At 64.5% G+C, this 57,671-nt stretch carries 35 protein-coding genes; 5 read left to right on the top strand and 30 right to left on the bottom strand.

The window, feature by feature from the left end; translation table 11 throughout:
• Window positions 1-101: 101 nt before the first annotated feature.
• The 19 genes from H4O10_RS14590 to glnA form a co-directional block, all read right to left on the bottom strand.
• On the bottom strand, window positions 102-1,331 hold the full coding sequence (locus tag H4O10_RS14590; protein WP_180845679.1) for a hypothetical protein: 1,230 nt from the start codon (window positions 1,329-1,331) through the stop codon (window positions 102-104).
• Between the two features lie 112 nt (window positions 1,332-1,443).
• A complete protein-coding gene (locus H4O10_RS14585; protein ID WP_180845678.1) occupies window positions 1,444-2,463 on the bottom strand; it encodes an ATP-binding protein in 1,020 nt (339 codons plus the stop codon).
• A 239-nt stretch (window positions 2,464-2,702) separates the two neighbouring features.
• Window positions 2,703-3,704: an AAA family ATPase gene (locus H4O10_RS14580; RefSeq protein ID WP_180845677.1), complete on the bottom strand. Its 1,002-nt coding sequence runs from the start codon at window positions 3,702-3,704 to the stop codon at window positions 2,703-2,705.
• Complete coding sequence (locus H4O10_RS14575) at window positions 3,704-6,124, bottom strand: DDE-type integrase/transposase/recombinase (protein WP_180845676.1); 2,421 nt, start codon at window positions 6,122-6,124, stop codon at window positions 3,704-3,706. Before H4O10_RS14575 ends, H4O10_RS14580 begins: the two co-directional genes overlap by 1 nt.
• Before the next feature lie 1,561 nt (window positions 6,125-7,685).
• Window positions 7,686-8,264, bottom strand: a complete 579-nt coding sequence (locus H4O10_RS14570; RefSeq protein ID WP_072167369.1) for a histidine phosphatase family protein — start codon at window positions 8,262-8,264, stop codon at window positions 7,686-7,688.
• A 348-nt stretch (window positions 8,265-8,612) separates the two neighbouring features.
• Window positions 8,613-10,658: a TonB-dependent receptor gene (locus tag H4O10_RS14565; RefSeq protein WP_049402858.1), complete on the bottom strand. Its 2,046-nt coding sequence runs from the start codon at window positions 10,656-10,658 to the stop codon at window positions 8,613-8,615.
• A 107-nt stretch (window positions 10,659-10,765) separates the two neighbouring features.
• Window positions 10,766-11,080, bottom strand: coding sequence for a hypothetical protein (locus H4O10_RS14560; protein ID WP_049402859.1), 315 nt, complete (start codon window positions 11,078-11,080; stop codon window positions 10,766-10,768).
• A gap of 108 nt (window positions 11,081-11,188) precedes the next feature.
• On the bottom strand, window positions 11,189-12,355 hold the full coding sequence (locus tag H4O10_RS14555; protein ID WP_049402885.1) for an MltA domain-containing protein: 1,167 nt from the start codon (window positions 12,353-12,355) through the stop codon (window positions 11,189-11,191).
• A gap of 67 nt (window positions 12,356-12,422) precedes the next feature.
• Window positions 12,423-13,169, bottom strand: a complete 747-nt coding sequence (locus H4O10_RS14550; RefSeq protein ID WP_049452640.1) for an N-acetylmuramoyl-L-alanine amidase — start codon at window positions 13,167-13,169, stop codon at window positions 12,423-12,425.
• Window positions 13,170-13,427: 258 nt separating this feature from the next.
• A complete protein-coding gene (locus H4O10_RS14545) occupies window positions 13,428-13,835 on the bottom strand; it encodes a hypothetical protein (protein WP_141097868.1) in 408 nt (135 codons plus the stop codon).
• A 196-nt stretch (window positions 13,836-14,031) separates the two neighbouring features.
• Window positions 14,032-14,850 (bottom strand): VENN motif pre-toxin domain-containing protein, encoded by an 819-nt coding sequence (locus H4O10_RS22415; RefSeq protein WP_053451608.1) that lies wholly within the window; start codon window positions 14,848-14,850, stop codon window positions 14,032-14,034.
• Window positions 14,851-14,924: 74 nt separating this feature from the next.
• Complete coding sequence (locus tag H4O10_RS14535) at window positions 14,925-15,377, bottom strand: hypothetical protein (RefSeq protein WP_033834609.1); 453 nt, start codon at window positions 15,375-15,377, stop codon at window positions 14,925-14,927.
• Between the two features lie 395 nt (window positions 15,378-15,772).
• Entirely contained in the window at window positions 15,773-16,447 is a 675-nt protein-coding gene (locus H4O10_RS14530; RefSeq protein ID WP_049452638.1) for a hypothetical protein, read from the bottom strand.
• A gap of 722 nt (window positions 16,448-17,169) precedes the next feature.
• Entirely contained in the window at window positions 17,170-17,721 is a 552-nt protein-coding gene (locus H4O10_RS14525; protein ID WP_197572800.1) for a DUF1629 domain-containing protein, read from the bottom strand.
• A 28-nt stretch (window positions 17,722-17,749) separates the two neighbouring features.
• Window positions 17,750-33,274 (bottom strand): hemagglutinin repeat-containing protein, encoded by a 15,525-nt coding sequence (locus H4O10_RS14520; RefSeq protein ID WP_180845675.1) that lies wholly within the window; start codon window positions 33,272-33,274, stop codon window positions 17,750-17,752.
• 106 nt (window positions 33,275-33,380) lie between these two features.
• Window positions 33,381-35,048, bottom strand: a complete 1,668-nt coding sequence (locus H4O10_RS14515; protein ID WP_239667800.1) for a ShlB/FhaC/HecB family hemolysin secretion/activation protein — start codon at window positions 35,046-35,048, stop codon at window positions 33,381-33,383.
• Window positions 35,049-35,409: 361 nt separating this feature from the next.
• Window positions 35,410-36,840, bottom strand: coding sequence for an ammonium transporter (gene amt, locus H4O10_RS14510; protein WP_049452636.1), 1,431 nt, complete (start codon window positions 36,838-36,840; stop codon window positions 35,410-35,412).
• Window positions 36,841-36,860: 20 nt separating this feature from the next.
• Window positions 36,861-37,199 carry a P-II family nitrogen regulator gene (locus tag H4O10_RS14505; protein ID WP_004134334.1) on the bottom strand — a complete coding sequence of 113 codons (339 nt, stop codon included), beginning with the start codon at window positions 37,197-37,199 and terminating at the stop codon, window positions 36,861-36,863.
• Window positions 37,200-37,522: 323 nt separating this feature from the next.
• Window positions 37,523-38,932 (bottom strand): type I glutamate--ammonia ligase, encoded by a 1,410-nt coding sequence (glnA, locus tag H4O10_RS14500; protein ID WP_005407550.1) that lies wholly within the window; start codon window positions 38,930-38,932, stop codon window positions 37,523-37,525.
• A 223-nt stretch (window positions 38,933-39,155) separates the two neighbouring features.
• Between glnA and H4O10_RS14495 the strand changes: the two genes are divergently transcribed.
• From H4O10_RS14495 to H4O10_RS14485, 3 genes are all read left to right on the top strand, one after another.
• Entirely contained in the window at window positions 39,156-39,950 is a 795-nt protein-coding gene (locus tag H4O10_RS14495) for an undecaprenyl-diphosphate phosphatase (protein ID WP_024956253.1), read from the top strand.
• Window positions 39,951-40,023: 73 nt separating this feature from the next.
• Entirely contained in the window at window positions 40,024-40,851 is an 828-nt protein-coding gene (locus H4O10_RS14490; RefSeq protein WP_033834604.1) for an META and DUF4377 domain-containing protein, read from the top strand.
• Window positions 40,852-40,992: 141 nt separating this feature from the next.
• Complete coding sequence (locus H4O10_RS14485) at window positions 40,993-41,460, top strand: META domain-containing protein (RefSeq protein ID WP_049452648.1); 468 nt, start codon at window positions 40,993-40,995, stop codon at window positions 41,458-41,460.
• Between the two features lie 36 nt (window positions 41,461-41,496).
• Here the strand turns inward: H4O10_RS14485 and H4O10_RS14480 are convergent, their stop codons facing one another.
• From H4O10_RS14480 to H4O10_RS14440, 9 genes are all read right to left on the bottom strand, one after another.
• Window positions 41,497-42,108 carry a YbhB/YbcL family Raf kinase inhibitor-like protein gene (locus H4O10_RS14480; RefSeq protein WP_033834603.1) on the bottom strand — a complete coding sequence of 204 codons (612 nt, stop codon included), beginning with the start codon at window positions 42,106-42,108 and terminating at the stop codon, window positions 41,497-41,499.
• A 10-nt stretch (window positions 42,109-42,118) separates the two neighbouring features.
• Complete coding sequence (locus tag H4O10_RS14475; RefSeq protein ID WP_049452634.1) at window positions 42,119-44,188, bottom strand: tetratricopeptide repeat protein; 2,070 nt, start codon at window positions 44,186-44,188, stop codon at window positions 42,119-42,121.
• A 56-nt stretch (window positions 44,189-44,244) separates the two neighbouring features.
• The gene (locus H4O10_RS14470; RefSeq protein WP_032965474.1) at window positions 44,245-45,234 is read right to left on the bottom strand and encodes an alpha/beta fold hydrolase; all 990 of its coding nucleotides are present in this window, start codon (window positions 45,232-45,234) and stop codon (window positions 44,245-44,247) included.
• A gap of 52 nt (window positions 45,235-45,286) precedes the next feature.
• Window positions 45,287-46,078, bottom strand: a complete 792-nt coding sequence (locus H4O10_RS14465) for a lysophospholipid acyltransferase family protein (RefSeq protein WP_024956258.1) — start codon at window positions 46,076-46,078, stop codon at window positions 45,287-45,289.
• A 120-nt stretch (window positions 46,079-46,198) separates the two neighbouring features.
• The gene (locus H4O10_RS14460; protein ID WP_005407542.1) at window positions 46,199-46,633 is read right to left on the bottom strand and encodes a hotdog fold thioesterase; all 435 of its coding nucleotides are present in this window, start codon (window positions 46,631-46,633) and stop codon (window positions 46,199-46,201) included.
• Between the two features lie 10 nt (window positions 46,634-46,643).
• Window positions 46,644-48,692 (bottom strand): phospholipase D family protein, encoded by a 2,049-nt coding sequence (locus H4O10_RS14455; RefSeq protein ID WP_049452633.1) that lies wholly within the window; start codon window positions 48,690-48,692, stop codon window positions 46,644-46,646.
• Complete coding sequence (locus H4O10_RS14450; RefSeq protein WP_005407540.1) at window positions 48,689-49,306, bottom strand: YceI family protein; 618 nt, start codon at window positions 49,304-49,306, stop codon at window positions 48,689-48,691. Before H4O10_RS14450 ends, H4O10_RS14455 begins: the two co-directional genes overlap by 4 nt.
• A 4-nt stretch (window positions 49,307-49,310) precedes the next feature.
• Complete coding sequence (locus H4O10_RS14445) at window positions 49,311-49,787, bottom strand: histidine phosphatase family protein (RefSeq protein ID WP_005407539.1); 477 nt, start codon at window positions 49,785-49,787, stop codon at window positions 49,311-49,313.
• Between the two features lie 49 nt (window positions 49,788-49,836).
• Entirely contained in the window at window positions 49,837-50,466 is a 630-nt protein-coding gene (locus H4O10_RS14440; RefSeq protein WP_005407538.1) for a ParA family protein, read from the bottom strand.
• Between the two features lie 123 nt (window positions 50,467-50,589).
• Between H4O10_RS14440 and H4O10_RS14435 the strand changes: the two genes are divergently transcribed.
• Window positions 50,590-52,074, top strand: coding sequence for an AAA family ATPase (locus H4O10_RS14435; protein WP_033834601.1), 1,485 nt, complete (start codon window positions 50,590-50,592; stop codon window positions 52,072-52,074).
• A 122-nt stretch (window positions 52,075-52,196) separates the two neighbouring features.
• Here H4O10_RS14435 and H4O10_RS14430 read toward each other — a convergent pair whose 3' ends face one another.
• Window positions 52,197-52,832 (bottom strand): hypothetical protein, encoded by a 636-nt coding sequence (locus H4O10_RS14430; RefSeq protein WP_005407536.1) that lies wholly within the window; start codon window positions 52,830-52,832, stop codon window positions 52,197-52,199.
• A 171-nt stretch (window positions 52,833-53,003) separates the two neighbouring features.
• Between H4O10_RS14430 and H4O10_RS14425 the strand changes: the two genes are divergently transcribed.
• A complete protein-coding gene (locus H4O10_RS14425) occupies window positions 53,004-56,690 on the top strand; it encodes an indolepyruvate ferredoxin oxidoreductase family protein (RefSeq protein ID WP_049402864.1) in 3,687 nt (1,228 codons plus the stop codon).
• A 73-nt stretch (window positions 56,691-56,763) separates the two neighbouring features.
• Here H4O10_RS14425 and H4O10_RS14420 read toward each other — a convergent pair whose 3' ends face one another.
• Window positions 56,764-57,378, bottom strand: coding sequence for a DUF938 domain-containing protein (locus H4O10_RS14420; RefSeq protein ID WP_049452630.1), 615 nt, complete (start codon window positions 57,376-57,378; stop codon window positions 56,764-56,766).
• Window positions 57,379-57,671: the final 293 nt, after the last annotated feature.

The raw sequence follows: 57,671 nt of genomic DNA, 5'->3' as shown, positions 1-57,671 counted from the left end.
AGGGTCGACCGTCCCCTGGAGCAACAGCACGAATATATATATACAGATGTGCGGGTCTGAGAAGTGGCGAACAAAGCCAGCGACGACATCTGGTGCCCGGGCTAAGCGACGGTATGAGGTCGGCGGCTACCAGACGGCTTTTTTCGCAAGCGGTTGTCACGTAACGCCTTCAGCACGTTTCGTGCTCCGAGCATCACCGAGAATCCCACATCCAGCGGCACATTGCATCGCTGGCCGATTTGCTTAGCTGCCTGCTGAAGTTTGCGGTGGGATCCCACCTGCTCTGCATCTCCTTCAGCCATCTGTAGCGCAAGATCCAATGCCCTGTTCAAGTGAACTCTCTGACTGTAAGGACCTTGCTCCTCGTATCTCGCTTTGTACTCCTCGTAGACGTCAAGATGCATCTCTCTTAGCAATTGCCTATTGAGCCTGAAGCGCCGAAGTACAACTTTCATCTGCGGTACATAGTGGTCGTCTTTGGACGCCTTTAGAACATCTGAAAAGCATTTGGCACATCGCTCGAGCCGCTCCGCATGCCTGCCAACAGGCAGCTTTAACGTTGCATAGCTAAACCAAAGATCCAACAGCGGCTCGGAAGCCGCCGCATCCGGGCTTAGCAAGATGTCGCGTGCTGAGATGGACTGGAGAGCGCAGAGATTGACAATGGCACGAATGGTCGTCCGACCCCTGGTCAAGTTCTTGGTAGCGCGGTAGAACTCCGCCTTGAGAGCGTTAGGGTATGCGCGCCTCATAGGATGTCCGTCAACGAGCAGTTTCACGAATCGAACATAGTTTTCGAAGGGAATCTGGGGTTGTGAGGGCGTCGCGCAAAGTTCGATTATGGATGCAAGCTGTTGCTGACCCCATGCCTCGTCGCCAGTAATCGCTGCGGCGGAGCCATCACCGGAAAGCGATTGCTTGCATTTGTGGCATCTTCTACGGCGCTGGTAGTCTGTTGAGCTCGGCTGGTCCGCGCCACACCTTGAACAGGTGGTTTCGAGCTTGCATTTATGCAGGTCACACTCAGCTTGGATGTCGACGATCCACGATAGCGGCTCATATGAGAGATCATCGTCCCAATCGCGGTAGCACACTGGGCACCAGCGGCGGCGCGTTGTGTCTCGGCCTCCTCCGTAGGTTGCCAGTACGTCCTCCAAAACCCAGAATGTGCCGCACTGCAGGTCGTTCTGGGCGGTCAGCATCTTGAGCGTGCTGATACGGTGACTGAAGTCACGGCTGGGACCGCAATACTTGCCCGAGCCCATGACTTGTCCTCTACGTCCACCATCAATAGCTGGACCTACTATCGACATCATATTGGCCATGGTCACGCCGACTGTCCACGCTTGCCGTAGAACGTAGTGCTCCAAGGATTCAACTCGCGACGTTCCCACACCCTTCAATTGAAGTGGAGGCAAGGACGACCAGGTAAATCGCTCAATACTAGACTTCATGGCACACCTCCCCATAGGAGGAGGCCCAACCAGACTTGAGCTGCTTCGCCCTGGCTGTAGCGCTTCCAGCCATCATTGCATCCTCGAAATCATCGATATCTCGCCAAAGGTTGGCAAGATCTTTGTCTGAATAGTAGGAAGCCTCTATGTGACGTTTAAGGATCCGCTCGCTTCCTTCCTGCTTGGCCGCATCCGCAGCTCGCGACAGAAGCTGAGCCACCTCTCCGTAGACACCTGCCGTCGCGACCAGTAGATCCTCCGCCATTCGGATCAATAGGTCCTGTTCAGAGAAATTGTGCCTTTCGCTTAGCGACGTAAGTAGGCGCAAGAATGGAGCCCGGTCCTCCCTTCTTTTAACGCTATATGGCGGAACCCATATAGACGTCACGCTTCGGCGAAGCTCGGATTCGATCGACCAGAGTTGAACTGCCCTGTGGATTCCGGTCATTATGAGCATCGACCCGGCGGACTCTGCTAACGCCATCAAGTGCAATGCATGGTCCGCAGGTGACTTGTCTTTGTGATTCACCAGAAGCGCTGATATTTGATCGATAGCGACATACTTGCAGTCACGCGCAATCATGGACTGCCTTACAGACGACCAACACTCCGCTTCGGTGAGCCTGAGTTGATACCGTCCAAGCTGAAGGTCTTTGCCGCGAACTTCGGCTTGAATGTCCGAAGGAGGACTTGACCGAGGTGATCCGCCCTCCAGCGCCCAAGTCAGAGTCGGCGCATTAAGCTCTTGCAATAACTCGCGGGCGAGATATCGCGAACTAAAGTATGCTCCAACTGGCAAGCACGCGAACGTCTCGATGGCAGGAACTTTTCCCTTTTCCCACAGGTTTGGGTTCCCAAACATCTCACGCATTACGCTCCGACGCATCGTGGTCTTCCCTACACCGGACGGACCGATGACGAAGACCATATGTCCTGGTCTGTGATTGTCTAGGGCTGCCCTCAGTCGATCTCGCGGCCCTCTGTATGCTGAGTGCTGGAGAAGTCTCATCAGATATCCTCCGCTTTGTCGAGCGCTTCTACACCATCCTGCGGAGGACCTATATTTCGGCCCTCGTGACTGGTGGATTCCACCACCTCCACTAGGGGGGATAGGTGTGCAATCGCAATGATTGTTGCAGCCGCGGACTGCCTCCTGGCGTGCAGCTTTCTCGCGAAATCTTCGCGCCACCGCCTTGCATCGGCGCCCCACCGGAACTGATTTGAGTCTGTAGTCACCATTTCCCTCCCTCAGGTTGGAGATCCCCAGCGCGCCTTCACATGTTCTGATCGCTCAGTGACACTGCCGGCAACCATGCTCATCTCGAAGGCGTCGATGTCCCGCCATAGGTTCCTAAGATCCTCACTTCCGTAGAAGGAGATCTCGATGTGTCGCTTAAGAATTCTGCTGCATCCCTCCTGCTTCGCAGCAATATCGGCCCGCTCCAGCAGTTCGACCACCTCAGCGAATACGCCGCCGGTAGCGGCGAGGATATCGTTGGCCATCCGGATTAGCAGATCATCCTGTGACAGCCCGTAGCGATTGGCCAATGACTTGAGCAAACGAAGGAACGGCAGTTTGTCATCCCGACGCCTATCACTATATGGAGGCACCCAAATGGTTGTGACTCGACGTCGCAACTCGGAGTTGACCGACCACAACTGCGTGGCTTTGTGCACCCCAGTCATGACGAACATCACGCCTGTGGCTTCAGCTATCGCCATTAGATGGAGGGTGTGGTCAGCGGGGGACTTGTCTCTGTGGTTGACTAGTAGCGCCGTGACCTGATCGATTGATACGTACTTGCAACTACGCGCTCTCAGGCTTCGCTGCACCATCCCCCAGTACTCGCCTTCTGTCTGTCTTGTTCGCGCTAAGGACGCCCACTCCGATGTTGCTGCGGCGAGCTCGCGTCGTATTCGCAGTTTTGCATCCTCCCCGAGATAGCTTCCGTCCAGTAGCCACGCCAACGTGGGCGCGTGTAACTCCTGAAGAATAGAGACTGCGAGTTGGCGGGAACTGAAGTACGCGCCGTGAGGAAGTGTGGCGAATGTCTCGACCAGGGGTATCCGCCCACAATCCCAGCATGCTGGGTTGCCAAACATCTCCTGCATTACCGAGCGCCTCATCGTGGTCTTGCCCACGCCTGATGGCCCAATAATGAACACCATATGTCCTGGCCTATGACGGTCGAGCGCCATTCGCAATCGCTTGCGTGGGCCCTCGTAGGCTGGGTGCTGAACCATCTTCATCAGTAGTCCTCCCGTTCATCGAACGGAACGATGTCCTGCGCGATCGCAGGTGGCACTGGTTCGATATTTAGCCTCTCATCGCTGCCGGGCATTGGCACCGGGGCAAGGTGCTCTGTTGCGGGCCTTGCCGCTTGGGCCTGCACTCGGCGCGAATGACGAGCACGGGCAACTTCCTCTTTTCTTTTTGCCGATTGTGAGCGCAACGAGGGTGCCCAGAGCAAATGAAACAGTCGCTCCTGATCCGATAAGAGCGCATCGCTTTGCACTTTGTTGTGGAAGGCCTTGAACCAGCTCCCGCGAACCTTCACGTAGATCACACTTGGGTCACAACAGTCGCTGCGAACCTCACTGGCATCCTCAGTTCGCAGCTCTTGTAAAAGCTCGTCACTGGTGAACCAACCATCGGCAGTGCGTACGCCACGCTGGCGGTCGATTCGCTTCTTGGTCTCCACCTTGATCGCAGTTCTGATCAGGAACCCATCGTCCCATTCGCACGGTGTTCCGACAGCGCCGTAGGCCGCGAGCGCCTCAACCCTCTTTTCGGCTGGCGTTGTATCATCTGGCCCCGGTGTCATAGGAAGGTCGTGATAGACGAACTTCAGGAACTCCTCGTGCACACGGACGAAGTCCGTCCTCGCATTGTTTCGGCTCTTGAACCTGCCGTCGACCTTACGTCCCATCTGGTCGGGCCGCGTGCTTCCCGGGAATCGCTGTGCTACTTGTTCGTTGACCTGCTTGATGGCGTTCTCAGCAATGCCATTCCAGGCGCTGCCCGCCGTTGGGGAGAACCTTAGACTGATCTCGCCATGGCAGAAATCTTGTAGCCAACGGGAAGTGTTCTCCGGCCCTCGATCCAGATGGATCAACTTGGGTAGAAAGCCCTGTCTTTTGACGTACTCACGCATGAGCAATGCCAAGGCGTCGGTTCTTGCTGAGCCAAATACCAATGCATGAGCCATCGGATAGCCCGTCGCTCCGTCTATGCCGATATAGAACTTTGCTTTGCTTGCTGGGAAGCAGTGAATCAGGTTCGGCGCGCAGCGAACATCTAGATCCGACGAATCCACGTGCAGTGTGTGGCCATATCCGATCGGAGGCAGCGAGCGATGGCGAGGATCGGTGCGTGTACGCGTCGCGTGGTAGGCGCGAAAGCCGCCCGTGGAAAGGGCATGGCGTGTTGGGCTCTCGCTTCTTCGTCTGGCATCCAGTCGGCCCCTACCGCAAGGCTCAACTCCTAACCGAAGGCACTCCTCTTCGAACACATAGAGCAAGTCCTTCGGTCTATGTACCCTCCCGGTGTTCCAGTGCAGCGCGATGACGGTCTCTATGGCTTGCTCGTGTTCCGGAAGCAGGCGCGATGCTCGGTTTCCGCTAAAGGCATATTTGGTAAGACAAGCCGAAAGCGCGGATCTTCCTTCGGCAACGGCCTTTCGAACCTGTCGCTGCAGAGCGCCCATCCGTCGTGTTGCGGGCAGACTTCCGGCCTCAATCAGCGCAAGCCTACTGAGTCGCTGGCGTGCCCGCTGGAGGTCTGTAGCGGTTGCCACCAGCAATGGATCGTCCACAGCTGGTTGCGACTGAGCTTTGACAATGGCTCCAAGCAGTAGTTCGTCCGCCTCCTTGGCCTGCTCCTTCGTGCCATACAGATGGAAGCGGTCAGTCCTAGCCACGGGAGTGCTCTGCCATGGACCGAAAGCCGCCGATCTTCCCAGCATCCAAAGCGCTAGGCGCGGTGTGAAGCCGGGCACCTCGGCGAGGAGACTGTCCAGCAGAAGGGGGCGCTTGGCGATTAGCCCAACTGCCTTGGTTACTGCGGTAGTTTCATGTTGCTGAAGGGCATCACCGGCTACCGCGTAGCAGGCTTCAAGGTTCTGGAGGTACACACCGGTTGGAGTGGGCGGCACCCAGACTCTGAACGCCAGGCCATGCTGCTGCGCCCATTGGGCGTAGGGGGAATAGGTCCATACCGCGTCCTGCTTGACCCAAAGGGAGTCCGGAAGCGCCAGTTGGCTCTCCAGCCACGATAGCGGCTTGCACTCCACTAGCTCTACGTGGTCCCTGCGAAATACAAGAAAATCCACATGTGCAGTGCTGATGTGATTGCGCCCGGACGCCGTGGTGCGCTGCACGCGGCGGCATGGTACTTGTACGTAGTAGCCCAGCACCTCGGGATCAAGCTCAAGCTCATAGGCAAAGACCAACTCGCACGTGTGGCTTTCAACTGTTCGCGCACTACCGTTCTTGATTGAGTTGTGCCTAACACGAACGTTTCTTAGCGCCGCCTTGCCTACAGTCTTTGTTCCGCTGCCGGTAACCATGCTCTCGATCTGCCGGATACTGAGCTCACTTGCCTTTATGCGGGTGTAAAACCGGTGGCGGTCTTCAAACGATAGGCCACCAGATTGAGCGTCTGTGGACATGCCGATTCCTCATGCGCCCCCCACGGGAGCACCGTCCAAAATGCCTGGGCGAGCCTTACCAGGCGAGTCGGACATAGGTGCCCGTGACAGGCCTGCGCAGGCTTGACAGGGGAGTCAGGGAAGGGGAAAGTATCGGCAAGACCTGCAAAGTCGCCGACCTGAGAACCCGTGAGTCCTACCTCACGGGTTTTTTCTTTCCAACTTCCGGCGAAGGAAGTTTAGATTGGGCTAGGTCATGGGCTGCCTGCCTCCCTCGGAAATTGAGGTGCCTGAGATCGAAGGTATGCGCTGACATCGGCGGCGTGAGCGAACCACCCGCGACGACCTTGTGGACGAAACAGCGTCACTGGCAAACGACCTGTGGCGCTTGCCCGCCTAAGTGCTGCCGGGCTATTGAACCCGAGCAGTCGCGACAGGTCTTTGGCCGGCACCAGCCCGCCATAGGTTTGCGCCACCCAAGCCACAGACAATGCATCCGGCTCTTTACTTGGTAGGCTCACGTACGCTCCAGTGATGCTAGGTTCCAGGTAACCCTAACGCTCTACCGTAGCCTTTTCATCCAGCAAAACTACCCTTCCAACGTCTACTTTTTTTGGAGGTTTCCGATGGGGGAGTTGCACGAAGCTTGCCAAGCACTCCAAGCGATGCAGTGCTCCAATATAGGTCGTCCTGCCTCTGATGCATCGGACAGGCTGCACTCCAGGATTCTCTGGAATACATGGTCTCTGGTGGAAGGCGGGGAGGAGGAGTTGAGGGCACGCTATGTTCTTCGGCGCCAGAGCCTAGATGGTCCGTTAATGATGCGCAGCGATGAGTTCAGTGCATATCGGCAGGGATTGCGGTCGCTATCACCCAAGCGGCGCAAGCACCTTGCCATGCAGCTTCCCCAGCTTGAAGAGGTGGTTAAGTGGCCCTTTGCAGCCCTCAGCCACCGAGAGTGGGATATGAGGACAGTTGTTGGCTGGAATCGCCTATTTACGTCCAGCGCCGGACTACTCGGAGACCACTATTCATTCCCGGGCGATAGGACCAGTACTGATGAGAACCGCGTGCCTGTGATGGCATATGACTTGGATGGCCTTTACCAACGAGGTGACATCTATGGCTTTCTCATGCTGACGTGCACGTATCGGCTGTTCCACTTGCAGCGGTTGGCTGATCGCCAGTGGTATGCGGCAAGCCACATGATACGAGCACTATCGGGAGCATGCAGAGATCCCAGAGTGCGTCCATACGCTCATGAGTTGATCACACAGACGAAGCAACTTCTTCGCCTGCTGCCGGACACGAGCTTTCCAATTCACGTTAATGACGACGTGATCTGGGATCAGATCCGGAACGACGTCCACGAGCCCTCCTACTTGATGAGACGGGCTGCTGAAAGGCGTGGCGTTCACATCCCAGAGCCTGTGAGCCCAATCATCTCCTACCGATACCAAAAGTGCGCCCCTCAGCAACAGCCTTTGCTGTTCGCGCGTAACGGGTAGTCTTCTGATCCGACAAGGCCAAAGAACTGCGGCCGGGGTGGGGTCGGGAGGTTGGCAGTATCCGCGATCGCCTTCTATTCGAAAGATACCCTCTGGCAATGGGCTATAGGCTGATCCAAATCCAGCTTTCGAAATGCGCCCATCGCTGCAGCGTTCACCACGGAGGGAGCCTTGCTCCCGCAAATCCAGCGCATCGCCTGCATCAATTGGCCGTGGCTAAACACGACCACCTGCTCATGCGCGGAATAGGATTTAAGAATGCGCAGCGCTCGCGCAGCGCGGGCAACTAGCTGGGCAAATGACTCGGCACCAGGTCCATCCACATAGTTTGGATCGCAACGGGACCAGTAGTCCTCTACCCACTGCTTGCGGTCTGCTGCCGAGGTGCCCACGCACCGCTCAGGCGACAGATAAGTGAACTCGTGGACCCCCAGGGGCGCAACGACCATCTTGAAGCGTTCGGCGAGTGGTTGTGATGTCTGCCTAGCCCGGAGGAATCGTGAGGTAAAGATGCGGTCAGGCGCAGCCGACCAGGTCATTGCCAATGCGCGAGCCTGCTCCTCCCCTGCGGCAGTGAGGGCAATGGATTCGGGATCGGCGGTTGCAAATCCCGCATTAGCCATGCTTTGCGCATGCCTAACTACCACTAGCATCTTCCCTCTCCCCCTGTTCTGTTTGTCTTCTGGGCAGGTGCCTGCCGCCCGTCTCGGATGCACCCTGACTCCGACGCATAGGCCCTCTTAAGCCAGTACCTAGTGCTGTTAGGCCGCCTCGCATTGTCGCAATGGTTCTGGACCATTGTCTGCTGCGGCGGGCTACGCTCGTTTGCCTCGCACCACACAATCTTTGCCACTCAAGGGGGGGCAAAGCATGGTCCAAACCCTAACAGGCTGCACAGACTTTGGGGTTCCGGTGGGCACCTACTTTGGTGATGGGATCAAAAGGGCTCTGACCCCTGCCGCAGGTCGAGCAAGCTCGACCACTACCAGATGCGTGGCCGGTTACAGCTTCATGTTCAGGCCGACGAACACGCTGCGGCCCGGGGCCGGCGAGAACATCGGGCGGGCGCTGTCCCAGAAGAAGCTGTCGTACCAGGCGTAGGCGTACTGGCGGCCGGTGACGTTCTTCAGCTGCAGGTCCACGCTGAAACGCGGGGTGAGCTGATAGGCCGCACTGAGGTCGAGCACGGCGAAGCCACCGAACTTGCCGGCCACGTTGCGTTCTTCCAGGTAGTAATCGCCCTGTGCACGCGCCTGCAGGCCCAGCCGCAGCGCATCAGCGGCGCGGTAATCCACACCCAGATTGCTGATATGGCGCGGGGTGGCAGCCACTTCGCGGCCCTGCAGGGAAATGCCGGCATCGCGGTCGTCGCGGGTGATCTTCGCTTCCTGGTAGGCGTGCGAGGCCCATACCGTCCAGTCGTCGCCCAGTTGCAGGCTCAGCTGCGCATCCACGCCGCGTCGGCGGGTCTTGCCCAGGGTGACCGTGGTGCCGGTGGCCGGCATGTTGGATACCTCGTTTTCCGCGTCCTGCTGCCACACCGCCAGGCGTGCCTGGCTGCCGGCAAACGGCTGGAATTTCAGGCCCAGCTCCATGCCGGTGTTGGTGGACGGCTGCATCGGTGCCTGCCCGGGGGTGAGGTAGGCCGGCGCGGTGGACCCGGTCAGTACCTGGAAGGTGCGGCCCCAGTTCGCGTAGACGTGGGTGGTCTGGCCCAGGCTGTGGATGACGCTCAGCTTGGGCTGACCGATGGTGCCGTAGTCCTGCAGGCGTCCGCGGACGCCATTCATCAGGTGCGTGCTGCCACTGAAGCGATCGATACGATAGGCCGGCACGATCTTCCAAGCCTCGACCGGCTGGTAGACGGCCTGCACGTAGGCACCCCAGTTGTCGAAGCTGTGGCGATCGTTGTTCTGCACCCGCGCCGGCGGCTGGCTGAAATCGGTGGGTTCGGCGTAGGCGTAGCGCTCGCGGATATAGCCGTTGTCCTGCTGCTCGTAGTTCAAGCCGCCTTCGAGGGTAAGCGCTGGGCTGGCCTGCCAGGTCAGCGTGCTGAACAGGCCAGTCTGGCGCTCATCCCACACGCGGCGCTGACGCGGCAGGTTGCCGGTGGGCAGGTCGCTGAAGGTCACGCGGCGGTCGTCTTCATAGCGGTTGTAGTAGAGCCGCGTGCCGAAGGTGAGTGCGTCGGACAGCTTCAGGTCGACGTGCGCGGCGATCTGCCGCATGTCGCGGTCATCGCCATCATTGCCGTTGCGCAGCTCGCTGCCACGGCGGTGCGTGCGCAGTTCCTCGGCGGTCATGAAGCCGGGTTCGTCGGCCTCATGGTGATAGGCGCGCGCCGTCAGGCCCACGCGCAGCCCTTCGTCCAGCGTGCCGAAGAACCACTTGCCGCCCAGCGAGTACTTCTTCGAGGTGTCGTGGTCGCGATAGCCATCGCTGGCCTGGGTGCCAACAAAATAGTTCTGCGCGAAGCCATTGGCTTCGCGGCCAACCGCCAGCTGTGCATCACGGGTGTTGTAGCTGCCGTAGGCCAGGCGCGCATCGGTGTAGCTGCCGCCCTGACGCGTACCGAAGTTCACGTTGCCACCGATGTTGTGCAGCCCATAGCGCGGGTCGTTGGTCCCGCGCACCACTTCGATGTAGCTGATGTCCAGCGGGAACAGCATGTCGATGAAGCGCTGGTTGCCACTGTTGACGTTGCTGGGGATGCCGTCGATGAGGGTCTTGATGGCGTTGAGGTAGCCCTCGCCGTTGAAGGCGCGGAAGCTGACCTTGCCCGATTCGGCCCCCTGCCGCGTTTCGGTGAGCTGGATGCCGGGCATCTGCCCCAGCAGTTCCCAGCTGTGCGAGACGTTGCGGTCTTCGATCTGGTCCGCGCCGAGCACGTCCACCGAAGTCAGCACCTGGCGCGCGCTGAGCTGGCCTTCGCCATGCTGGTGCACCTGCACCTTGCCGAGGGTGAGCGCGGCATCGGCGGACTGTGCGAAAGCTTCAGGGGCGAACGGAGCGGCCGCGAGGGCGGCCACAAGGGTGGGAGTCTTCATGGGAAGGGGCGGCTGCGGTGAAATGTAATCATATAACATTTCACATGCCCGCTTTTGCAGCGTCGAGCAAGGCTCGGCGCTACAAGGGCGGGTGCCGGGGGCTGGGATTACACCGGGTAGCCGGTGGCTTCCCGTGCCTTCTTCCAGGCGGCTTCGAATTCACGCGCGGAGATTTCGTCGTCCTCGTCGAAATCCAGGAACGACACTGGCTGGTCGGCCAGCAGGAAGCGGTCGTCGCTGTGGGCCTGCTCGTCGGCCCAGACCATCTTGGTGCCGTAGATTTCCACCTGGCGCACGATCTTCTCGCCACGGGCTTCCATCAGCACGTTGCCCTTGCCCAGGCCCGATTCGGCCCAGTGCTTGTAGTACTTCTTTGCGGCGGACTTCGCGCCGGGTTTTGCGTTGTGCTTTGCGTAGGTCATTGCAGGGGTCCTGGCCGCAGGCGCGGCCGGAAAGTTCGGAATGGCGCCATTATCAGGCATCCGGGGTCAGAGCCCTTCCCTTTGGAAAGGGATCCGACCCCTGCTGGTTCAGTTCGGCAGGGGCACGCCCTTCGGCCACAGCATCCAGATATTGCCCTTCTGCTTCATGTCGCCGGCCAGCTTGCCGGCGGCATCGCCGCTGCCCCAGTACAGGTCGGCGCGCACCTCACCGGCGATGGCGCCGCCGGTGTCCTGCGCGGCCACCGGGCGCACCACCGGGGTGCCGTCCGGGCGCGTGGTGGAGAGCCACAGCAGGCTGCCCAGCGGCACCACGCTGCGGTCCACCGCCACGCTGTAGCCGGCGGTGAGCGGCACGTTCAGCGAACCACGCGGGCCTTCCGGGCTGTCCGGGTTGCGCACGAAGAACACGTAGCTGGGGTTGCTGCGCAGCAGTTCCGGCACGCGCGCGGGATTGGCCCGGGCCCAGGCGCGGATCGCGTCCATGGTGACGTCTTCCTTCTTCAGCTGGCCCTGGTCGACCAGCCAGCGCCCGACGGCGCGGTAGGGGTGGCCATTCTGTTCCGCATAGGCCAGCCGCACCTGCTTGCCATCGGCCAGGCGCACGCGGCCGGACCCCTGGATCTGCAGCAGCTGCAGGTCCATCGGGTCGGTCAGCCAGGCCAGCACCGGGGCGTTGGCGCCCTTGGCCGCGATGGTGCCGGCGTCGTCATAGGGCTTGAGCACCTTGCCTTCGACGCGACCGCGCAGGCGCTTGCCCTTCAGTTCCGGGTAGAGGCTCTCCAGCTGCACCACCACCAGATCATCGGGAGTGCCGTAGACCGGCACCGTCGCCTTGTCGGTGCGGGTCAGGCTGCCGGCATAGATCGGCTCGTAGTAGCCGGTAATCAGTCCGTCGGCCTGGTGGCCACCGGCACGCAGCGCATAGGCATCAAGGTCGCGCTGCAGGAACTGGCGGATCGCGGCCGGGTCCTTGTCTGACACCGCTGCGGCGGTGGCGCAGGGTCTGGCCCAGACGGCATCGTTCTTCAGGCGGGTGCAGCTGCTGCGCCAGGCAACGAAACCGGCCTGCAGATCGCTGTTGGAGACCGCTGGCAGGGCTTTCCAGTCGACCCTGGCGTAGGTGGCCGCCGGCGGTGAGGTCGGCGTGGGCGCTTCGGAACCCGTGCGGGGAGCGGTGGTGGCGCAACCGGCGAGCACCGCCGCTGCCAACAGGGTCCAGTGCCTGCGCTTGAAGAAGGTAGCGGAATCGATCATGCCGCCATGGTGGCGGGCCGGCCGCTGGGCGGCAACCCAGCGCGGGGCCAAGCGTTCATGCGCGGGGTCACGGCGTCTGCAGCAGCAGCGAGTACAGGATGCGCGCGTCTTCGGCGTCCAGCGTCATCGGCAGGTCGTCGCGGCCTCGGAAGCGGCGGTGGAAGGCGGCGACGGTGGCTTCGCGGTTGTCCAGTGGATAGCCGAAGCGGGCCAGCGCATTCCACGCGTCGAAGCCTTCCGGTGCTGCCCCGTCGGCCGCGCGCGGCCAGACGCCGAAGCCGGCCTCGGCCAGCTCCTGCCACGGGAAGAAACGGCTCGGATCCTGCTTGCGCGTCGGCGCCAGGTCGGCATGGGCGATGACCTGGCGCGGCGGGATGTTCAAGCGGGTGGTGAGGTCGCGCAGCAGCACGATCAGCGATTCGATCTGCGCCGCACTGAACCGGCTGCGGCCATCGTTGTCGAGCTCGATGCCGATCGAAGCCGAGTTGAGATCGGTGATGGTGCCCCAGCGCCCGGCACCGGCGTGCCAGGCACGGCGCTCATCGGCGACCAGTTGATAGCGATGGCCATCGGCGCCGATCAGGTAGTGCGCACTGACCGGCCCACCACTGTTGGCGGTACGCAGCGTATGCAGGCTCTGCTGCACCGACTTCTGCTCGGTGTGGTGGATGACGATGATGAGTGGCGTGCGCGCGTTCTGGTTGGGTGACGGCACCCAGGTGGCGAGCGGGTTGTGCTGCACGGGCGCGGTGGCGGTGCAGGCCGTCAGGGCGAGCGCCAGCAGTGCGGAAACCAGAAGGCGGGGGCTGATCATGGACGGATTGTAACCATGGACTGCAGCAGTCGTTCGGCGCGAAGTGCCGATCTCCCAGACACCCCTTGGCCCTGAAACCGGATATTCGACAACCACAATTCGCCTAATGACCCGCACGAGCCCATAGAAACAATTGCACGCAAACACCTCGCCCGACACTAGACACAACCCCACTCTCCAATGACAACCAAAATAATCAAAAACCCACAACCTCAATCAGACCACAAAGTACCAATCAGTATCCGCAAACAACCAAAATCAAACTATCACTTCAAACACCAATTCATCCCTGAAAAGTGTAAGTCTTGAAACTTCCGCAATGGACGCAAGGTCTCTCCGGGTCGTCGCTTCGCGAACTACTCCCGATATGAGGATCTCATCAAAGTATGAGGAAACACCACCAACCCATCCCCCCACTGCCTCATCAAGCAACCTTTCGAGACCAGGTGAACACACATCCATCCTAAGATCAGAAAATTGATGATCACGACTATCCACCAGAAAGCATTCCCTACCACGAACAACAAGAAAAGCCCTCAACGAAACCACACTTCCATACAGAGCCGTAAAATCAATGCAAGAGAATTTTTCGAAACTATCCGACATTAAAAGCCACCCACTTTCCATTAATAATTTCTTCGCCAGAGAATTTTCTTCCAAACTCATCATCGCAGTGCTTCAGAACTGCCCGCCTTCGCACCCTTCCCGAGGCCTCCGCTCCCTTCGATTATGGTAACAGCGCCATATTTTCGAAGCAGTACCTTCGAAAGTCCAAGCCCCAGCTCAGCTGATGATTCCTTCGAGAAGAGGCCGTACTGATCAATCGTCCTGTCAAGATTCCCGGCCTACTCCGCCAGTGCAGCTACAGTGTGTTCTTGAGGCAGGATATAGACCGGCTGGAGCCCCCACTCTCAAAAATCAGCTCACGATAGGCACGTCCGTTCAGGGAGTGGCCGAACGAGGAAAGCGCCTCGCTACTGTGACCAAGTTCATCGAACAGCCCAAGCACTCCGGGCCACGAGCCGTACTTGTAGGAGACGGCCGCATTGACAAACACCTGACACGCAGGGCTCGACGAGTTCGCGCTACACACCGATAGCAGCCCGTAGTCCATTCGCTCCGACAGTTGCTTAACAACATCACGCACCGTCTTCTGGCATGAAGTGTCGCCGCCGCACTCGTCGAGCTGCTGCTTCATTGCACGAGCCTGTTCTTCCGCAAGGAAGTTGTTCTCAACCGAATTCTTGGCAATCCCCGCATTCAACGTGATCCCAGCCAGATCCTGCGCTAACAAGCCACCCGCCAGTACTCCGACCGCGTGCGACAGCGCCAGCGCCACCTCCTTCTGTTCCGGGCTCAGCTTGGCGGGGTTTCCGCCGGTCAACGAATTGGTCAGCACTCTCGCGGCCAACTCGCCGCCGGTCGCGGACACCGCTTCGGTTCCCGCGCTGCCTCCATTGGCTTCCGCCAGCGGCGCACCCAACACCGTATGCGACAGAAAGTGCAGAGTCGCATTGGGATCGCTGCCGTGGCTCGGGTCCAGCTTGCTGCCGATGAAGTAAGCGGCATATGGCGCCAGTGCATTGGGCGCGACCTGACCAGCGCCCTGTCCCGCCACACCACTCACCAGCGCCGTCGTCACTGCGTTCAGTGCACGGTTGTAGTCATCGAGGCGCCCCACTTCCCCGCGCCGCTGTATGCCTGGCTGTCAGCCGCCGCCACCTTGCTGCGCACAGGCACCCGATTCCATCGCCCTCAATCACAGGCCGTGTTGACCTTCATCATTCGTCCAATCCGCGGCCAGATCAACATGTAGAAGGCACCCGCGGCCAACCCAATGAAAAGCATGATGCCAGCGCGCCTGGGAGCCCACTCAAGCCAAAAGGAAGGACTGGTCCAGACCTTTATCCAAGCGCCAGGAGAGAAGGCACCCTCGAACGCGAGCCACGCCAACAAGGCACAGACTGGTGCAGCTACAACATGGCGAGCTTTGAGCCGCGGAAGAAATTTATCCACAAGCATAACCCCAGGCACACCGAAGATGAGGCCCAACACAGCAGCTATGGCGCAAACCAGCGATGCGAAAATTGCAGCCTGCGAAAGACTGCCTATCCGATAACTCAGCGGAATGCCTATGAATAAAGCCCCTCCAAGCGCGGAACTGGCAATCACGGACACAATCTTTGCCCCCAACTCACGCTCACTCACTGGCAGACCTCCACCATCTTTCCATCAGGGCCCCGGTAGCTCATGCGTTTCTGCCTCGAGGGAAAAGTAGTCCAAAGCCACTGCAACTTGCCAATTTCGCTACCAATATCGCGCGTACTGGAACTCCACACTTGTCTATCGGCCCACGAATTCTAGTTGAACATTGGACTCGAACCCGTACCCCAGCCTCTGGTTGAGACTGAGAATCCACCGGATCCATTCGTATGCACCTGTCGGATCACAAAGCCCGGATCCAATGCATGTGCTCCAGGCACCGTGATGTTGATCAGACTACTGGTGCTCGGATCGATGAGGTGCGTTACGTAACCCGTCGGGTCATCCCGTCACGCTCCGGACTACTGCAAACCCAGAAGCGCTTTTGCGCGGCGATTGAACTACAGATACTCCTCATAGGAAAGATCAACCTTGTCACTCAGGAGAATGTAGACACCACTCGCTGTCAGTTCCACCTTATCAACCTTACCTTCAAGGCGGGAGGAAACCTCCTCGGGTCCAAATCCAAGTGCGTCGCTGCAAAGCCGGGCATCCCAGAACTGGGCAGGGTACATCGTCAGGATGTTCTTCCTGCCGTCGAAATCCTTGACTCCAGCAGCTTTCAGATCCTCAAGGGTTGGCCCCTCTCGGCCCACACCGTCCTGATAGTCCATCGAATGCATGCCGTACGTGACCTTCACCCTGTACGCACCGAACGCCTCGGCAACAGAAGCGACGCAGTTCGTCAGAACGCTCGGATAGTCCCGTGCCTTGTTGCTGCTTCTGAACCCATACAGAATGATCTCGTCCAACGCAGCCACATCCGCGTAGTCGTACCCGGTCCCCCTGAAAGCGTATGTACCGATGATCGACAGACCTTTCAGTCCAGTCTTGATCTCATAGCTTGCCAGCAATTCTCCTCCACAGTCGGGTACAGGCGGCAGCTCGAGAGCATGGAATCCCAATGGGCACTCGATTGCCGACATCCTATCCATGACATGGAGATGCCTCTCGGCAATCGAGATGGCTCTGTCAGGCCGTGCCTGAAGATGGATTGCAATGCCCTCAGTACTCACTGATTCCTCGTCCTCACAGAAATCACATCATCCATTCCATCCGGCGTGTGCGCGTTCTGGTTCGGCGACCACACCCAGGTGACGAACGGGGTGTGCTGCACCGGCGCGCTAGCCGCGCAGGCCGCAAGGGCCAGTGCCAGCGGTGCGGAAACAGGGAGGCGGGAACTGATCATGGACAAATCGTAGCCAGTACACTGGCGATTGACAGAAGCGCGATCGACCACTTCGTCATCTTGCCCACATTGCTCATATCGCTACTGCCGAGCTGATTGAACCTGTTTCATTCATATGGAGTCTGCACTTGCCGGACGCCGATCACCCGAAGCACCGCTGCCCCCCCCCTTGGCCCTGAGCGGATATCCAGCAGGAAGTGAAGTACGTCGCGGAAAGTCCGAAAACAACCAACGAACAAATAAGCAAAATAGTTCAGGACGCCCGCAGCTGCGGTGCCGCATGAAGCGCACGATCGCCACGATACTCAGGACAGGTAGGGTGACCAACCCAAGCATGAGGATACAGCGAACCAAACCCCACAGTAGATCACATGGAATGAGTGCCACCACGCGCACCTGACCGCAGCGGAGGGAGCTGATTCGGAACTCAGAATCGAGGAAGACAATCGCCCCTGCGACCAAGCACGCCGACCAGATGGATAGATACATACCCATAACAGGTCGGTAGCGCCACGCATTTTGTCAACTTTCCATGTACTGATTGATTACTCATTCAGTAACAGGATCGTAGACCGCACCAACCACCCCAGCCTCATCCAGGCGACGCCTCACCTCTTCACTCACGATCAACGCGCCCATGAATTTCTCGATTCGGAAAATATGCCTCGCGCCGATCCTCTCTCGATCGACAATGAGTTTCGTGAACGCCCTGTACTGACCCGCGAGATCCGGTCTGACCGGATCATCCTCTTCAAACTTCATGAAATCGGAACGACCTTCGTCTACGCAGTCAACGCGCGTCTCCACGATCAATACAGAGTACTCGCCACGAACATCCTGACCCTCGATGATCAATGGTTCGACAACGACATTCATATAGGGCTCATCGAACTCAGGCAAGCCAACAAGCGCATCTCGAAATCTCGCACTTACCACTGGAACACTTGCATACCCGGCAAGAGAGTAATCGACCTCAACCCCACAATTCACGAGATCAAGGCTGTAGGTCCCAGGTTCCATGAAGTTGACGGGAGGATCTATGAAGAGCCAGTTATCCACATGATTGATATTCCCTAGAGTCCATCGCTCTGCAATGCTCATGTCGGGCCTGATGCGAAAGTATTTCAACTCAACTCCTCGTCAACCACTTGTTGACCTGACTTCCCACGATAACCGCTTCTGCCTTCATCCTCTCCAGCGTTCTTGTGACTGCAGAGTTGTACGCTGCCGTGCCAGGCTTCAAGCCACTGGTCGCTCTGTCAAGATTATCATATACGTACTGATGGTATGCCTCAGGGTGCGGCCCACGATGGCCCTTGACTGCAACCAGATTCTCTACAGACTTGTTTATATCAAGCCCTGCGCCTTCGAAGAACCGCATGTACTCTTTGGTCCACGCGACCTTTCCATTGGCCCCCACAAGACATTTATTGGTGCAAATATGATGCTTGGGAGCAGACTCGAAATCGACGGGAGCGGGGACCGATGAACGCGCACCATCCAAGGTGACGTAACCCCCACTATTGTCTTTGAAGATCGGCTTGCCTTCATCCGTATATCTCCCGGTCGAGGTGTAGGTTCCTCCTCGCGGACCAGTAACGCTGGCCGTGCCATCGGCGTTCTTGACCAGCGTGTAACCGTTGGGAACATTGAACTCTGGCGAAGGCAGTGCCAACGGCTTGTTCACAGGCGCCGGGACGTCTGCCGGCTGTCGCGGGGGGACCAGATCGGGTGCCACCGGCTTTGCAGCGGCGCCTGACTCCAACGCCGCCAGTTTCCTGGCCTTCGCGGCCGCCCGCATCGCGGTGACATCACCCAGGCTGATCACAGCCAATGCGACGTCCAGCCCCATGTCACCCTTGGTGAATCCGTTTGCGGCCACATCGGCCAGGTTCCATTTCTGGTTCAGGCCCAGCTCGTAGGTCGCCGCATCCCAGCCGTTCCCGAAGTAGCCTGAAATGGACGACCAGGCGCCGGCGCCCTTTTCCTTCATGACACCCCAGCCGCCAATTTCACCGATGCGCTGGAAGTCGTTCAAGGCCTGCTTGGTGCTCTCAATGGACATGTAGATGGCATTCATCTTCGCCATGTCCATGACCATTCCACCCGCGTTGGTCACCACGCCTGCTCCCGAGCCCGCCTTGTCGAACAGCAGATTCAGTGCCGCGTTGGCCGCCGCCTCCTGTGTCTTCCCATTCAACGCGAGCATGCCGGCGGTGAATGGATCGCAGCGCCCTGCCGCTGCACAGGTGATCTTGTAACGGGCATCCAGGGAAGACGTATGCGTCAGCAGATCGGAGGCGAGCTGGCCACCATTGCCCTTCGTCAGTGCCGCCTGGGCCAGATCAAGGCCATTGTCGTTGATCCATCGCAGATAGGTGGAATCATTCTGGGTAAGTGACCAATAGGCGTCACCCAGTTTCGACTGCTCTGCGCGGCAGGCAGGCGAATCGGCAGCCGCGGTACATGCTGCAATCAGTGCCGTATTGCGCGCATCCGACAGCGCTGCCAGCTCCTTCTGTTCGCCGCAACGCTCCCCGCTCTTCATGCAGCTAAGCATGGCGTCCAGGAACTGCATGCGCTCTGCATGATTCAGGTAGTTGTTCTCGACGGAGTTCTTGGCGATGGTGGCTCCCAACGCCGCACCCATGGCTCCGTCTCCACCAATCCCACCAGCCATCGCGCCGACCGCCTGGCCCAATGCCTTGATCTGCTGTTCCTGCTCCGGAGTCAGCTGCCCGCCATTCTGCCGCGCGTAGTAGTCACCCAGGAATTTGGCTGCCAGTTCACCACCTCCTGCAGCAGCGGCTCCGGTACCCGCCGAACCCCCATTCGCCTCCGCAAGCAGCGCGCCAAGAAGCGCGTGCGAGAGCATCTGCATCGCCTCACTTGGGACGGCGCTCTGCTTGTTTGGATCGAATGTCTTTCCAATCAGCTCAGCGGCGTAGGGCGCGAGTGTGTTCGGGATGACCTGACCACCTGCCTGCCCTGCCACGCCGCCGACCAGCGCGGTGGAGACCGCGTTGAGCGCACGGCCGTAGGTACCGTCGGGTGCCCACTTCTGCTGCGTGACCAGTGCATCAGGGTAGGAGCTGTCAAATCCGGCAAGGGCGGCGTACTGGTCCTTGGAACTGAGGTTGGCAAACGCCTCCTTCTCTGCGGCGCTCTTCCCTTCCAGGTAGGCATCAGTGATCTTGTTGATCCCGTAGCTTCCAATGTCCGATGCGATCTGCTTGCTGGTGGCCAGTACCGTGCCTGCTGCATTCGCCATCGCCTGCTGATCGGCCAGCATCTTGTTGGCATCCGGCATTGCCTCCAGCGCGCGGTGTGCCGCAGCTGCATCGGTATTGACACCAAGTTCGGCCGCTGTGGTCTTCCTGCCGCCGATGGTGATATTGCCCTCGGTCAGTGTTGCACGCGTGCTTGAACTGTCGCTGCCACTTTCATGCATCGGCAGTCCACCGCCGAACCCGACACCATCCACGCCGCCGAACGTTCCGGATTTGATGCTGCTGCCGATACCCTGCAGCTGCTCAACCGCTCCCACACTCTTGTCCGTCGGGCCCTTGCCACTGCTGCCGAAGCCACCGCTGATGCTGCCCGACGTGGCCTTGTAGTCCATATGGTTCTGCAGGTCGGTAAACGTCAGCGAATCCGCAGTCAGCTCGCTGTTTCCTGCATTGGTGCTGGCGATCGCGCCGCCCACCAGATTCACGTGGCCAGCATCCACGTGATAACCACCATTGCCGGCAAACAGGCCGCTCTGCTGGCCAACGCCCTGATAGCTACCGTTGGCCTTGCCTCCGCTGGCGTAGCCGTCGGCGTTCCACGCGGTGCCGAACGAGACCTGCACGCGGCCGCCCACCTGGCTGTTCTTGGACATGCTCTCGGCGACGTCCTGCAGCGATTCGATGGTCAGCGTGCCCCCCGTCTTGACGTCGATGCGGTCGGCGGTGGCGGTCGCGCCGCGAAGGGTGGTATCGCCCTCGGCCTTCATCGAGATGTTCTTGCCGGTCAGCGTGGTGTTCTGCCAGGTGCTGCTCTCGGCATTGGACTTGCTGCTGCCCACACTCGCTTCGGCGTAGACATACACACCGGTCTGCGCACCCACCGCAACGCCCACGCCGACTTCGGCGCCGGCATTGCTGCTCTTGCTACGGTCGGCCACATGCGCCTTGCCGGCTTCCAGCAGGATGTCACCGGCCGAATCCAGACTGAGCGTGTTGCCCGCGCTCAGGTTGCCCTGCACCACGTGGATGTCGCCCTGGGTGCTGGTCAGGTTGACGTTGCCGCCGCCCTGGATGGTAGAGCCACGCGAGACCTGGCTGCTGCCGTCGGCACTGCTGCTGGAGGTCTTGAAGCCAACGCCGGCCTCGGCACTGATCAGTGCCCCGCCTCCGCCCTTGCCGGCCATGCTGGAGATGGCACTGGCGGCCTGATAGGCATTGGCACCAGCAGCAAGCCCCTGCATCTTCTGCAGGCGGTCGTCGGACTTGCGGGCGGCGTCGACGTTGTTGAGCAGATCGATCAACGGCGATTTCACCCGCGCGAAGGCGCCGATCTTCAGGTCCTTGTCGCTCTGCGAGTAGTGACCGCTTTCGTCAGCGGTCAGCAGCTCGATCTCAGCGGCAGTGATGTTCACGTCCTTGGCCGCCACCACATTGCTGGCGCTCTGCGTGTACTTGCCACCGGCGGTGAGGTTGACGTTGCCGCCGAGACTGCCAATGGTGCTGGCTACCTGCGAGACCTGCGCGCTGTCATCGCGATGCTGCTCGCGATGCCAGCCGGAGAACTTCTCGGTATCGGAGATCTGCACAGTGCCGATCGCCTTGCTGTCCGAGCGGTTGGCATTGCTGACCGTGTCCTGCCCACTACGGATCGTCAGGTCGCCCGCAGCGCGGATGCTGACGTCCTTTTCCGCCGCAATGTTGGCGGCGGTCAGGCTGATATCGCCCTCTGTGGTGGCCATGCGTACACCGCCACCCACCGACAGCTGTGTGCCGGTGATGGTATCGCTCTGGCCGGCGCCCTCGCTGCGCGAATTGTTGGTGCCAAACGGCAGACCGGCGGAGTTGGTGGCGATACCCCAACCCTTGCCCCGGCTGTCGCTGTCACTGCGCTCGGTGTTGTGCGCGACATCGAACACGATGTCCTTGGTGGCCAGCAGGACAGCATTGCCCTCGGCCGTCATCTGCGCACCCTGGCTGGTGATCGAGCCGCCATTGGCGATCAGCGAGAGATTGCCGCCAGCATTGAGGTTGCTGACCCGGGCGTCACTGGTGGAGTGGCTCTGGTTGCTGTTCGAGCGCTGGCTGCCGGCCGTGATCGCCGGCAGCACGGCCGCCGACACGCCGGCCGCTACGCCTTCAGCGGTACGCGTGATCCGGCCCATCATCGTGCCACTGTCGGCCATGCCTTCGGTGGCGTTGTCGCGTGCAGTGCGGTACGCCTTGGCCGGGTCGTAGGTGACGCCCACCGAGAACCCGCTGGACTTGCTCGACTGGCTGGCCTGGGTATCCACCGTATCCTGGCGGGCAATCAGGTTGATGTCCTTGCCGACCAAGGTCAGGTCCTTGCCTGCGGCCACGTCGGACGCGGCGATCGTCAGCTGGTTGCCGGCGTTGATCAGCACGCTGCCTTCGCGCGAGGCGATGGCGGAGCCGACCTGGGTGGTCGACTGCTCGGCAGAACTGCTGCTGTTCTTCGAGCTGCCGTAGCCGATCGAAGCGGTTCCATTGGAGAAGCCACCGGTGAAGCCGGACTTCTTCCTGGTCTCGCTGGACTCACTGCTGTGATGGTCTTCCGCAGAAGTGATCAGCACATTGTTGCCCGCACCGAGGACCACTGTGCCGGTGGCATCAACCACCGCGCCTACGGCGGTCAGATCGCGGCCGGCGGTGACGCTCACGCTCTCGCCCATCAGGCCGGTGCCAATGGCGTAGCTGTCGCTGCTCTCGGCGTGGCGGGTGGTGGTGGTGCTCGACAGGGTTTTCTTTTTCTTGTCGTAGCTGTCCAGGCTGAAGTCATGCGTTTCGTTGGCCGAAAGCAGGTTGACGTCGCGATCGGCCGCCACACTCAGCGTGCCATCCGAGCTGGCAACCTGGGTGGCAGTCAGGTTGATATCGCGGTTCGCTCTCAGCACTACATTGTCGCCAGCCTGCAACTGGCTGCCACGCACGGTCTCATCACTCTGGCTGATCTGCAGCGAGCTGCGCTTGCCACCTGCATTGAAGTCGCTGCTGCGGCTGTCCACCAGCGCCTGGCTGTTGATATCGCCACCGGCCTGCAGGGCCATGCCGCCATCGGCCTTGATGCGGGTTGCAGCCAGGTTGATGTCCTTGCCCGCCGCCAGCACCACATCGCCAGCGCCCTCAATCGACGTCACCGCATGCGTGGTCTGGCTGTTGCTGGTGTGGTTGCGGCTGTCGTGGTTCAGCGCACTGCTCTGGCCCAACGTCTGCGCACCCAGGTCCAGGTTGCCACCGGCAACCAGCTGGGTGATGCCGTGGCTGCCGGCATTGCGGATCTCTGCAGCCTTGAGGCCGATGTCACCGCCGGCCACCACCGACAGCACGCCATCGCCACCGGAGTTGGTGACATACAGGCCCGCCACGCGATCCAGCGTTGTCTTCTGCTGCGACAGGCGGTCGCCCTGATCCTTCCATTCCGTGGTGGTCGAGGCCACGGTGATGTTGCCGCCGGCCTTCAACGCCAGCGCATCGGTAGCCTTGACGGTACTGCCGATGATGTCGATGTCCTGCCGCGCCGACAGGCCCACCTGGGCACCGCTGATCTGGCCGCCGGACAGGTTGCGGATGTTGCCGGCATCGATGCTGACCAGCTGCCGGCCGGCAATCGTGCCGCTGTTGACCAGGTCACCGCGCAGTTTGACGTCCACCTCCGCGCCGGCCAGCAATGCGCCATCGTTGCCAAGGTCGCCCGGCAGCACCCGCAGGTAGACCTGCGGGACCAACGCGCGAACCACCGAGCCATCGGCCAGGGTGACGTCCTTTTCCACCAGCCAGACGATGTCGCTGGTCAGGCGTGCCATCTGCTCGGCGGTGAGCGCTACGCCTGGGCGCAGGCCCCATTCGCTCGCCACCGTGGCACCGGCCTCGAGCAGCGCGCGGTACTGGTCCTCGTCGCTGGCATGGCCGGTAAGGAAGCGGCGGCCGGTGAGTTCGCCGATCTGCTCGCGCACCAGCTTCTGCTCGTAGAAGCCGTCGCCCAGGCGCTTCTGCGTCTGCGAGGGATCGAAGCCTGCGCGCTGCAGCAGGTAATCCGAGCTGAGCCAATCGCGATAGCTGGCAAAGCGCGGGTCGGTTTCCACGATGTGGTTGCCACGGTTGGCGTCCACATTGAACAGGCTGGCGGTGGGTGCACTGGCATTCGGGCTGGTGGTGATCACCACGCGCGGATCAGCACCGGTTGTCGTCGTGGCCTGCTTGCCATCCACTGCGGCATTGCCACCACTGCCGGCATGCTCTCCGGCGCGCACCGCCGCCGGGCCGTTGGCATTGGCCTGCCCGGCCTGGGCGGCATTGATGTCCTGCGCCGTGCCAGCACCCGCCCCGGCGTTGCCGGCCTGGCTCGGGCCCTGGGCACCCGTCGCGTCCGCGCGCACGCCGTCGGTCTGGGCGACCGCCTGCTGATGACCACCGTTGGCGCCCTGCGCCGCGCCAGCGGTGCCCGGCCCCTGTGCGTCCACGCTGCCGGCACCCTGGCCTGTGCTCTGGCCGGGCCCCTGCACGCTGCCCGCGCCGGGGCCGACCGCACCTGCACCGCGGCCGTTGGTATCCAGCTGCGCGGTGCCCTTGCCACCACCGGCGTTGGGGTTGCTGCCCCCGTTGTTGTCGTTGCGCAGGTTGCCGACATCGATGGTGAGCTTGCCACCGGCGGTTATCGACGAACCCAGCGCGCCGGTCTTCTCGGTGATCGGTGCCGCCTTCCAGCGGCTGGAGGAGCCACCGTAGGTGATGGACTGGTTGTCGAAGGTGCTGGTACGGGTCAGCTGCTCGGCAGCATTGATCACCTCGGACTGATCGCGGTTCAGGCCGACGATGGCCAGGTCGCGACCCGCGGCGATGTTGGCGAAACGGTTCTCCAGCCGATCGGTGCTGATCCGCATGCTGCCGCCCGCGTTGATCACGGCGTTGTTTCCTGCCGAAACCACCACGTCTTCCACGGTGGTGCGGGTGGCAATGCGGGTCTTCTCGTTGCCGCTGGTCTCCTGCGGGTGACGCTGCATGTTGATCAGCGTCGCGTCCGGATTGTCATAGTCCGGATAGGTGATGATCTGCACGCAGGTCGTGGTGCAGGTGCCGTAGGCGTTGTTGTACCGAAGGGTATCGGTCACGTACTCGATCGGCGGCGACCCCGGACCACGGGTGGACAGATCGCGGAAGGGATCTTCCGCGCCTGCGCCAAGCTGATCGGGATTGTTGCGGTTGTCGGCGCGGCTGACGTAATAGATCGTGACCGTGCCGTCCTGCACGCTCAGGCGCTCACGTGACGCGCGTGCGCCATGCACGCCACCGCGGGCGAACGCATAGGCGCTGGTGTTGCTGGACAGCCGGATCACCGCCTTGCGGATCTGCTGGCCATCCGGAGTGACATAGGGGGTGTCTTCGAGGATGTCCGCCGGGTTGAGGTAGTAGATCTCATACGGCTGGTAATTCGAGGTAGCGCGGAAATCCCGGTTGTTGTTGTTGGCGTTCTTGAACCAGCCGGGTTGTTCCAGCCGCACCGGTGCATGCACGGTGGTGACCTTCTCCACGACCACGTTCTCGCGGATGTTGTTCACCGCCAGCGCGGACAGGTCCAGGTTGCCGCTGACCTCGATGGTGGAGCCGATGTTGTCCACCTTCTGGGCGCTGCCTACCGCGCCCAGGCCGTTCAGGGCACCGCCGATGGCAGCGTCGCCATCGCTGAAGATCAGGCTCTTGCCGCTGTTGGTCAGCGTGCCGACGCCGAGGTCCAGGCGCTGGCGCGCGGCGATGGTACCTGCACGGTCCACGCCGCCGATGTTGGCTGCCAGGTTGTTGAGCGAACTTGCCTGGATGGCGACGCGGTCACCGTAGATGCGGCCGCTGCCGATGTTGTCGACGGTCGCGGCGGTAATATGGGTGACGTTGCCGTCCAGCAGGCCGTAGTTGACCAGTGCGCCGCCCGCTGCAAGGCGGGTCAGGCCGATGCTGCTGATCTCGCCGGTGGAGGCGTTGGTGATGTTGCCCGCATTGATGTTGACGTTGGCGCCGGCCAGCTTGCCGGTGTTGTCCAGGTTGCCCTGGATGGACAGGCTCAGCGTGCCGTTGGCCACCATCTCGCCACGGTTGGTGTGGCTCTGGCCCAGCTCCAGAGTCATGTCACCCTGCGACATCAGCCGGCCATCACCAATGATCTCGCGGGTGCGGAGGGTCTGCTGCCTGCCGGCCACCAGGGTGCCGCCGCTGTTGACCAGGGTATCGGCGCGGACATCGGAGCCCAGCGCCGCCGACACCAGGCCACCGCTGTTGTCCAGGCGCTGGTTCACCTGCAGCACGAGGTTGTCGGCAATCACCTGGCCGTTCTGGTTGTCCAGGTTGCTGGTGGTCACCTGCAGGGTCTTGCCCTGCAACCCCAGTGCAGGACCATTGCCCGGGCTGAGCGTATTGCGGTTGTCGACATGGCCGGCCTGCAGGTCGAGGCGGCCGGTCGCGGCCACCAGGCCGCCACTGTTGAGCAGCGCGCCCTGCAAGCTGATGTCGGCATTGCCACCGGCGGTCACGCTGCCACCGGTGTTGGCCAGCTGCTGCGCGCGCAGCAGCAGGTCGGCCGCACTCACCAGCGAGCCGCCGCCACTGTTGTCGATGTTGATGGCCTGCACGTCGGCACCGGCCTTGGCGGACACCGCGCCACCACGGTTGTCCAGATCGCCGCTGCGGATCTGCAGCGTGCCACTGCTGACAATGCCGTTGCCGTTGGAACCGGCATTGATCAGCCGCTGTCCGGCGGTGTTGATGCTGAGGGCTGCCGCCGACTGCAGCAGGCCGCCTGTGTTGTCCAGGGCACCGCTGCGCAGCTCTGCGTTTCCGGAAAGGCTGGCAATGATGCCGCTGCGGTTGTCCAGTGCCTGGCCGCGGGTATCCAGCTGCAGATCGTTGGCGATGATCCGGCCACTGTTGTTGTTCAGGCCGCTGGCCGAGACCTGCAGGTGCTTGCCGGCCTGGACCAGGCCGCCCTGGTTGCGCAGCGCATCGGCGCTGGTCAGCTGCATGTCCTGACCAGCAGCCACGGTACCACCATCGTTGTTGATGGACTGTGCCTCGGCCAGCAGTGCGCCACCGGCAGACAGGGTGCCCTTGTCGCTGTTGTCGAGCATGCCGTCGACGCGCACAGTCAATGCGCTGCTGCCATCGCTGTGCACGATGCCGCCGCGATTGTCGAACGCGCCTGCGGTGAGGGTGGCGTCTCCTGTGGTCACGATGCGGCCACCGCGATTCTCCAGCGCGTGGGTGATCGCCAGGGTGGTGATACCGCCGCCGGCAGCCTGGATCGTGCCCCGGTTGTTGAGCAGCTGCGCGCTGCGCAGATCCAGCGTGCCATTGCCGGCAAGCGTGCCACCGCTGTTGTCCAGCCTGTCGCGCGCGGACACCTTCAATGCATCGCTGCCAGAGGCGATGATCGAACCGCCCGCGTTGAGCAGCGTGCCTGTATCCACGGCGATGCGGGTAGCCGACAGCGTGCCGTCACGCAGGTCGGTGGTTTCGCCGGTCAACTGCAGGGCGCCATTGCTGAGCAGCTTGCCGCCCTGGCCATTCAAGGTGTGTGTGTTGATGGCCAGCATGCCGGTGCCAGCTTGCTGCACGGTGCCGCCGGCATTGCCGAACACTGCACTGGTCAGTGTCAGGTCGCCATTGCTGGCGATCAGGCCGTTGCCACCGTTGTCCAGTGACGTGGTGGCCTGCACGGTACTGGCCTGCGCGCCCGTCGCCAGCAGCTTGCCGTTCTGGTTGTCGAAGCGGTCGACGTTGAGGGCGAAGTGATCGGCAGTGAGGGTGGCGCCGCGATGGTCCACGGTCACTGCATCCAGCTGCAATCCGCCTGCCGTGGCGATGCTGCCGCCGGCGCCGTCCAGCTGGGTGGCCTGTACGGTCAATACGCCCTTCCCTGCATGGACGATGCTGCCCGCGGCATTGACCAGTTGCCCGGCATCGACACGCAGGTTGCCGGCATTGCTGGCGAGGGTGCCGCCGCCGTTGTTGAAACGGCCGGTGACGGTGATCCGGCTGTCGGACGTACCTGCCGAACTTAAGGTACCGCCCGCATTCGACAGCGAACCGGCGCTGATCTGCTGCGCACCGTTGGCAGCGATGGTGCCGCCGTCATTGCCCAGCGCGCCGCGTACCTGCAGCGACATCGCCTGGTTGCCGGTAGCGGTCAGCGTGCCCGCCGTGTTGTCCAGCTGGCCGGCCTCGACGCTGACCTGCTGCGCGGCCGTGGTGCCCGCACTGAGATCGATGGTCTCGCCCTTCAGTTGCAGCTCGCCATTGCTGACGATGCGGCCGGCATGACCCTGCAGCGTGTCGGCATCGATCTGCAACAGGCTGTCGCCCGCCTGCTCGATGCTGCCGGTGCGGTTGTCCAGCGAAGCCGCTGACACGCGCATGCCCGCACCGCTGGCGATGACACCCTTGTTGCTGTTGTCGAGCAGGCCATCGGCCTTTGCCACCAGGCGTGCAGCGCTGTGCAGCGTGCCGCCCTGGTTGTCGATGCTGCCGGCGGTGATGCCGAGCTCGCCGTTGGCCAGGATGCGACCGCCACGGTTGTTGAGGTTCTGGCCGATGTTCAGCTGGCTGGCCGCTGTACCGGCGGACTGCAGCGTACCGCCAGCATTGACCAGCTCGGCGCTGCGCAGGTCCAGCCCACCGTTGCTGGATACGGTGCCGCCGCTGTTGTCGATGCGTTCGCGCGCGCTCAGCCGCAGCATGTCGCCGCCGGTCGCGGTGAGCGTGCCGCCGGCGGTGATCAGGGTGCCGGTATCCATCTCGATCCGCTTGGCCGAGGTGACACCCGCCCGCAGGTCGGTGGTGGTGCCCTTGAGCAGCAGGCTGCCATTGCTGACCAGCGTGCCGCCCGTACCGTTGAGCGTTCCAGTATTGATCGAAAGCACGCCTTCGCCAGCGTGCTGCACGGTACCGCCGGCATTGCCGAACACCGCCGCCTGGATGCCCAGGTCGCCATTGCTGGCCAGCAGGCCTCCCTCACCGTTGTCCAGGCTGCCGACCACGTCGATCCGGCTGCCCTCCGCGCCAGTCGCCATGACCTTGCCGGCGCGGTTGTCGAATGACTGTGCGTCCAGCGCGATGCGCTCGGCCTGCAGGGTAGCGCCGCGATGGTCCACGCTGCCCGCCTGCAGGGTGATGGCGCCCGCGCTGGCGATGGTGCCGCCCTGGCCATCCAGTTGCCTGGTGCGCAGCAGCAGGCCCTGGCTGCCGGCATGGCTGAGCGTGCCCTTGACGCTGGCCATGCTGCCGGCGTCGATCTTCAGCGCCGCGCCATTGCTGGCCAGCATGCCGTTGCTGTTGTCGAACAGGCCGTCGATGCGGAGCTCAGTGGACGCGCTGCCGGCCGAACTGAGCGTGCCGCCACGGTTGGAGAGCTCACTGGCTTCGATGTGCTGGGCACCGTTGCTGGCAATGGTGCCGGCGTCGTTGGCCAAGCGACCGCTGATCTGCATCGTCAGCGTTCCACTGCCCGTAGCGCGCAGCGCACCCGCACTGTTGTCCAGGCTGCCGGCCACGATGTCGAGCTGCTCGGCCGCCACGGTACCGCCGCGGAGGTCCAGCGACCCGCCCTGCAGATCCAGCGCGCGGGCAGTACCGATACTGCCGCCCTGGCCCGACAGTGTTTCCGCCTCGATGTGCAGGTTGCCGTTGGCAGAGATCGATCCGCTGCGGTTCTCCAGCTGTGCAGCCCGGATCGCAGAGGCCGCTTCACCGGCTGCAATCAGCTTGCCATGGTCGTTGACGAAGCGCCCTGCGCGTACGTCGATGGCGCCATTGCTGCCCAGCGTTCCGCCGGTATTGTCGAGCAGGCTGCGGGCCTGCAGCTGAAGGGGCTGGGCGCCCAGCGCGCTCAACTGACCACCTGCCGTGATCACGCTGTCACCATCGATGCTGATGCGTTGCGCCGTCGTGGTGCCGTCGCGCAGATCGAGGCTGTCGCCCTGCAGGTCCAGCGAACCATTGCTGAGCAGGGTGCCACCGGCACCGGTCAGGTCCTGCGTGGTGATGGCCAGGCTGCCGGAACCGGCCTGCTGCACGGTTCCCCCGGCATTGCCGAAGGTGCGCGCGTGGATATCCAGATTGCCGTTGCTGGCGAGGGTGCCACCATTGCCGTTGTCCAGCGTGCCCTGCACGCGCAGCGTATTGCTGCCGGTGCCAGTGGCGACGATGCGTCCGCCCCGGTTGTTCCACCCGGCTGCCGTGATGTCCAGTTGCGTGGCGGTCAGCGACGCGCCCTGGTGATCGACTTCGGCCGCGTTGAGCTGCAGTGCGCCGGCGGTGGCGATCTGTCCCTTCGCGCCGTCCAGGCGCCCGGTGTCGATGACCAGACCGGCGGTACCTGCATGGCTGAGCGTGCCACCTGCGTTCATCAGGGCGCCGCTCTGCAACTTCAGGTTGCCCGCATTGCTGGCAATGCTGCCGCCGCTGTTGTCGAGGGTGCCGTCGACCCGGATCTGCGACGCCGCGGTACCGGCCGAGTTGAGCGCGCCGCCGCGGTTGGACAGCGCGCCCGCGTGGATCTGCTGGGCGCCGTTGGCACTGATGCTGCCGCCGTCGTTGCGCAGCAGGCCCTGCACCTGCAGCTGCATCGCATTTTCGCCCAGTGACAGCAGGCTGCCGCCACTGGTGTCCAGCCCGGCAGCGTCGATCTTCACGTCACGGGCGCGGGTGCTGCCCTTCTGCAGGTCCAGCTGCTGCCCACTCAACTGCAGTTGACCGTTGCTGGCAATGCTGCCACCGGTCCCCTTCACCGAGGTCGCGTCGATCTTCAGCGTGCCGGTGCCGGCGTGGTCGATGCTGCCGCCCTCGTTCAGCAGGCCATCGGCCGTGATGTCCAGGTCGCCATTGCCGGACAGCAGGCCGCGCTGGTTCTGCAGCCGCTGGCTGGCATGGATGCGGCTGGTGCCGGTGCCTGCGGCGATCAGCTTGCCGCCATCGTTGATGACGGTGCCGCCGTTGATGTCCAGCGCACCATTGGCACCCACGGTGCCGCCGCTGTTGTCCAGGGTGCGCGCGACCTGCAGGCGCAATGCATCACTGCCCGTCGAGGTCAGCGTGCCGCCCGCGGTGGTCAGGTCGCCGGCACGTACATCGATGCGCTGTGCAGCGGTGGTGCCATTGCGCAGGTTGAGGGTATCGCCGTGCAGCTGCAGGATACCGTTGCTGAGGACGGTGCCGCCCTGGCCCTGCAGGTTGGTGGTGATGCGCAGGTTGCCGGTACCCGCCTGCTGCACGGTACCTGCGGCATTACCAAAGGATGCTGCGTCGATCTGCAGGTCGGCATTGCTGGCCAGCAGGCCACCGTCGCTGTTGTCCAGATGATTGCGCACGCTGAGCGTACTGGCCTGCTGGCCGGTGGACAGCACGCGGCCGCCACGGTTGTCGAAGTCCTGTGCCGTCAGCTCGAGCTGGCGGGCGACCAGCTGCGCGCCGCGGTGGTCGGCACGGCCCAGCAGCAGGTCTGCCGCGCCTGCGGTAGCGATGCTGCCCTGTACACCCTCCAGTACCTCCGCTCGCAGCAGTAGCCCTTCGCTGCCGGCGTGGTTGATGTTGCCCTTCGTGTTGACCAGGGTGCCGATGTCCAGACCCAGGCGCGTGGCATTGCTGGAGATGCTGCCCTCGCCGTTGTCGAGCTGACCGATCGTCCAGGTCGTCGCCGCGCTGCCACCGTGGGCAAGGCTGCCGCCACGATTGATCGCCGACTGCGCCTTCAACTCGAAGCCACGGGCGAAGGTCATGCGGCCGGCGCTGTTGTCCAGCTGCTGCACCTGCGCGCTGGCCGCACCCTGGACCTGCAGGGTGCCGCGCATGTTGCGCAGCGCCTGTCCCTGTACCTGCAGGGTACTGGCGCCCAGCGTACCGTCGCTGTTGTCGAGGCTGTTGCGGGCGCTGAGCTGCAGGTCACCGCTGGCTTCAATGCGGCCACCGTCGTTGCTCAGGGTTCCGGCGATGTTGAGCATGCCGGTTGCCAGGGGCGGGAGCGGCGTGACCGGCGGGGTGCCGGTGCCCGGAGAGCCGCTGCCTGGGGTACCCGTGCCGGGCGTGCCGGTGCCCGGATTGCCCGTACCGGGCGTACCGGTGCCAGGCGGGGTACCGGTGCCGGTACCCGGCGAGACGCTGGCCACGTTGCCGATGCGGCCCTGCAGATTGCTGACATCGGCCGCCTGCAGCTGCAGCGCCTGCGTTCCGAGCTGTTCAATGCTGCCGCCACGATTGCGCAGCGCATCGGCGTTCACTTCGATGCGGCGCGCATTGAGCGTGCCACCACTATTGTCGACGTCTACCGGGGTCTGCACGCGCAGCTCACGCTCGGCACTGAGCGTGCCGGCATTGGCAATCCCGCCGCTGGCGTCGATGCGGGTGTCCTGCTGCGCATGCATCGCGCCGACATTCTCCAGCCGGCCATCGGCGGTGACTACCAGTTCACCGGCCTGCGCGCCGATCTTGCCGGCGTTGCGCACGCCCACGCCGTGTTCGTTGCCGACCAGCCAGATCCGATTGGCGTACATGCCGCCCAGTGCGCCCACGTCCAGCGCGAAGACGGGCGCCGCCGAAGCTGGCTTCTGCGCCTGGACACTGCTGTGATCGGCACTGACCACGTTGCTTCCCAGGCTGGCCTGCAGCTGGTTGGCCCAGATGCCGGCGTTGACCTGCAACGAACGGGTGATGATGTCGGTGTAGTCGGCGCGACTGGTATCCAGGCCTGCACCACCGACTCCGATGCTGCCGCCTTCCACGCGATACCCGTCCAGCACGCCATTGGTGACGATCGGCGTGCCGGTGGTGAGGGTCACCCGGCTGGCGTTGAGGAAGCCTGCGCCATTGACCTGGATGCCGGCCGGGTTGGCGATGACCACCTGCGCCCGCGCACCCGCGACCTCCACGTAGCCATTGAGGTGGCTGGGGTTGCTGCTGTTGACCTCGTTGAGGATGACACGCGCGGTACCGGTGGCCAGCCACGGATTGCCCTGCACCCAGCCACCCAGCTGGGTCTGCACGTCGCCGCGCGAGTTGTTGAGGATGACACCCTGCTGGCCGACGTCGAACTGCTGGTAGGTGTTGCGCGACACACCGCCGGCGCTGGGCGTGGTGATGTTCACCTGCGGCGTGCCGTTGGCCGAGGTGATCACCGTCGGGCGCTGGTTTGCCGGTGCGCCGGGGTCGGCGGCAATACGGCCGCGATCAGCCGGCGCCTGCTGCGCGGACAGCGGCTGCACCAATCCCACCCAGCCCAGCACCAGCCAGAGCGCGAAACTGATCGGCCGCAGGGTGCCGACGGTATTGCCGCCGCGGTGGTCTATCCCGCCGTGCGCAGCGTTGACCAGCTCGGAGGCGACCTGCATGACGCCGAGCGTACGGTTGAAGACCAGACGGTAGACTTTGTTCACGGCGCTGATTCCTTTCGGTGCTGTTGGGTTGTATGCGCAGCAGGCTGCGCGGTACCGCATCGTGTTGGCCGCGCAGGGGACTGCGCAGGCCGGTCATGTGCAGGCGTCAGAACGAGACGCCCAGGTTCATTCCGAAGGTGGTGTAGGCGGTCTGGAAGCCACGCGGCTTGGAAAGCGGGCTGCCGACGAACGCATCCCAGTTGATGTGGCGGGTGCCACCGCGAAGCCCGAGGGCCGTACCGGTGAGCCGGTCGCCCAGCAATCGGGCCGTGGACGGGCCGGCGACACGCCCGTGATCAACGGCGACGTAGGCCTCCACACCGCCGCCTAGGGGCACGCCCACTTCATTGCGCAGCAACCAGCCACGCTCACCGGTCAGCGACATTTCGCCATCAAAGCCACGCACGGTGTAGCGGCCACCAATGGAGAACCGGTCCTGCGGCACCAATGGCGAGCGGTTCCACTGCGCACGCCAGCTGCCGATGTAGCGCAGGCTCTGCTTGCCCCACTGCAGCGGCAGGACCAGCTGCGCGTCCGCGGTATAGATGCGGCCATGCGCCGTGCCTTCGCCGAACGCCTCTTCCGGCGCACGCAACGCGTTGAAGGCACCGGTACCCTTGCGGTAAGCCAGGTTCACATCCAGTGTCGCCTTGCCGATGAAGTGACGGTGGCCCAGGCCCAGCTCCCAGCCAGCCATGCGCCGGCGCTGCACTTCAATCTCGGTATCGTTGATGAAGTTGTCCGATTCGCGGTACCAGCCACGCGCGTACATGCTGGTCTTGGCATGCGCGTTGCGGAACAGCATGCGGGTCAGCCGCAGTTCCGCATTGCGGCTGGAGCCGCTGTAGACGTAGTTCTCGAACGCACCGGCAACGGTCTGCTCATAGTCGTACTTGCTGGCGTTGGCACCCAGCAGCCAACCGCCCAGCGGTACGCTGTAGTGCGCCGCCCAGCTGTCGGTGCCACGTTCGCTGCCGTTGAACACCGATCTGCCCACGTTGACGTAGAACAGATCGCTCAGGCCCGCAGCGTTGTCCACCGACACCGTGGCACCGGCCTGCATCTTGCCCGTGCTCTGGCTGCCGGCATCGTCCAGGGTCAGGTTGACGCGTACCGGACGCGCCTGCTTCCAGCTGATCACCAGGTCGCTTTCGCCGGGTTTGGCGGCCGCGCCATCGGCCGGTGGCGCGATCTGTATGTCCACTGAGGCGGTCGGCACGCGCTGCAGGTTCTCCAGCGCCTGCTCGATGTCACGCAGGTTCAGCACCTCGCCACGCTTCACCGGCATCGCATTCCAGAGGGCGGGGGTACGGCCTTCTCCGTCAGCGAAGCGGATGGCGTTGACGCGCCCTGGCACGACCGTGAGCGTCAGCACGCCGGCCTTCAGGTCCTGCGGTGCGGCAAGGATGCGGGTGGTGACGTAGCCGCGCTCGATGATCGCGTTCTGCACGCGCTTCATCACGATGTCCACGCCCGCCGTACCCAGGCAGCGCCCGGTGGCGGGGTTGCTGCGGGGATCGGCTGCCGCCAGCGCCCAGCGGAAGCGGTCGGCAAGCTCGCCCTGCAGCGCGATGGTGGTGATGGTGAAACAGGGCGACTCATCAACCGGCAGGCGGCCGAGGTCTTCGGTGGCTGGCTGCAGGCGCACATCCGGTGTGGATTCCTGCTGTTCACGCAGCACGCGCTCGCGCTCCTGCTGCCGGAGCAGTTCCTGCTCCGGTGACACCGTCTGTGCCCATGCCGGCGCCTGGAGGCCAGTGATGGCCAATGCCACGCCCACGGACAACCGCCACTGCAACACCCGGCTGCGTACTTTACGTCCCTGTTCCACGATGCTTTTCCCTGCTGATGACTGCCAGACCGACGAAGATGCGGTTGGAAGAGGCAGCACTGTAAGGGAATCGTGTGGCAGGAAAAAGCACCAGCGAACCACGCTGGCGCAAGCCTTCAAGGCAAAGTGTGATGTCTGACGGAGGGCATTCCGCCAGCGGGCAGAGTCCTGGATCTACACTGGAACCAGCAGAGCTCCGTCATTGCGTCCACTGATGCCGGTGGCACAAGGAAAACCTGTACCTGACGCCCGCCACTGCGTGCAGCGCAGCAGTGGCGGGACGCCCTTGAAACCGTGAAACCGGTCAGGCCTCGTAGGCCGATTCACCATGCGAGGTCACATCCAGGCCGGTGCGTTCGGCCTCCTCGGTCACGCGCAGGCCGACCACGACCTTGACCACCAGCAAGATGACCGCGGTCACCACCGCCGACCACACTACGGTGAGGCCGACGCTGACCACCTGCACCCAGACCTGATGGGCGATATCCAGATCCGCCTTGGTACCACCCAGCGACTGTGCACTGAACACGCCGGTGAGAATCGCGCCGACGATGCCGCCGACACCATGCACACCGAACACGTCCGCCGTGTCGTCCACCTTCAGCAGGCGCTTGAAGCCGGTCACCCCCCAGACGCAGACCACGCCGGCGACAAAGCCGATGATGATCGCGCCGAGCGGGCCGACGGTGCCGCAGGCCGGGGTGATGCCGACCAGGCCGGCCACCGCACCCGAGGCAGCGCCCAGTGCCGACGGCTTGCCCTTGCTGATTGCCTCCACCAGCGTCCAGCCCAGCACCGCTGCGGCAGTAGCCAGCACGGTATTGAGGAAGGCCAGCGAGGCCACGGTATCGGCCGCTGCCGCCGAGCCTGCGTTGAAGCCGAACCAGCCCACCCACAGCAGCATCGCGCCGATGTAGGTGAACGGCACGTTGTGCGGCTTCAGCGCGGTCTGGCCGTAGCCCAGGCGCTTGCCGACGAACCACGCGGCGACCAGGCCGGCGACGCCCGCGTTGATGTGGACCACGGTACCGCCGGCGAAGTCGATGGCACCCAGCTCACCCAGGTAGCCGCCACCCCAGACGATATGTGCCATCGGGATGTAGCTGAGGGTGAACCACAGCGCCGAGAACATCAGCACCGCGCGGAACTTGATGCGCTCGGCGAAGGCACCGACGATCAGCGCGGTGGTGATGCCGGCAAAGGTCGACTGGAACGCGACGAACAGATAGTCCGGCAGGCCCTTGATCGGTGTGTTGCCGACCGACTCGGGGGTGAAGCCCTTGAGGAAGGCGAACTCGGTGAACGACCCGAAGAAGGGATTGCCCGCGCTGAACACCGCGCTGTAGCCGTAGGCCACCCACAGCAGCAGCACCAGCGAGAACACCACCAGGATCTGGCTGAGTACCGACAGCACGTTCTTCGAACGCACCAGGCCACCGTAGAACAGGGCCAGGCCCGGCACGACCATCAGCAGCACCAGCAGGGTGGAGGTGAGCATCCAGGCCACGTCGCCATGATCATAGGCGGCGGCCACTTCGGCCACGGCCGGCGCAGCGGCTGCAGCTGCAGGGTCCTGCAGCGGTTCAACGGCCACGCTTTCGCTCGGCAGCGGCGACACCTGCGCCTGGGCGTGGGCATTGCCCGGCCAAGCACCCGCAGCCAGCGCATTCAGCAGCATCAACAGCCACACGACATGGAACCGGGCTTGCCACCCGGTGAGAAGGCGCATCTTCATGGGGAGTCTCCGGAAAGGGGTTACAGCGCGTCGGCACCGATTTCGCCGGTGCGGATGCGGATGACCTGTTCAACGGCGGTGACGAAGATCTTGCCGTCACCGATCTTGCCGGTGCCTGCCGACGATTGGATCGCTTCGATCACCGCATCGGCACGCTCGTCGGTGACTACGGTTTCGATCTTGATCTTGGGCAGGAAATCGACGACGTACTCGGCGCCGCGATACAGCTCGGTGTGGCCCTTCTGGCGGCCGAAGCCTTTCACTTCGGTCACGGTAATGCCCGACACGCCTGCGTCGGACAAGGCCTCGCGGACCTCGTCGAGCTTGAACGGCCGGATGATGGCGGAGATCAGTTTCATGCGCATGTCCCGATGGTGGATGGGGCCAGCGCGCCAGCGCGCGTTGGCATCAGGCAACCACGGGTCATCAGGATGATGACCGTGGCTGTTGCACCGGACACGTACAGGGCCGGGACGGCCGTGCCTCTCTCCTTGCACGACCGACGCGGGAGGGAGGGCGGCCCTGGTCGCGTATCCGGTCTCTCTCTTGCCCCTGGATCAGGGGTCAGAGCCCATTCGTAAACGAACGGGATCCGACCCCGACCTGACCGCGGCTCCCCAGCCGCGAAAACGGAAGCGATGGCGGCGGGTGGGAGGGGGAAACCCACCGCCATCGCATCCGGTCAGCTGGCGTAGTACAGCTGGTATTCCAGCGGGTGGGTGGCCGCGCGGAACTTGGTCACTTCCTGCATCTTCAGCGCGATGTAGCCGTCGATGAAGTCATCGCTCATCACGCCACCGGCCTTCAGGAACTCGCGGTCCTTGTCCAGCGCTTCCAGCGCCTGGTCCAGCGAGGAGCAGACCTGCGGGATCAGCTTCTCTTCTTCCGGCGGCAGGTCGTACAGGTCCTTGTCGCTCGGTGCGCCCGGGTCGATCTGGTTCTTGATGCCGTCCAGGCCAGCCATCATCAGCGCGGTGAAGGTGAGGTAGCCGGACTGGATCGGGTCCGGGAAGCGCATTTCGATACGGCGCGCCTTCGGGTTGGAGACCCACGGAATGCGGCACGATGCAGAACGGTTGCGGGCCGAATAGGCCAGCATCACCGGCGCTTCGAAGCCCGGCACCAGGCGCTTGTAGCTGTTGGTGCCCGAGTTGGCGAAGGCATTGATGGCCTTGGCGTGCTTGAAGATGCCGCCGATGTACCACAGCGCCAGCTGGCTCAGGCCGCCGTAGCCGTCACCGGAGAACAGGTTGGTGCCGCCCTTGGACAGCGACTGGTGCACGTGCATGCCGCTGCCGTTGTCGCCGACGATCGGCTTGGGCATGAAGGTGACGGTCTTGCCGTTGCGGTGCGCGACGTTCTTGATCACGTACTTCATGCGCAGCAGTTCGTCGGCCTTCTGCACCAGGGTGCTGAATTTGGTGCCGATCTCGCACTGGCCGGCGGTGGCCACTTCGTGGTGCTGCACTTCCACTTCGATGCCGACCTGTTCCAGGGTCTTGCACATCTCGGCGCGCAGGTCGTGCAGGGTGTCGGTCGGCGGAACGGGGAAATAGCCACCCTTCACGCCTGGACGGTAACCGCTGTTGGCGCCGTCGTACTTGGCGCCGCTGTTCCAGGCAGCTTCTTCGGAATCGACCTTGAAGAAAGTGTTGCCCATTTCATTGGCGAAACGGACCGAGTCGAAGATGAAGAATTCCGGCTCCGGGCCGAAGAACGCGGTTTCGGCAATGCCGGAGGACTTCAGGTAGGCCTCGGCGCGCTTGGCGATGCCGCGCGGGCAACGGCCATACGGCTGCATGGTGGCCGGGTCGAGGATGTCGCAGCTGATCACGATGGTCGGATCGGCGTAGAACGGGTCGACGTAGGCGCTGGCGGTATCCGGCAGCAGCACCATGTCCGACTCGTTGATGCCCTTCCAGCCGGCGATCGAGCTGCCATCGAACATCTTGCCTTCTTCGAACAGCGACGGTTCGACGATGCTGACCGGGAAGGTCACGTGCTGCTCGACACCACGCATGTCGACAAAGCGCAGATCGACGAATTCGATCTGGTTGTCCTTGATCAGCTTCTCAACGTTTTCCACGGACATCGGTACGACCTCGGATGGGGATGAATGCCTGCTGAGGTAGAGCAACGACCGTGCCAACTTTTCAGATGCCGCAAGTCATTGATTTCATGAGGGCCGCCCCGTGCGGGTGCAGAACGCGGCGCACCAAACGAGTGCACCGACCACCAGACGCACCCGTTTGGTGCAGCGCGGATCGTCTATCCTCTCGCCCTTCCTCCTTCCGCCGCGCGTGCACGCACCGTCCATGTCCGACCTGCTCTCCGCCCTGCTGCTGGGCATCCTCGAAGGCTTGACCGAGTTCCTGCCGATCTCCAGCACCGGCCACCTGCTCATCGCCCAGCACTGGCTGGGTGCCCGTTCGGACTTCTTCAACATCGTCATCCAGGCCGGCGCCATCGTGGCCGTGGTACTGGTGTTCCGCCAGCGCCTGCTGCAGCTGGCCACCGGCTTCAACCAGCGCGGGAACCGCGAGTACGTGTTCAAGCTGGGCGCGGCGTTCCTGGTCACCGCGGTGGTCGGCCTGGTGGTACGCAAGGCCGGCTGGTCGCTGCCGGAAACGGTCAGCCCGGTGGCCTGGGCGCTGATCATCGGTGGCGTCTGGATGCTGCTGGTGGAGGCCTACACCGCGCGCCTGCCCGACCGCGACCAGGTGACCTGGACGGTGGCGATCGGTGTCGGCCTGGCGCAGGTCGTGGCCGGCGTGTTCCCCGGCACCTCGCGCTCGGCCTCGGCCATCTTCCTGGCCATGCTGCTGGGCCTGAGCCGCCGCGCGGCCGCCGCCGAGTTCGTGTTCCTGGTCGGCATTCCCACCATGTTCGCCGCCAGCGCCTACACCTTCCTGGAAATGGCCAAGGCTGGGCAGCTGGGCAGCGAGAACTGGACCGACGTGGGCGTGGCCTTCCTTGCCGCGGCCGTCACCGGCTTCGTCGTAGTGAAGTGGCTGATGGGCTACATCAAGTCGCACAGGTTCACCGCCTTCGCCATCTACCGCATCGCGCTGGGCGCGGCGCTGCTGCTGTGGCTGCCGTCCGGCAGCTGAACAGCACTGGGGCACGGCAACCCCGTTGCCGGCCCTACCCCGTTTCCCCCACGGTTCCCCAAGGAGAATCACCATGAACCGCAAGCTCACCCTGCTCCTCCCGCTGGCCCTGATGGCCGCCTGCAGCCAGACCCCGGCACCGGCCGGCACCGGCGGCGACGACGTGGCCCCGGCCGCGGCCAAGGCAGCAGACCAGCAGACGCTGGCGCACCTGGATGCGCAGCGCCTGCAGAGCCAGCACTGGCTGCTGCAGCAGGCCACCGGCGCCGACGGCAAGCGCATCGACGCGCTGTTCGCCCGCGAAGACAAGCCGGTCACCCTGGACTTCACTGATGGCCGCCTGTCGGTCAGCAACGCCTGCAACCACATGGGTGGCGGCTACACCCTGGCCGACGGCAAGCTGACGGTCAGTGCGATGGCCTCGACCATGATGGCCTGCAACGACAAGGCGCTGATGGCGCTGGACGAGGCTGTGTCGAGCCGCCTGCAGGGCGAGCTGAAGGCCGAGCAGGATGCCGATGGCAAGCTGACCCTGACCACCGCCAAGGGCGACGTGCTGGTGTTCAACCCGGAACCGACCGCTGAAACCCGCTACGGCGGCGCCGGCGAAACCGTGTTCCTGGAAGTGGCTGCGAAGACCGAGAAGTGCTCGCACCCGCTGATCCCGGACTACCAGTGCCTGCAGGTGCGCGAAGTGAAGTTCGACGACAAGGGCCTGAAGCAGGGCGAGCCGGGCAAGTTCGAGAACTTCTACGGCAACATCGAGGGTTACACCCACGAAGACGGCGTGCGCAACGTGGTGCGCGTGAAGCGCTACGAGGTGAAGAACCCGCCGGCCGATGCGCCGTCGCAGGCGTACGTGCTGGACATGGTGGTCGAGTCGGCCATCGAGAAGAAATAAAACGATGGAAGGGCGGCCGAGAGGCCGCCCTTCTTCATGGTCGGTAGGGCCGGCCGCTGGCCGGCTGCCCTGCGCGGCACTGCCAACACACGGATGCGGCCGGCCAGCGGCCGGCACTACCGGATGCATCGGGAGATCGGCATGAAGCACGTCCCCGTCCTCATCATTGCTGCGCTGCTCGTCATGTCCGCGAATGTGGCCGCTGCCAGCACGCCCAGCACCGATCAGCTTGAAGCGCACCTGTGGCAACTGGTGCGTGCCACCAACGCGCAAGGAAAGCGCATCGACGCGTTGTTCGTCCGCGGTCGCGCGCCCTACACACTGCGCTTCCAGTCCGGTTTCATGAGCGAGTTGAACCTGTGCAACCACGTCAGCAACGAGTACCGGCTGCAGGGCAATCTGCTGATCCTGCGCAACGGCGTGCAGACCACAGCGCTATGCATCGATCAGAGACTGCCCACGCAGCAGAAGCTCGCCGGAAAGCTGATGCACGGCGAAGGCTCGGCACCGACGCTTGCGCTTGACGACCGCGGCGCGCTGGTGCTGCGCAACGCGAGAGGCGACACCGCAGTGTTCGAACCGGCGGCGCTGCAAACGGATGGAAGGTAGGGCCGGCCGCTGGCCGGCATCTTCCCTGTGTGCTGCTCAGCCCAGCGCCGGGTTCAACGTGTAGGTGCCGTGCAGTGCGGCTTCGGCCAGCACGTGGCCGTGCATGGCGCGGTACGCGTCGGCGGCGGTGAAGCGCTGCGGCAGGTCCAGCGACGCCACGTCCAGCGCGAATACCCGGAAGAAATAGCGGTGCATGCGCTCGTCGTTGAACGGCGGATACGGGCCGTCATAGCCCAGGTAATCACCGGCCATGTCCGGGTTGCCCGCGAACCAGCCGGTGAAGTCGTTCAGGCCCTGGCGGCTGCCGGTCGGGCCGGCGGGTGCGGGCTTGCCCTTCACCACGAAGCCGTCGCTGCAGCTGCCAGCGGCGATCTCCTGCACCGTGGCCGGGATATCGGCCATCACCCAGTGCACGAAATCGCAGCGCGGCTGGTCGCGCGGCACGCTCATGTCGCTGCGGCCAACCGTCTCCGGCACGGTCGGTACGTCCGGGTCCACGCATACCAGCAGGAACGAACGGGTGCCGGCCGGCGCCCCGCTCCAGGCCAGGTGCGGGTTGCGGTCCGGGGCGAAACCGTTGGCGTCGCCCGCGGCGAACTCACGATCGATCGGTGCGCCGTTGGTCAGGCTGTGGCTGGTCAACTGCATCGGACTCTCCTCACTCTTCCGGGTAACCCAGGCGCACCGCAACCGGGGTGAGCTGGGCGAAGGCGGCGCTCATCACGTCGCGGTAGTTGCGCCAGTGGCCGGCCGGCAGGCGCGGGGCTCCCAGCTGTGCCGCCGGCGGCATCGGCCGCTCGAACAGGCGGCCCAGCAGTTCGGCCATCGCCTGCGGATCGTTGCCGATCTGGTCGATGCGCAGCAGCACGTGCGGGTACAGGTCGTCCTCATGCAGCGTGGCGATCTGGGTCAGCGCGCGGGTCAGCCATTCACTGGCTTCGGCCAGCGACGTCATCGCCAGCGGCGCGGCGGCACCGTAGGCCACCCAGTCCAGCAGCATGTCGCGCGGGTCGCGCAGCACCAGCACCAGGCGGCCCTGCGGCAGCTGCGGGCGCAGCGCCCACAGCAGGGCATTGTCCCACCACAGCAGCCAGTCGATCACGGTGTCGCTCTGCAGGCCACGTGCCGGCAGCTGTTCACGCCAGCGCTGCACCAGCCGCTCCGGCGTCAGCACGCCTGAGGCCAGGTCCTGCAATGTGTTGTAGTTCTGGAACGCATCATCGGGCGGCGTGTTGGTGTAGCGGTCGCTGCGCAGCACCGGGCTGGCAGCAGCCAGGCCGGTCGCCACCCGCTCAACGCCCGAACCCGGCGGGCCCCAGAGGAAGATCGGCGCGGAGCTGGCATCGCCGTCGATGCTGCCCTTGTCCGGCCAGCTCGGCGGGGACTTGGCCTGTGGCGGCAGTGGCAAGCGCTGCGGCGCCTGGTCAGCCTGCAGCGACAGCCAGGTGCGCAGGGCGTCCTGCGGCTGCCCGGCGCGGTCTTGGATCTCGCCCATCCACGTCCGCAGGTCGGCGCGATGCTCTTCCGGCGCCAGCTCGATCAGCGCCTGCACGCGGGCCACGGCGGCGGCGGGATCGCGCTGCAGCAGGCCTTCGACCAGCCGGGTCTCGCCGCTGACGCGGCCCGGTTCCAGGCTGACGATGCGTTCGGCGATCGCTTCGGCCTGAGCATGTTCGCCGGCCATGTCATGCAGGCGCAGGCGCGCCTCCAGGGCCGGCAGATGCGCGGGCATCGCCGCCATCCAGCGCTCGACCACGGTCACGGCGCTTTCGCTGCCCACCTGCTCGATGGCCAGCCGTGCCAGCCACACATCGTGCAGCTGGTCATTGGTATCCAGTACCGCATCCAGGCGTGCACGCGCTTCATCCTCGCGCCCCAGGCGCTGCCATGACATCAGCAGCAGCTGCAGCACCTGGCGGTCTTCCGGCTGCGTCTCCAGCAGCGGCAGCAGGTAGTCCAGGGCCTGCAGCGGCTGGCCATTGCGCAGCGACAGTTCACCCGCCAGGCGTCGCATCGACGGTACGTCCATCTCCGGCTGCTGCAGGGCCACCTGCATCGCTTCGGCGGCGGCCGGTACGTTGCCCTGGCGCAGTGCCAGCTGCACCACCAGCCCATGCAGCGAGGACAGTGACGGATTGAGTTCCAGCACGCGGCGGAACGACTGCTCTGCAAACGCCAGCATGTCCTTGCCCAGGTAGGCAAAGCCCAGCGCGTACAGCACGCGGGTATCGTCCGGCAGTGCCTTGCTGGCAGCCGACAGCAGCGCCAGTGCACGGTCGGCGTCACCGCGGCGCAGTGCAACCATGCCGTCGATGGTCAGCAGTTCCGGATGGTCCGGCTCCACGCGCGCGGCCAGGGTGGAGATGCGCTGCGCTTCGTCGAAGTCATTGCGGCCGATCGCCAGGTGCGCCTGCATCAGATAGGCGGAGAACGAGTTCGGATCGAGGCCGGTGGTGCGCACCAGTGCTTCGTCGGCACCCTCGAACTGGCGCAGTGCCAGCAGCAGGCCGGCATGCTGCAGGTGCAGCTGGGCGTCGTCCGGGGCCAGCCGCAGCGCCTGCTGCAGGGCCTCCATCGCCTCCTCGGCGTTGCCCTGCTGCTGCAGCGCAAGCGCCAGCCAGCGGTGGGCGTTGGCCTGGCCGGGTTCGTCACGGGTCCACGCCTGGGCCAGCTGCACGGCCTGGTCGGCCTGGTTCTGGCGCAACGCTTGGATGATCTGGTCTTGCATGGCAGTCCGGTTCAAGTGCAAAGCCGCATTGTAGCGGGCTGCGCGCTGTCGCCGGTTCAGGCCTGCAGGACCCGCTGCAGGCGCTGGGCGACCCAGCGCTCGGAGAAGCCGTCGCCGCGCCAGTTTTCGATGAACCCGCAGTGGCCGCCCCAGCAGGCGGTTTCCAGGCGCGCCTGGCCCGGCAGCTGCCAGTTGCTGAAGGTCGCGTACGGAATCACCGGGTCATCCTGCGCCATCAGGATGTCGGCCGGTACCTGCAGGGTCGACAGGCGGTCGCCGGCGATCGAGTAGCCGTCGAAATAGGCCTGCAGCGAACCGAAGCTGGTGTGGCGCTCGACCAGCCAGGCGGTCAGCGCGCGGATGTCCAGCTTCAGCACGCGGTCGTCGCAGTCGCTCAGCTCGGGGAACAGATCGCGCTTGCGGCGCAGCGAGCCGGCCCATTTGCGGCGGAAGTACCAGTCGTACATCGCCGGGCCGTTCTCGATGCTCTCCATCGTCAGCGCCGGGTCCAGCACCGGGCACACCGAGGCGACGCGCAGCAGCGGCACGCCGGCAGCCGGTGCGCGCAGGGCCAGGCGCAGCACGAAGTTGCCACCCAGCGAATAACCGGCGGCCACCAGCGGCAGCTGCGGCCAGCGCTGGGCGATATCGCCCGCGGCGTGCACCACTTCATCGATGAGATTGGAGTGGAAGATGCCGGGGTTCAGGTGATGGGTGTTGCCGTGGTCGCGGAAGTTCAGCCGCACCACGTCGAAGCCCTGCTCGATCATGCGCGCGGCGGCCATGCGCATGTAGCTGGATTCGGCACTGCCTTCCCAGCCATGCAGCAGCAGCGCGATGCCCTTGGGCTCGCGGCCTTCGACATGGCTGTGCCAGCCCTGCAGGCGCACGCCATCACCACCATCGAGGATCAGCTCTTCGCTGACCGCACCGGTGGCCGCCAGCAGCAGCAGGCCGCGCTGCAGGCGCATGCGGCTGGAGCTGAGCATCGACTGCAGGTGCGGATTGCGCAGCCAGCGCGGCGGCTGATAGTCAGCCGCATGCAGCGTCGGCGTACCGGCGTCCAGGACAGGTGGCGGGATCAGGGCCACCGCAGCCTCACCCGGCGCTCATGGCCGCCACGATGCGCGCGCGCGAGGTTTCCGCGATGCGCCGACGGCCTTCCAGGTCCTGTGCACCGATCGGCGCCAGGAAGTGCACTTCGGCACGTCGCGCCGGCTCGCCGAGCAGGCGCAGGAAATTGGCAAAGAAGCTCTCGTTCGGGCCGAACGCGACGATGGTCTGCGCGTCGCCCTTCGCCCCGTACACCAGGGCCACCGGCTGCACCGGCACGCCGGTCTCGACCGCGGCCTGGAAGATGCGGGCGTGGAACGGGCCCACTTCGTGACCGCCGCGGGTCCGCCCTTCCGGGAACACGCCCACGGCCTTGCCCTCGCGCAGGCGGTCGGCCATCACCTGCATCACGCCACCGAGCGATTCGGTGTTGCCACGCTGGTGGAAGATGGTCTGGCCGCGCGCGGCCAGCCAACCCACCAGCGGCCAGCTGGCGATCTCGCGCTTGGCGACGAAGCCCATCATGCGCTGGCTGTGCAGGATGCAGATATCGACCCAGCTGACATGGTTGGCCACGAACAGCACGGCACCGGGCAGCGGCGCGCCGACCTGCACCAGGCGGAAGCCGAAGATCCACATCAGCCCGCCCTGCCACCAGTTGACCACCTTGGCGCCGAAGGTCGCCTCGCCCACGCGCAGTTCGCCCCACGGCGGAAGCATGCCGATCAGGATGAGCGGCAGGAACACGATGATGTGGACCAACAGCAGCGGTACGCGGTACAGGTAACGGCACACACGCGCCACGCCGCCACGGGGGGCCGGAGTGGGGGAAGTCATCCGCGCACGATACCGGAGGGCCGTCATCGCTGCCAGCCGATTTAGGCCATAACCGCCATCGACCGGGGCAATCGGCGGGGAACGCTGGGTTCCGCTGCCGTCAACGAGCCCCAGGGGGGCTCAGCCGTGACCGGCAGCCACCACCGCCAGGGTCAGCCGCGAGATGCATACCAGGCGGCCCTGCTCGTCCTCGATGCGGATCTCCCACAGCTGGGTGCTGCGGCCGACGTGCAGCGCGCGGGCGGTGCCGGTGACCGTGCCCGAGCGCACGGCACGCACGTGGTTGGCATTGATCTCCAGGCCCACGCAGACCTGCTTGCCGGTATCCACGCACAGGTTGCCGGCGCTGCTGCCCAGGGTCTCGGCCAGCACCACCGAGGCACCGCCGTGCAGGATGCCGTAGGGCTGGCGGGTGCGCTCATCCACCGGCATGGTGGCCTGCAGCCAGTCCTCGCCGGCGGCACTGAAGACGATGCCCAGGGATTCAATCGCCGTGTTGCGGCTGAGCGCGTTGAGCTGCTCGATGGAAACGGCTTCGCGGAACACCTGGGCCATGCGGGTACCTTCAGAGGATGGGAACGAGACCGGCGCCGAATGCGGTCAGCATGCGCACCAGCAGCCACTTCGGGCCGACGTTGACTTCGGGGAAGTCGCCGACGGCGACGTAGCAGCGATGGAAATCAGGATCCTGCCGCGGCAGCGGCTGCGGGCACTCCGGGCCGGGCTTGAACTCGTAGTCGGTGGCGTAGCGCCAGGGCCAGAAATCAAGGATGGGCAGCGCTTCGGAGGCCTTGCCGACGCTGTAATTCAGCCCCGACAGCACCGGTGGCTTCGCCCGTGGCGCCACCGTCCAGGAGTTCTGTGGGTGGGTGTCACGCAGGATGCTCTGCGCCAGTTCCTCGGCAAAAACCGGGTCGTCGATGATCACCGCGCCTTCGGTGTTGTAGTTCTCGCTGCGCGGATCGAAGTTGTGGGTGCCGACCACGCCGATGCGGCGGTCGACCACCAGCGACTTGGCGTGCAGGCCCATGCGCGCGCCCTTGCGGGTGACCGGCAACGGCTTGTTGACCGCCTTGCTGCCCAGGAACGACGGCCGCGTCTCGGTGCGCAGCAGGCGCGTTTCCACCTCGCTGCCGGCGGCGCGACGGCGTGCGCGGGCGTTGTCGTAGGCACCATCGCTGTGGCGATTCAACGGGCCCTGCCTGCTGCCGGCATCCGAACCACTGCTGCTGCCACCGCGTGCGTTGCTGCCGGCAGCACTGCCACCGATCAGCGGATTGCGACCGCCTTCGTCTTCCCCCCCGGGCGCAGCGATCGGGTCGGGCAGCAGGTTGCGGTAGTCAACCGGCGCGTCCAGCGGGAACGGCTTGTATTCGAAGATGTTGAAGCCCAGTTCGCGCATGTTGCGCCGCTTGTACTTGTACGACAACGCATACACGATCGGGTTGTCAGTCGCCGCCAGGCTGTTGCTGGACACCACCACGCGCGGTGGCTGCGGGCGCTTGCGCAGTTCACGGAACAGCTTCTGCGCCGGCTTGGACAGCACCAGGTACGGCGTCTGCAGGATCACTTCCTTCTGCGCACTGGCGATCAGCGCATCCAGCTGGGGCTCGGTCACATGCTGGCCGGCCAGCGGTGCATCGGCCTTCTCGCGGCGATGCTTGCGTGGCAGGTCGGCCACGTAGCGCACCGAAGCCACCGGTAGCGCGGTATCCACGAAGGAACGGGTGACGAACTCGGTGTCGTTGGCTTCGGCGCTGACCCGCTGTACCCGTTCCGGGCGGCGGAAGCTGGCCGGCGGCAGCGTTGGCACGCCCTCGCGCAGCAACGTGCGGCCCACGTCGTTGAGGCGCTCGGCCGGCACGCTGCGGTGTGCGCGCCAGAACGCGTCGAAGTTGGCCGCCATCGCACGTGCTTCCGGGCCGGCGATCAGTACATCGCGGTCGCGGAAGTTGTACTCGCGGTCCCAGTCGTAATAGTCGTCCTGGTAGTTGCGGCCACCGACCACGCCGATCGCATCGTCGATCACCAGCAGCTTGTTGTGCATGCGCTGGTTGAACCGGCGGAAGCAGCACAGCACGCTGCCGGCATAGTCGAAGTAGTTCAGCCGGGCCTTGCCGAAGGTCGGGTTGTAGACCCGCAGCTGGAAGTTCTGGTGGGCGCCGGACAGGGCGCCGAGGATCTGCAGGTCGGAGATCGCCGAGAGCTGGTCGATCAGCAGCCGCACCTTCACCCCGCGCCGCGATGCGGCCAGCAGTTCGTCGATGACCAGACGGGCGCTGTCGTCCTTGTCGAAGATGTAGGTCTGCAGGTCGATGCTGCGGGTGGCGCTGCGCAGCAGGTTCAGGCGTGCAACCAGGGCGCCCTCGCCCTCATCGAGCAGGGTGGCGTAGTGGCGCGGTCGTTCCGGGGCGGATTCGGTGAACGCCCGGCCGGCCAGCGCCCGCAGCGGCGAATCCTGTGCACAGCGGTCTGCACGCTGGCAGTCGACCACGGTCGAACGTGCCTGCACGGCGATTGCCTCGGCGCGGTCGCGCTCGGCATTCGACAGCGATGCACAACCGCTGCCCAGCAACACGGTTGCCAGCGCCAGTACACGCAGCAGGAGGTTCACGGTTTCGGCGCCTCGCTCAGGCGCGCACGCAATACGAAAGTCACTCGGTCACTCAAGGCAAGCTGCCAGCTGTCCATGCCATACCGGCCTCGCTGCACGGTACCGCGGCTGACGACGTCGCAATCATAGCCGGGTCGGGCGCACTCCGCCTTCTCGACCTTCAGTGTCTCGGGGTGGCTGATCCCGCGCAGGGTCAGCCGGCCGTTGATGTCGCCACCGCTCTCCACGGTTTCCGGCCAGTACGGCAGCGAGTCGAACTCGACCACCGGATGGCGGCCGGCATCGAAGAACTCCTCGCCGCGCATCCATCCGGTATAGCGCGCCTTGCCGGGGATCTCGACCGAGCGCGTGAACATCTTCAGATGCACCTGGTGGCGGCCGTCGGAGAGGATCTCGATGCGCCCTTCGAAGTGCGGGAACAGGCCTTCGATACGCTGCCCGAAACGGGTGCGCACCTCGAAGCCGATCTGCGAACGCTGGGTATCCAGGCGCATTACCCGGTGCGCTTCGGCGACCACCGGTGGCAGGGTGGTCGGCGTGGGCACGGCCGCCCAGGCCGGGCCGAGTGCCAGCAGCGCGGGCAGCAGATAGCGGCTGCGCCGCGCCAGGCTCATCGGATCACGGCCACCAGAATGCGTTCAGGCTGGCCACGCCTGGCTCGATCGAGGCCTCGCGCGGGAAGCCGAGCACGGCGATGCCGGCCGGCGGCATGCCGCGGTAGTCGCTGCTGGTGCCCTCGGTCATCAACGCCACCAGCCGCTCCAGGCCCGGGTTGTGGCCGACGATCAGCACCCGGTCGAGATCACGGCGGTCGTCCACCAATGCCGCCAGGGTGCCGGGGGTGGCTTCGTAGATGCGGTCTTCCAGGCGCTTTTCCACGTAACCGATGGTGCCGAGCACGGCTTCCAGGGTTTCGCGGGTACGCCGCGCCGGTGAGCACAGCACGCAGTCCGGCAGCAGGTTGTTCTCCTTCAGCCACTTGCCGGCGGCTTCGGCTTCGGCGAGCCCCACCGGCGACAACGGCCGGTCGAGGTCGGCCTGGCCGGGGGTAGCCGGTTCGGCATGGGCATGGCGCAGCAGGATCAGTTCACGCATCGCGGGTTTCCATGAAGAAGAGGATGCAGCAGGAAGAGTGACGCAGGCATCAAAGCTTGAGCCAGGACAGCAGCGGCTCCCAGTCGGCCTGATGCTCCCGCACCTGGGCCGAGCGGTAGTCGAACAGGCTGCGGCCGAGGCCGGTCATGACCACGTAGCTCTGGCTGTCACGCAGCTGCGCGACCACCGGGTACGGCCATTCGGCCAGCATCTGCAACGCCTGCTGCGAGGTCTGGGTCCAGGGCTTGGTGCGGTTGAGGACCAGCCCCACCGGCAGCTTGCGGCTGTGCACCCGCGGGTTCTGGGCCAGGCTGTTGAGGAAGCCGACGATGGCTTCGATGTCGAGCGCCGAGGGCAGCACCGGCACCACCACCGCGTCGGCAGCGTCAAGGAAATGGGGGATATCGTCGGCCAACGCGCCCGCCGGTGCGTCGATGATGACGGTTTCGGTGCCATCGGGCAGCTTCTGCGCCCACTGCTTCTTCCGATACACATCAATGGGGAGCACCGCGCTTTCCAGCCCGGCCCGCCGTTGCGCCCAGCGGGTGCTGGAGCCCTGAGGGTCGGCGTCGGCGATCACCGTGGCCCTGCCCTGCAATGCCGCGTACGCGGCCAGGTGGGTGGCGACGGTGGTCTTGCCCACCCCGCCCTTGGAACCGGCCACCAGGATCGTCTTCATGCCAGCCTCGCTTCCGGGTACGTGCCCCGAGCGTACACCGGCGGTGGTGACGGGAGGTAGCACCGCGCTGAACCTGCGGCCATCGCCTTTGCTATCGTGGCGCCCCCGAAGGATCGAACCGGCATGAGCGAGCTGCAGGACCTGAGCGCACTGATCCGCGCCAACACCCCCCTGATCGTGATCGAGACCCAGGACGAGGGTCGCATCGTCGACCTGTTCCGGCAGACGCTGATGCACGTCTGGCGGGCGCTGCACCGGTGGTCGATCACCGAGGGCCTGCGCCGCATCGACCTGGACAGCGAAGATCCGCCGGCCGGGCCACCCGACGCCAGCGCGGCCCTGCAGATGATCCGCCAGGCCGGGCAGCGCGGGGTCTACCTGCTGCTCGATTTCCACCCCTACCTGGGCTATGCCAGCCACCAGCGCGCCCTGCGCGACCTGATCCAGCGCCGCCACAGCGAACCGCACGTGCTGGTGCTGATCGGCGCCAAGGTCGAACTGCCGGCCGAGCTGGAAGCGCTGGCGGTCCGCTTCAACCCGCGCCTGCCCGATGCCAACGCCCTGCTGAAGATGCTGCGCGAGGAGGCCGATGCCTACGCCCGCGAACACGGCGGCCGCCGCGTCGAAGTCGACAGCGAGGCGGTGAAGAAAATCCTGAAGAACCTGCAGGGCCTGAGCCTGGTCGATGCCCGGCGCATCGCCCGGCAGCTGATCTACGCCGACGGCGCGCTGCGCGACGACGACCTGCCGCAGCTGGCACGGCTGAAGTTCGAGCTGCTCAACCGCAGCGGCCACCTGTTCTTCGAGCATGACAGCGCGCGGTTCGGCGACGTGGCCGGCGCCAACCGGCTCAAGCGCTGGATCAACCAGCGGCGTGTGGCGTTCATCGCTGGCTCCGCACCGGCCGGGCTGGACCCACCGCGCGGCATGCTGCTGCTGGGCGTGCAGGGTTGCGGCAAGTCGATGCTGGCCAAGGCCACCGCCGCCGGTTTCGGCGTACCGCTGCTGCGCCTGGACGTGGGCGCGCTGTACAACAAGTACCACGGCGAGACCGAGGCCAACCTGCGCCAGGCCTTGGCCTCGGCCGAGCAGCTGGCGCCCTGCGTGCTGTGGATGGATGAAATCGAGAAGGGCCTGGCCAGCGGTGGCGAGGACGGTGGCGTGTCACGCCGCGTGCTGGGCTACCTGCTGACCTGGATGGCCGAGCGCAAGGCACCGGTGTTCATCGTGGCCACCGCCAACCAGGTGCACGAGCTGCCCGCCGAGCTGCTGCGCAAGGGCCGCTTCGACGAGATCTTCTTCGTTGACCTGCCTTCGCCGGAGGTGCGCGTGGAACTGCTGCGGCTGCATCTGGGTCGGCGCCAGCTCAATGCCGACGACTTCGCGCTGCCAGCGCTGGCGGCCGCGGCGAATGGTTTCTCAGGTGCGGAGATCGAGCAGGCGATCGTGGCCGGGCTGTATGCGGCGCACGCCGAAGGCCGGCCACTGGATACCGAGCTGCTGATGAACGAGATCCGTGCGACGCGGCCGCTGTCGGTACTGATGGCCGAGCAGGTCGAGGCGCTGCGGGCGTGGGCATCGGGGCGGACGGTTTCCGCGGACGATTGAGGGGTTTCCAGCGAACGGCGCAGCCCCTCGTGGCGGCTGGTTGGCTGTGAACATCAAAAGCCACGCTTGGCCGGGCGGGGTGGATTCGCGGGGGACGCCGTGAACCCGGCCGAACCCCTCCCTCAGGGCCACGCAGGCGGGGCCGCCGCCCAGGCCTGCTGCACTTCGGCCAACGACGCGCGCTCATCCTCGCGCCACTGCGGCAGCAGCTGCGCGTAATTGGCACTGGTGCTCCATTGCGACGGCTCGGTACGCACTGCTGCGGCATACCACTGCACGGCCTCCTGCTTCTGCCCCATCCGCCATAGGGCCAGCGCGTACGTGGGTGGCACCCAGCTGGGCTTGCTGCGCGCATTGCCGGCCGACGACAACCATTGCTCCAGCGCCGCCTCCGGCTTGCCCTGGCGCAGCAGGTCCCAGCCATAGTTCCAACGCACGCTACGGCCCGCGCTGCTCTGTGCGGGCGCCTCCTTCAGGGCCTCGCCATACAGCTGGTCGGCCAGCTCGGCACGGCCCTGGGTGCTGGCCACCGAAGCCAGCTGCACGGTGGCTTCCACCGCGCGTCGGCCGCGCTCGCGCAACCTCACCAGCTGGGTGACCAGCTCATCGCCTTCGCCCTGCATCGCCACCATCGGTGCCGCCGCCAGGTCGCTGTCGAAGTAGAACTCCTGTGGTGCCGGCATGGCCGGCGCGGCCCACGCCGTGGCCGCTCCCGAGGCCAGCAGCACGCTGGCCAGGATCTTTCCTGGAACTGACATCCCTTCTCCCCAGGCTGCACAACCGCAGCCTCCCTCTCTCGCCCCGATCCTAACCCCAGCAGCGGCGCGGGCGCGAGTGCCGGGCCCACCACGGCCCCGCTGCTACAATTCGCGCCTTTCCCGCCGCGTGCCCGCACGCGGCCGGTGCCAGCCGATCCTACCGGGCCAGCCATGACCAGTACCGCGCAACTCACTTCGCCCTCCTCCGCCGACCTGCTCGACCGTGATTACACGCTCGACCACAAGTACACCCGCAACGAGGGGCGGATCTACCTGAGTGGCGTGCAGGCGCTGGTGCGGCTGCCGCTGATGCAGCGCCTGCGCGATGCCGCCGAAGGCATCGACAGCGCCGGCTTCGTCAGTGGCTACCGTGGCAGCCCGCTGGGTGGCTTCGACCTGGAACTTTGGCGCGCGCGCAAGCATCTGGAAGCGGCCAAGGTGAAGTTCACCCCCGGCCTGAACGAGGACCTGGGCGCCACCATGGTATGGGGCACCCAGCAGACCAACCTGTTCCCCGGCGCCAACGTGCAGGGCGTGTTCGGCATGTGGTACGGCAAGGGACCGGGCGTGGACCGCTGCGGCGACGTGTTCAAGCATGCCAATGCGGCCGGCACCTCGCGCTATGGTGGCGTGCTGGCACTGGCCGCCGATGACCATGCCTGCCGCAGTTCGACCCTGCCGCATGGCAGCGAGGACGAGTTCGTCAGCGCGATGATGCCGGTGCTGAACCCGGCCGGCGTGCAGGACATCCTCGACATGGGCCTGCTGGGCTGGGCGATGAGCCGCTATACCGGCCGCTGGGTCGGCTTCAAGACGATCGCCGAGACGGTGGAATCGTCGGCGTCGGTGCAGGTCGATCCGATGGCGCGCCGCATCGTGCTGCCGGAAGACTTCGAGATGCCGTCGGGTGGCCTCAACATCCGCTGGCCGGACCCGCCGCTGGACCAGGAAATGCGCCTGCACCGCTATGCGGTGAAGGCCGCGCAGGCCTTTGCCCGCGCCAACGGCATCGACAAGGTGGTGATGGATGCGCCGCGCGCGCGGCTGGGCATCGTCACCACCGGCAAGAGCTACCTGGACGTGCTGCAGGCGCTGGAGTACCTGGGCCTGGACGAAGCCGCGTGCGCCGACATCGGCATCCGCGTGTACAAGGTCGGCATGACCTGGCCGCTGGAACCGCAGGGCATCGCGCGCTTCGCGCAGGGGCTGGAAGACATCATCGTGGTGGAGGAGAAGCGTGCCTTCATCGAGCGCCAGATGAAGGAACAGTTCTTCAACTGGCCGGCCAGCTGGGGCCAGCGCCCGTCCATCGTCGGCAAGTACGACGAGAGTGGCGAATGGATCCTGCCGTCCACCGGCGAACTGACCCCGGCCACCATCGCCGGCGTGATCGGCCGCCGCATCCAGAAGTTCTTCAACAACGAATCCATTGAACAACGCCTGCAGTGGATGCAGCAGAAGGAAGCCGAGCTTGCGTTGCCGCGCGCCAGCTTCCCGCGCGTGCCGCACTACTGCTCCGGTTGCCCACACAACACCTCCACCCAGGTGCCGGAAGGCTCGCGGGCACTGGCCGGCATCGGTTGCCATTACATGGTGACCTGGATGGACCGCAGCACCGACACCTTCACCCACATGGGCGGCGAAGGCGTGACCTGGGCCGGGCAGGCGCCGTTCACCGATACCCCGCACGTGTTCCAGAACCTGGGCGACGGCACCTATTTCCACAGCGGCTCGCTGGCGATCCGCCAGGCGGTCGCGGCCGGCGTCAACATCACCTACAAGATCCTCTACAACGACGCGGTGGCGATGACCGGCGGCCAGCCGGTGGACGGCCCGCTGAGCGTGCCCGACATCGCACGGCAGATGCGCGCCGAAGGCATCCACACCATCGTGGTGCTGTCGGACAACATCGGCAAGTGGACCGGCCAGCGCGAGCACTTCCCCAGCGACGTGGAGTTCCACGACCGCAGCGAACTGGAGGAGGTGCAGAAGCGCCTGCGCGAAGTGAAGGGTGTTTCGATCCTGATCTACGAACAGACCTGCGCCACCGAGAAGCGTCGCCGCCGCAAGCGCGGCAAGCTGGAAGATCCGCAGAAGCGGGTGCTGATCAATTCGCTGGTCTGCGAAGGTTGCGGCGACTGCGGCAAGAAGAGTTTCTGCGTGTCGGTGCTGCCGAAGGAAACCGAGTTCGGGCGCAAGCGCGAGATCGACCAGTCCAACTGCAACAAGGACTATTCGTGCGTGAACGGCTTCTGCCCGAGCTTCGTCACCGTACACGGTGGCCAGCCGCGCAAGGGCAGCAAGCGCGATGCCTCCACGCTGCTGGACAATCTGCCGGCACCAACCATCCGCGGCACGCTGGAACAACCCTGGAACATCCTGATCACCGGCGTCGGCGGTACCGGCGTGGTGACCATCGGTGCACTGCTGGGCATGGCCGGCCACCTGGAAGGCAAGGGCGCGACCGTGCTCGACCAGACCGGCCTGGCGCAGAAGGGTGGCGCGGTGACCACGCACATCCGCATCGCACGCCGCCCGGATGACATCCACGCCGTGCGCATCGCCGCCGGTGAAGCCGACCTGGTGCTGGGCTGCGACATGGTGGTGGTCAACGACTACTGGGCGCTTTCGAAGGTGCGCGCCGGCCGTTCGCAGGTGGTGCTGAACACCTACGAAGCGATGCCGGGCACGTTCACCACCCGTCCGGACATGCAGTTCCCCGCCGCCGACATCATCGCCGGTGTGCGCGTAGCCCTGGGCGGCCAGGAGCCGCTGCTGCTCGATGCCACCCAGCTGGCCACCGCGCTGCTGGGCGATGCCATCGCCGCCAACCTGTTCATCCTCGGCTACGCCTGGCAGCAGGGCCTGGTGCCGCTGTCGTTCGAGTCGCTGATGCGCGCCATCGAACTCAATGGCGCCGCCGTGGCGATGAACCAGCAGGCCTTTGCCTGGGGCCGCCTGGCGGTGGTCGACCCGCAGGCCGTGCAGCAGGCCGCCGGCCTGGTGCGCAACCGCCACACCGATACCGAGTCCACCCCCGGCCCGTTGCACCCGCTGCCGCCGGGCGAGTGGGAAGGCAATGAATGGGGTGCGACCGCGGCACCGCGCAACACCGGCGACGAACGCGAGCTGCGTGGCCTGCCCTCGCACGGTGGCGACGTGGCATTCCTGCCGCTGGACGACGCACGCCTGTCGCGTTCGCTGGACGAAATGATCGAGCGTCGCGCCGCCTTCCTGGTCGATTACCAGGATGCTGCCTATGCCAACCGCTACCGCAGCCTGGTCGAGCGCGTGCGCGCCGCCGAAGCCGAGCGCATCGGCGGTTCCACTGCGTTGACCGAGACGGTAGCCCGCTACCTGTTCAAGCTGATGGCCTACAAGGACGAGTACGAAGTGGCCCGCCTGTACACCAGCGGTGACTTCCAGCGCCGCCTGCAGCAGCAGTTCGAGGGCGATTACCAGCTGCGCTTCCACCTGGCGCCGCCGCTGTTCGCGAAGAAGGACGAGCAGGGCCGGTTGCTGAAGAAGGAATACGGCCCGTGGATGTTCAAGGCGTTCGGCCTGCTGGCGAAACTGAAGTTCCTGCGTGGCGGCCGACTCGACGTGTTCGGCCGCACCGAGGAACGTCGCATGGAGCGCAAGCTGATCGGTGACTACGAGGCGACCGTGCAGGTGCTGCTGGATGGCCTGGATGACGACCGCCTGGCGCTGGCGGTGGAGATTGCCAGCATCCCCGAACACATCCGCGGCTTCGGCCACGTCAAGGAAGCCCACTTCGCGCAGGCCAAGGCGCGGGAAGCCACGCTGCTGGCGCAGTGGCGGAACCCGAAGGCACTGCACATCGTGCAGGTGGCCTGATGGGCGTGCCGGCTGCTGGCCGGCATCCCTCCTGGCAATCGGTTGCCGGCCAGCGGCCGGTACTACCGGCGGTTCAGCCCAGCCGCCACAGCAACAGGCGGTTGTTGGCCGGCATCGCCACATCCCCCAGTCGGGTGAATCCGTGGTCGGCGGCCAGCGCCTGCACCGCTTCGCTATCGCGGATGCCGCTGCGCGGATCACGTGCCTTCAGCCAGGCATCGAACTGCGCGTTGCTGTCGCTGGTGTAGCGGCCGCCGTAGTTGAGCGGGCCATACACCGCCAGCAGCGCACCATGACGCAGCGCCGGTGGCAGCGCGGCGAACAGTGCCTGCACGTGTTCCCAGCTCATGATGTGCAGCGTGTTGGCGCTGAATGCGGCGTCGAACGTGCTGCCCTGTGGCAGGCTGAGCCCAGGCGCCGGTGGCAGTTCCACCTGCAACGCCAGCGGCGGCAACAGGTTCAGCAGCGCGGTCTCCGCACGCCAGGCCTCGATGCCGGGCAGATGGTCCGGATGATCACTGGGCTGCCAGCGCAGCCACGGCCAGCGCTCGGCGAAGAAGGCCGCATGCTGGCCGGTGCCACTGCCGATCTCCAGCACCCGACGGCGGTCGCCCATCCACGGGTCGAGTGCGGTGGCGATGGGTTCGCGGTTGCGCTCGCAGGCTTCTGAATACGGCTTGCTCGACATCAGGACGGGGTCCAGGCGGGGTCGGCTCCATTGTGCACGAGGGGGTGTTGCTCGGCAGGGCTGCGCCCTGCACCCGCAGAAGCCGGAGCAACGGCAACAGCCAAAGCAACAGCAACAGCGGACTTGCTGTGGGATGGCGGGGTAGGTGGGCAGGACCGTTGGCGCCATGGAGGGCGCCATCGAGCCCCAGGGACGGGTTTACGGCGTGTCCTGCCCACCCACACCGCCCCGCCATCCCTCAGCAAGCCCGCTGTTGCTGTTGCTGTTGCTCCGGCTCTGAGCAGGTGCAGGGC

The organism is Stenotrophomonas sp. I18B00994 (genome assembly GCF_014145825.1).
GTDB lineage: Bacteria > Pseudomonadota > Gammaproteobacteria > Xanthomonadales > Xanthomonadaceae > Stenotrophomonas > Stenotrophomonas maltophilia.
Note: the sequence above shows the minus strand (reverse complement) of the source record. Positions and strands in the feature narration are given on the sequence as shown.

Excerpts from the sequence above, each read along its gene's own strand:
- H4O10_RS14570 (WP_072167369.1), bottom strand. The coding sequence starts at position 8,264 with ATGCTAGTGGTAGTTAGGCATGCGCAAAGCATGGCTAATGCGGGATTT.
- H4O10_RS14430 (WP_005407536.1), bottom strand. The coding sequence starts at position 52,832 with ATGTCAGTTCCAGGAAAGATCCTGGCCAGCGTGCTGCTGGCCTCGGGA.
- H4O10_RS14465 (WP_024956258.1), bottom strand. The coding sequence starts at position 46,078 with ATGACTTCCCCCACTCCGGCCCCCCGTGGCGGCGTGGCGCGTGTGTGC.
- H4O10_RS14420 (WP_049452630.1), bottom strand. The coding sequence starts at position 57,378 with ATGTCGAGCAAGCCGTATTCAGAAGCCTGCGAGCGCAACCGCGAACCC.
- amt (WP_049452636.1), bottom strand. The coding sequence starts at position 36,840 with ATGAAGATGCGCCTTCTCACCGGGTGGCAAGCCCGGTTCCATGTCGTG.
- H4O10_RS14485 (WP_049452648.1), top strand. The coding sequence starts at position 40,993 with ATGAAGCACGTCCCCGTCCTCATCATTGCTGCGCTGCTCGTCATGTCC.
- H4O10_RS14560 (WP_049402859.1), bottom strand. The coding sequence starts at position 11,080 with ATGACCTACGCAAAGCACAACGCAAAACCCGGCGCGAAGTCCGCCGCA.
- H4O10_RS14575 (WP_180845676.1), bottom strand. The coding sequence starts at position 6,124 with ATGTCCACAGACGCTCAATCTGGTGGCCTATCGTTTGAAGACCGCCAC.
- H4O10_RS14555 (WP_049402885.1), bottom strand. The coding sequence starts at position 12,355 with ATGATCGATTCCGCTACCTTCTTCAAGCGCAGGCACTGGACCCTGTTG.
- H4O10_RS14440 (WP_005407538.1), bottom strand. The coding sequence starts at position 50,466 with ATGAAGACGATCCTGGTGGCCGGTTCCAAGGGCGGGGTGGGCAAGACC.
- H4O10_RS14495 (WP_024956253.1), top strand. The coding sequence starts at position 39,156 with ATGTCCGACCTGCTCTCCGCCCTGCTGCTGGGCATCCTCGAAGGCTTG.
- H4O10_RS14505 (WP_004134334.1), bottom strand. The coding sequence starts at position 37,199 with ATGAAACTGATCTCCGCCATCATCCGGCCGTTCAAGCTCGACGAGGTC.
- H4O10_RS14490 (WP_033834604.1), top strand. The coding sequence starts at position 40,024 with ATGAACCGCAAGCTCACCCTGCTCCTCCCGCTGGCCCTGATGGCCGCC.
- H4O10_RS14545 (WP_141097868.1), bottom strand. The coding sequence starts at position 13,835 with ATGAGTTTGGAAGAAAATTCTCTGGCGAAGAAATTATTAATGGAAAGT.
- H4O10_RS14460 (WP_005407542.1), bottom strand. The coding sequence starts at position 46,633 with ATGGCCCAGGTGTTCCGCGAAGCCGTTTCCATCGAGCAGCTCAACGCG.
- glnA (WP_005407550.1), bottom strand. The coding sequence starts at position 38,932 with ATGTCCGTGGAAAACGTTGAGAAGCTGATCAAGGACAACCAGATCGAA.
- H4O10_RS14445 (WP_005407539.1), bottom strand. The coding sequence starts at position 49,787 with ATGCGTGAACTGATCCTGCTGCGCCATGCCCATGCCGAACCGGCTACC.
- H4O10_RS14585 (WP_180845678.1), bottom strand. The coding sequence starts at position 2,463 with ATGAGACTTCTCCAGCACTCAGCATACAGAGGGCCGCGAGATCGACTG.
- H4O10_RS14525 (WP_197572800.1), bottom strand. The coding sequence starts at position 17,721 with ATGAGCATTGCAGAGCGATGGACTCTAGGGAATATCAATCATGTGGAT.
- H4O10_RS14580 (WP_180845677.1), bottom strand. The coding sequence starts at position 3,704 with ATGAAGATGGTTCAGCACCCAGCCTACGAGGGCCCACGCAAGCGATTG.
- H4O10_RS14565 (WP_049402858.1), bottom strand. The coding sequence starts at position 10,658 with ATGAAGACTCCCACCCTTGTGGCCGCCCTCGCGGCCGCTCCGTTCGCC.
- H4O10_RS14450 (WP_005407540.1), bottom strand. The coding sequence starts at position 49,306 with ATGAGCCTGGCGCGGCGCAGCCGCTATCTGCTGCCCGCGCTGCTGGCA.
- H4O10_RS14435 (WP_033834601.1), top strand. The coding sequence starts at position 50,590 with ATGAGCGAGCTGCAGGACCTGAGCGCACTGATCCGCGCCAACACCCCC.
- H4O10_RS14480 (WP_033834603.1), bottom strand. The coding sequence starts at position 42,108 with ATGCAGTTGACCAGCCACAGCCTGACCAACGGCGCACCGATCGATCGT.
- H4O10_RS14475 (WP_049452634.1), bottom strand. The coding sequence starts at position 44,188 with ATGCAAGACCAGATCATCCAAGCGTTGCGCCAGAACCAGGCCGACCAG.
- H4O10_RS14550 (WP_049452640.1), bottom strand. The coding sequence starts at position 13,169 with ATGATCAGCCCCCGCCTTCTGGTTTCCGCACTGCTGGCGCTCGCCCTG.
- H4O10_RS14425 (WP_049402864.1), top strand. The coding sequence starts at position 53,004 with ATGACCAGTACCGCGCAACTCACTTCGCCCTCCTCCGCCGACCTGCTC.